The sequence below is a fragment of the Erwinia sp. 198 genome (assembly GCF_003937915.1).
Classification (GTDB): Bacteria; Pseudomonadota; Gammaproteobacteria; order Enterobacterales; family Enterobacteriaceae; genus Erwinia; species Erwinia aeris.
On sequence record NZ_RHUM01000004.1, the window covers coordinates 99,840 to 156,232 of the forward strand.

General features: G+C 56.9%; 52 protein-coding genes, 1 other RNA gene and 1 other annotated feature (1 of these 54 only partly in view). Of the genes, 29 read left to right on the forward strand and 24 right to left on the reverse strand.

Annotated elements, in window-relative coordinates; translation table 11 throughout:
• Position 1 precedes the first annotated feature (1 nt).
• A complete protein-coding gene (gene clpX, locus EGK14_RS07285; protein WP_125288430.1) occupies positions 2-1,276 on the forward strand; it encodes an ATP-dependent protease ATP-binding subunit ClpX in 1,275 nt (424 codons plus the stop codon).
• 133 nt (positions 1,277-1,409) lie between these two features.
• Here clpX (EGK14_RS07285) and EGK14_RS07290 read toward each other — a convergent pair whose 3' ends face one another.
• The gene (locus EGK14_RS07290) at positions 1,410-2,465 is read right to left on the reverse strand and encodes an acyltransferase (RefSeq protein ID WP_125288431.1); all 1,056 of its coding nucleotides are present in this window, start codon (positions 2,463-2,465) and stop codon (positions 1,410-1,412) included.
• A 166-nt stretch (positions 2,466-2,631) separates the two neighbouring features.
• On the reverse strand, positions 2,632-3,216 hold the full coding sequence (locus EGK14_RS07295; protein ID WP_125288432.1) for an ATP-dependent Clp protease proteolytic subunit: 585 nt from the start codon (positions 3,214-3,216) through the stop codon (positions 2,632-2,634).
• Positions 3,217-3,524: 308 nt separating this feature from the next.
• Here EGK14_RS07295 and clpX (EGK14_RS07300) point away from each other — a divergent pair, with 308 nt between their 5' ends.
• The 6 genes from clpX (EGK14_RS07300) (at position 3,525) to EGK14_RS07325 (ending at position 10,880) form a co-directional block, all read left to right on the forward strand.
• A complete protein-coding gene (gene clpX, locus EGK14_RS07300; RefSeq protein WP_125288433.1) occupies positions 3,525-4,802 on the forward strand; it encodes an ATP-dependent protease ATP-binding subunit ClpX in 1,278 nt (425 codons plus the stop codon).
• A gap of 187 nt (positions 4,803-4,989) precedes the next feature.
• Entirely contained in the window at positions 4,990-7,344 is a 2,355-nt protein-coding gene (gene lon / locus EGK14_RS07305; protein WP_125288434.1) for an endopeptidase La, read from the forward strand.
• A gap of 211 nt (positions 7,345-7,555) precedes the next feature.
• Entirely contained in the window at positions 7,556-7,828 is a 273-nt protein-coding gene (hupB, locus tag EGK14_RS07310) for a nucleoid-associated protein HU-beta (RefSeq protein ID WP_125288435.1), read from the forward strand.
• Between the two features lie 200 nt (positions 7,829-8,028).
• Positions 8,029-9,900, forward strand: coding sequence for a peptidylprolyl isomerase (gene ppiD / locus EGK14_RS07315; RefSeq protein WP_125288436.1), 1,872 nt, complete (start codon positions 8,029-8,031; stop codon positions 9,898-9,900).
• 139 nt (positions 9,901-10,039) lie between these two features.
• Complete coding sequence (locus tag EGK14_RS07320) at positions 10,040-10,375, forward strand: helix-hairpin-helix domain-containing protein (RefSeq protein WP_125288437.1); 336 nt, start codon at positions 10,040-10,042, stop codon at positions 10,373-10,375.
• 103 nt (positions 10,376-10,478) lie between these two features.
• Positions 10,479-10,880, forward strand: coding sequence for a thioesterase family protein (locus EGK14_RS07325; protein ID WP_125288629.1), 402 nt, complete (start codon positions 10,479-10,481; stop codon positions 10,878-10,880).
• Here the strand turns inward: EGK14_RS07325 and queC are convergent.
• Positions 10,872-11,567, reverse strand: coding sequence for a 7-cyano-7-deazaguanine synthase QueC (gene queC, locus EGK14_RS07330; protein ID WP_125288438.1), 696 nt, complete (start codon positions 11,565-11,567; stop codon positions 10,872-10,874). The genes EGK14_RS07325 and queC overlap by 9 nt on opposite strands.
• 136 nt (positions 11,568-11,703) lie before the next feature.
• On the opposite strand from queC, the gene EGK14_RS21260 reads away from it, so the two are divergent.
• The 5 genes from EGK14_RS21260 (at position 11,704) to amtB (ending at position 17,579) form a co-directional block, all read left to right on the forward strand.
• The gene (locus EGK14_RS21260; RefSeq protein WP_158616033.1) at positions 11,704-11,856 is read left to right on the forward strand and encodes a hypothetical protein; all 153 of its coding nucleotides are present in this window, start codon (positions 11,704-11,706) and stop codon (positions 11,854-11,856) included.
• A 285-nt stretch (positions 11,857-12,141) separates the two neighbouring features.
• Entirely contained in the window at positions 12,142-13,917 is a 1,776-nt protein-coding gene (locus tag EGK14_RS07335) for a SmdA family multidrug ABC transporter permease/ATP-binding protein (protein ID WP_125288439.1), read from the forward strand.
• Positions 13,904-15,658: a SmdB family multidrug efflux ABC transporter permease/ATP-binding protein gene (locus EGK14_RS07340; protein WP_125288440.1), complete on the forward strand. Its 1,755-nt coding sequence runs from the start codon at positions 13,904-13,906 to the stop codon at positions 15,656-15,658. Before EGK14_RS07335 ends, EGK14_RS07340 begins: the two co-directional genes overlap by 14 nt.
• Before the next feature lie 260 nt (positions 15,659-15,918).
• Complete coding sequence (gene glnK / locus EGK14_RS07345) at positions 15,919-16,257, forward strand: P-II family nitrogen regulator (RefSeq protein ID WP_125288441.1); 339 nt, start codon at positions 15,919-15,921, stop codon at positions 16,255-16,257.
• Between the two features lie 20 nt (positions 16,258-16,277).
• The gene (amtB, locus tag EGK14_RS07350; RefSeq protein ID WP_370256072.1) at positions 16,278-17,579 is read left to right on the forward strand and encodes an ammonium transporter AmtB; all 1,302 of its coding nucleotides are present in this window, start codon (positions 16,278-16,280) and stop codon (positions 17,577-17,579) included.
• A gap of 59 nt (positions 17,580-17,638) precedes the next feature.
• Here amtB and tesB read toward each other — a convergent pair whose 3' ends face one another.
• Complete coding sequence (gene tesB / locus EGK14_RS07355) at positions 17,639-18,499, reverse strand: acyl-CoA thioesterase II (RefSeq protein WP_125288443.1); 861 nt, start codon at positions 18,497-18,499, stop codon at positions 17,639-17,641.
• A gap of 199 nt (positions 18,500-18,698) precedes the next feature.
• On the opposite strand from tesB, the gene EGK14_RS07360 reads away from it, so the two are divergent.
• The gene (locus tag EGK14_RS07360) at positions 18,699-19,259 is read left to right on the forward strand and encodes a YbaY family lipoprotein (protein ID WP_125288444.1); all 561 of its coding nucleotides are present in this window, start codon (positions 18,699-18,701) and stop codon (positions 19,257-19,259) included.
• A 26-nt stretch (positions 19,260-19,285) separates the two neighbouring features.
• On the opposite strand, the gene EGK14_RS07365 is transcribed toward EGK14_RS07360, so the two are convergent.
• On the reverse strand, positions 19,286-19,597 hold the full coding sequence (locus EGK14_RS07365; RefSeq protein ID WP_125288445.1) for an MGMT family protein: 312 nt from the start codon (positions 19,595-19,597) through the stop codon (positions 19,286-19,288).
• Between the two features lie 188 nt (positions 19,598-19,785).
• Between EGK14_RS07365 and ffs the strand changes: the two genes are divergently transcribed.
• Positions 19,786-19,882: signal recognition particle sRNA small type (ffs, locus tag EGK14_RS07370), an RNA gene on the forward strand.
• A gap of 42 nt (positions 19,883-19,924) precedes the next feature.
• Here ffs and EGK14_RS07375 read toward each other — a convergent pair.
• From EGK14_RS07375 to EGK14_RS07385, 3 genes are all read right to left on the reverse strand, one after another.
• Positions 19,925-20,143, reverse strand: a complete 219-nt coding sequence (locus EGK14_RS07375) for an HHA domain-containing protein (RefSeq protein WP_125288446.1) — start codon at positions 20,141-20,143, stop codon at positions 19,925-19,927.
• A gap of 28 nt (positions 20,144-20,171) precedes the next feature.
• Positions 20,172-20,552, reverse strand: coding sequence for an Hha toxicity modulator TomB (gene tomB, locus EGK14_RS07380; protein ID WP_125288630.1), 381 nt, complete (start codon positions 20,550-20,552; stop codon positions 20,172-20,174).
• Positions 20,553-20,695: 143 nt separating this feature from the next.
• On the reverse strand, positions 20,696-21,049 hold the full coding sequence (locus EGK14_RS07385; RefSeq protein ID WP_125288447.1) for a hypothetical protein: 354 nt from the start codon (positions 21,047-21,049) through the stop codon (positions 20,696-20,698).
• Between the two features lie 411 nt (positions 21,050-21,460).
• On the opposite strand from EGK14_RS07385, the gene EGK14_RS07390 reads away from it, so the two are divergent.
• Genes EGK14_RS07390 through EGK14_RS07400 form a run of 3 tightly spaced genes read left to right on the forward strand, consistent with a single transcriptional unit; the run spans position 21,461 to position 23,861 of the window.
• Positions 21,461-22,123 carry a metal ABC transporter ATP-binding protein gene (locus EGK14_RS07390; RefSeq protein WP_125288631.1) on the forward strand — a complete coding sequence of 221 codons (663 nt, stop codon included), beginning with the start codon at positions 21,461-21,463 and terminating at the stop codon, positions 22,121-22,123.
• Positions 22,120-22,986: a metal ABC transporter permease gene (locus EGK14_RS07395; RefSeq protein WP_125288448.1), complete on the forward strand. Its 867-nt coding sequence runs from the start codon at positions 22,120-22,122 to the stop codon at positions 22,984-22,986. The genes EGK14_RS07390 and EGK14_RS07395 overlap by 4 nt, the downstream gene beginning before the upstream one ends.
• Entirely contained in the window at positions 22,983-23,861 is an 879-nt protein-coding gene (locus tag EGK14_RS07400; protein ID WP_125288449.1) for a metal ABC transporter substrate-binding protein, read from the forward strand. Before EGK14_RS07395 ends, EGK14_RS07400 begins: the two co-directional genes overlap by 4 nt.
• Positions 23,862-24,088: 227 nt before the next feature.
• Here the strand turns inward: EGK14_RS07400 and ykgO are convergent, their stop codons facing one another.
• The 4 genes from ykgO to EGK14_RS07420 form a co-directional block, all read right to left on the reverse strand.
• Complete coding sequence (ykgO, locus tag EGK14_RS07405; protein ID WP_125288450.1) at positions 24,089-24,229, reverse strand: type B 50S ribosomal protein L36; 141 nt, start codon at positions 24,227-24,229, stop codon at positions 24,089-24,091.
• Positions 24,230-24,238: 9 nt separating this feature from the next.
• Positions 24,239-24,490: a type B 50S ribosomal protein L31 gene (locus EGK14_RS07410; RefSeq protein WP_125288451.1), complete on the reverse strand. Its 252-nt coding sequence runs from the start codon at positions 24,488-24,490 to the stop codon at positions 24,239-24,241.
• A gap of 304 nt (positions 24,491-24,794) precedes the next feature.
• Positions 24,795-27,941, reverse strand: a complete 3,147-nt coding sequence (gene acrB / locus EGK14_RS07415; protein WP_125288452.1) for a multidrug efflux RND transporter permease subunit AcrB — start codon at positions 27,939-27,941, stop codon at positions 24,795-24,797.
• A 17-nt stretch (positions 27,942-27,958) separates the two neighbouring features.
• The gene (locus EGK14_RS07420; protein WP_125288453.1) at positions 27,959-29,143 is read right to left on the reverse strand and encodes an efflux RND transporter periplasmic adaptor subunit; all 1,185 of its coding nucleotides are present in this window, start codon (positions 29,141-29,143) and stop codon (positions 27,959-27,961) included.
• A 142-nt stretch (positions 29,144-29,285) separates the two neighbouring features.
• On the opposite strand from EGK14_RS07420, the gene acrR reads away from it, so the two are divergent.
• Positions 29,286-29,927, forward strand: a complete 642-nt coding sequence (acrR, locus tag EGK14_RS07425) for a multidrug efflux transporter transcriptional repressor AcrR (RefSeq protein WP_125288454.1) — start codon at positions 29,286-29,288, stop codon at positions 29,925-29,927.
• Here acrR and rsmS read toward each other — a convergent pair.
• The 3 genes from rsmS to priC are packed head-to-tail and all read right to left on the reverse strand — an operon-like array spanning position 29,924 to position 30,933.
• Positions 29,924-30,088 carry a pleiotropic regulatory protein RsmS gene (gene rsmS, locus EGK14_RS07430; RefSeq protein ID WP_125288455.1) on the reverse strand — a complete coding sequence of 55 codons (165 nt, stop codon included), beginning with the start codon at positions 30,086-30,088 and terminating at the stop codon, positions 29,924-29,926. The genes acrR and rsmS overlap by 4 nt on opposite strands.
• 14 nt (positions 30,089-30,102) lie before the next feature.
• Positions 30,103-30,348, reverse strand: coding sequence for a GlsB/YeaQ/YmgE family stress response membrane protein (locus EGK14_RS07435; RefSeq protein WP_125288456.1), 246 nt, complete (start codon positions 30,346-30,348; stop codon positions 30,103-30,105).
• A gap of 51 nt (positions 30,349-30,399) precedes the next feature.
• On the reverse strand, positions 30,400-30,933 hold the full coding sequence (gene priC / locus EGK14_RS07440; RefSeq protein ID WP_125288457.1) for a primosomal replication protein PriC: 534 nt from the start codon (positions 30,931-30,933) through the stop codon (positions 30,400-30,402).
• A 269-nt stretch (positions 30,934-31,202) separates the two neighbouring features.
• On the opposite strand from priC, the gene apt reads away from it, so the two are divergent.
• A complete protein-coding gene (gene apt, locus EGK14_RS07445) occupies positions 31,203-31,754 on the forward strand; it encodes an adenine phosphoribosyltransferase (RefSeq protein WP_125288458.1) in 552 nt (183 codons plus the stop codon).
• Positions 31,755-31,799: 45 nt separating this feature from the next.
• On the opposite strand, the gene EGK14_RS07450 is transcribed toward apt, so the two are convergent.
• Positions 31,800-35,324 carry an autotransporter outer membrane beta-barrel domain-containing protein gene (locus EGK14_RS07450; RefSeq protein WP_125288459.1) on the reverse strand — a complete coding sequence of 1,175 codons (3,525 nt, stop codon included), beginning with the start codon at positions 35,322-35,324 and terminating at the stop codon, positions 31,800-31,802.
• Between the two features lie 516 nt (positions 35,325-35,840).
• Between EGK14_RS07450 and dnaX the strand changes: the two genes are divergently transcribed.
• The 7 genes from dnaX (at position 35,841) to EGK14_RS07485 (ending at position 44,221) form a co-directional block, all read left to right on the forward strand.
• Positions 35,841-37,787 (forward strand): DNA polymerase III subunit gamma/tau, encoded by a 1,947-nt coding sequence (dnaX, locus tag EGK14_RS07455; RefSeq protein WP_125288460.1) that lies wholly within the window; start codon positions 35,841-35,843, stop codon positions 37,785-37,787.
• Positions 37,132-37,193, forward strand: a sequence feature (DnaX frameshifting element). Its footprint overlaps the gene before it by 62 nt.
• A 53-nt stretch (positions 37,788-37,840) precedes the next feature.
• Positions 37,841-38,170, forward strand: a complete 330-nt coding sequence (locus EGK14_RS07460) for a YbaB/EbfC family nucleoid-associated protein (RefSeq protein WP_125288461.1) — start codon at positions 37,841-37,843, stop codon at positions 38,168-38,170.
• Positions 38,170-38,775, forward strand: a complete 606-nt coding sequence (gene recR, locus EGK14_RS07465) for a recombination mediator RecR (protein ID WP_125288462.1) — start codon at positions 38,170-38,172, stop codon at positions 38,773-38,775. The genes EGK14_RS07460 and recR overlap by 1 nt, the downstream gene beginning before the upstream one ends.
• A gap of 96 nt (positions 38,776-38,871) precedes the next feature.
• Positions 38,872-40,746 (forward strand): molecular chaperone HtpG, encoded by a 1,875-nt coding sequence (gene htpG / locus EGK14_RS07470; RefSeq protein WP_125288463.1) that lies wholly within the window; start codon positions 38,872-38,874, stop codon positions 40,744-40,746.
• 375 nt (positions 40,747-41,121) lie between these two features.
• Complete coding sequence (gene adk / locus EGK14_RS07475) at positions 41,122-41,766, forward strand: adenylate kinase (protein WP_125288464.1); 645 nt, start codon at positions 41,122-41,124, stop codon at positions 41,764-41,766.
• A 116-nt stretch (positions 41,767-41,882) separates the two neighbouring features.
• Positions 41,883-42,842, forward strand: coding sequence for a ferrochelatase (gene hemH / locus EGK14_RS07480; RefSeq protein WP_125288465.1), 960 nt, complete (start codon positions 41,883-41,885; stop codon positions 42,840-42,842).
• A gap of 74 nt (positions 42,843-42,916) precedes the next feature.
• Entirely contained in the window at positions 42,917-44,221 is a 1,305-nt protein-coding gene (locus tag EGK14_RS07485; protein ID WP_125288466.1) for an inosine/guanosine kinase, read from the forward strand.
• 34 nt (positions 44,222-44,255) lie between these two features.
• Here the strand turns inward: EGK14_RS07485 and ybaL are convergent, their stop codons facing one another.
• Positions 44,256-45,938, reverse strand: coding sequence for a YbaL family putative K(+) efflux transporter (gene ybaL, locus EGK14_RS07490; RefSeq protein WP_125288467.1), 1,683 nt, complete (start codon positions 45,936-45,938; stop codon positions 44,256-44,258).
• Between the two features lie 434 nt (positions 45,939-46,372).
• Between ybaL and ushA the strand changes: the two genes are divergently transcribed.
• Positions 46,373-48,118, forward strand: coding sequence for a bifunctional UDP-sugar hydrolase/5'-nucleotidase UshA (ushA, locus tag EGK14_RS07495; protein ID WP_370256140.1), 1,746 nt, complete (start codon positions 46,373-46,375; stop codon positions 48,116-48,118).
• Here the strand turns inward: ushA and EGK14_RS07500 are convergent.
• A complete protein-coding gene (locus EGK14_RS07500) occupies positions 48,107-48,541 on the reverse strand; it encodes a multidrug/biocide efflux PACE transporter (RefSeq protein ID WP_125288469.1) in 435 nt (144 codons plus the stop codon). The genes ushA and EGK14_RS07500 overlap by 12 nt on opposite strands.
• Positions 48,542-48,626: 85 nt before the next feature.
• On the opposite strand from EGK14_RS07500, the gene EGK14_RS07505 reads away from it, so the two are divergent.
• Positions 48,627-49,493, forward strand: a complete 867-nt coding sequence (locus tag EGK14_RS07505) for a LysR family transcriptional regulator (RefSeq protein ID WP_125288470.1) — start codon at positions 48,627-48,629, stop codon at positions 49,491-49,493.
• On the opposite strand, the gene ybaK is transcribed toward EGK14_RS07505, so the two are convergent.
• From ybaK to copA, 3 genes are all read right to left on the reverse strand, one after another.
• Complete coding sequence (gene ybaK, locus EGK14_RS07510) at positions 49,490-49,975, reverse strand: Cys-tRNA(Pro)/Cys-tRNA(Cys) deacylase YbaK (protein ID WP_125288471.1); 486 nt, start codon at positions 49,973-49,975, stop codon at positions 49,490-49,492. The genes EGK14_RS07505 and ybaK overlap by 4 nt on opposite strands.
• A 162-nt stretch (positions 49,976-50,137) precedes the next feature.
• On the reverse strand, positions 50,138-50,938 hold the full coding sequence (locus EGK14_RS07515) for a TraB/GumN family protein (protein ID WP_125288472.1): 801 nt from the start codon (positions 50,936-50,938) through the stop codon (positions 50,138-50,140).
• 87 nt (positions 50,939-51,025) lie between these two features.
• Positions 51,026-53,527: a copper-exporting P-type ATPase CopA gene (gene copA / locus EGK14_RS07520; RefSeq protein ID WP_125288473.1), complete on the reverse strand. Its 2,502-nt coding sequence runs from the start codon at positions 53,525-53,527 to the stop codon at positions 51,026-51,028.
• Positions 53,528-53,680: 153 nt separating this feature from the next.
• Here copA and cueR point away from each other — a divergent pair, with 153 nt between their 5' ends.
• Positions 53,681-54,091, forward strand: coding sequence for a Cu(I)-responsive transcriptional regulator (gene cueR / locus EGK14_RS07525; protein ID WP_125288474.1), 411 nt, complete (start codon positions 53,681-53,683; stop codon positions 54,089-54,091).
• Positions 54,092-54,324: 233 nt separating this feature from the next.
• Here cueR and EGK14_RS07530 read toward each other — a convergent pair whose 3' ends face one another.
• The 3 genes in view from EGK14_RS07530 to EGK14_RS07540 are tightly spaced (at most 52 nt apart) and all read right to left on the reverse strand, a layout consistent with a single transcriptional unit that may run on beyond the window.
• Positions 54,325-54,786 carry an NfeD family protein gene (locus tag EGK14_RS07530; protein WP_125288632.1) on the reverse strand — a complete coding sequence of 154 codons (462 nt, stop codon included), beginning with the start codon at positions 54,784-54,786 and terminating at the stop codon, positions 54,325-54,327.
• A complete protein-coding gene (locus tag EGK14_RS07535; protein WP_125288475.1) occupies positions 54,786-55,700 on the reverse strand; it encodes an SPFH domain-containing protein in 915 nt (304 codons plus the stop codon). Before EGK14_RS07535 ends, EGK14_RS07530 begins: the two co-directional genes overlap by 1 nt.
• Before the next feature lie 52 nt (positions 55,701-55,752).
• Positions 55,753-56,393: the 3' portion of a co-chaperone YbbN gene (locus EGK14_RS07540; protein ID WP_125288476.1), read on the reverse strand. It continues 217 nt past the right edge of the window; the window shows 641 of its 858 coding nt (coding positions 218-858); the start codon falls outside the window, past its right edge — the gene reads right to left on this strand; the stop codon is at positions 55,753-55,755.

Consider the following 56,393-nt stretch of genomic DNA (forward strand, 5'->3'; position numbering starts at 1 on the left):
AATGACAGATAAGCGCAAAGACGGTTCAGGGAAGCTGCTGTACTGCTCTTTTTGCGGCAAGAGCCAGCATGAAGTCCGCAAGCTGATTGCCGGCCCGTCAGTGTATGTCTGCGACGAATGCGTCGATTTATGTAACGACATCATTCGCGAAGAGATCAAAGAAGTCGCGCCCCACCGCGAGCGCAGTTCGCTGCCGACGCCGCACGAAATCCGCGAACATCTGGACGACTACGTTATCGGCCAGGAGCGGGCGAAGAAGGTGCTGTCGGTGGCGGTCTACAACCACTACAAGCGCCTGCGCAACGGCGATACCAGCAACGGCATCGAGCTGGGCAAAAGCAACATCCTGCTGATTGGCCCGACCGGCAGCGGCAAGACGCTGCTGGCGGAAACGCTGGCGCGCCTGCTGGACGTGCCGTTTACCATGGCCGACGCCACCACGCTGACCGAAGCGGGCTACGTGGGCGAGGACGTGGAAAACATCATCCAGAAGCTGCTGCAGAAGTGCGACTACGACGTGCAGAAAGCGCAGCGCGGCATTGTTTATATCGATGAAATCGACAAGATTTCCCGCAAGTCGGACAACCCGTCGATCACGCGCGACGTGTCGGGCGAGGGCGTGCAGCAGGCGCTGCTGAAGCTGATTGAGGGCACGGTCGCCGCGGTGCCGCCGCAGGGCGGGCGCAAGCATCCGCAGCAGGAGTTCCTGCAGGTGGACACCTCAAAAATCCTGTTTATCTGCGGCGGCGCGTTTGCCGGTCTGGACAAGGTTATCTCGCAGCGCGTGGACACCGGATCGGGCATCGGCTTCGGGGCGACGGTAAAAGGCAAGGCGGAGAAGGCGACGGAAGGCGAGCTGCTGGCGCAGGTGGAGCCGGAGGACCTGATTAAGTTCGGTCTGATCCCGGAGTTTATCGGCCGTCTGCCGGTGGTGGCAACGCTGACCGAGCTGAGCGAGGAAGCGCTGATCCAGATCCTGTGCGAGCCGAAGAACGCGCTGACCAAGCAGTATCAGGCGCTGTTCAGCCTGGAAGGAGTGGAGCTGGAGTTCCGCGAAGAGGCGCTGAAGGCGATAGCGGGCAAGGCGATGTCGCGCAAAACCGGCGCGCGCGGGCTGCGTTCAATCGTGGAGGGGGCGCTGCTGGACACGATGTACGACCTGCCGTCGATGGACGACGTGGAAAAAGTGGTGATCGACGAGTCGGTTATCGCGGGCGAATCGGAGCCGATGCTGATTTACGGCAAGGGCGAGGCGCAGCAGGCGTCCGGCGAATAGTTTTCTGTACGACCTGCCCCCCTGAAAAAGAGAGCCTTCCGGCTCTCTTTTTTTATCGGCCCTATTTCAGCTATTGACCGCCTGAAAGCCCTGACGAGTATCTCTGGCGTAGAGCTTGCTGTCTGTCGCACCCTCAGCCTGCTCTGACGCTACGGCCCCGCAGCATCTTCCACGCGCCGCCTCTTTCAATCAAATGGTAGAGATGTTTTGAAATAAATAGCGACAGCCCGATAAACAGCAGCAGAACCGCCACCTTAATCAGGGCAGAATCCAGGCCGACTCGGGCAAGATTATTAAAGACAATCCACTTCGCGGTATAAAAGTTGGCATGAAAGAGATAAAGCGAATAGGAGTACATGCCGATAGCGTGAAGTTTATCGAAGGCAAAGCCTTTAAAATCCGCCATGTTGGCCATCAGCAGTACAAAGGTCCAGGAAGGCAGGCACGACCCCAGCAGATCGCGGATTTGCAGATTGGTTATGCCCTGTCTGGCCATCAGCCACAGCAGCAGCATAGCGACAGGGATCAGCAAAAATACGGCGGAATTTTTTTTCACGTGGTGAAAACCCAGCTGCCGTCCGCACATACCGGCAATAAACGATAGCAGCGCAAGGTTGCCCGCCACGGATTTGAACGTAACGCCGTGCCAGCCGAGATAGCCATCATTACCCCAGGTCATGTTGGTCGCAACAAGAATGGCGAGCATCGTTACGGTGGTAAAGGAGAAAACAAAGGCCTTTTTGTTCAGCAACGTTTTGCCTACGCAAAGCAGCAGGTAAAAATAGAACTCGTAGACCAGCGTCCAGGCCGCCGGATTCGCCATTGATTCCGACCAGTTATAGGGCAACGCCTCTCTGTCCCACTCCGTCCAGGGGATGAGAAAGAGATTATGCAGAAGATAAGTTAATGAGCCGGTCTTGTGGAGCGTATATAAGATAAGGGGGAGGGAGAGGATAAGGTAGGCGGGATAGATCCTTTTTATTCTGTTTTTAATAAAGGCGCCCGCTGACTGATCCTCTCTGAAGGTGTGCATCATAATATAGCCGCTCAGGAAGAAGAACATCGATACGCCAACCTGTCCTGCACTGAAGAAGTGAGCAACGGCGCGGGGTGAGAGATGCTCCAGCACCACGCACAGCGCGGCCAGCCCCCTGACAATCTGCAGATTGTAGATTTCTTTACGGATCATTTTCTTTTCCTTAACGATAAACGGCAAGGAATATACACGGAGTTATCGCTGGTACATATTCTTGGGCGGGAGATTCGGATAATGCTTAGTTTTACTTATGATTAGGCGGCAAGGTGGAATAAAAAAAGCCTCCGGTGAAGGAGGCTTCAGCAGGGCGGAAAAAAGATTAACCTTTCAGCTCGTCCCAATGAGTGATCAGATGGCTGGCGATGCCGTATTCAATCGCCTGCTGTGGACCCATCCAGTAGTTGCTGTCCGTGTCCTGTTCCACTTTTTCCAGCGGTTGGCCGGTCGCTTTGCTGATCAGCCGGTTGATACGGTCGCGCGCGCGCAGCAGCTCGTTGGCTTCGATTTCAATATCGGAAACCTTGCCGCGTACGCCGCCCAGCGGCTGGTGGATCATAAAGCGGGTATTAGGCAGCGTGTAGCGATCTTCTTTCTCCGCCGCCAGGAAAATAGTGATGCCCGCGCTGGCTACCCAGCCGGTGCCGATAACCTGTACCTTCGGCTTCACGAATTTGATCATATCGTGAATGGTATCGCCAGCTTCGACGTGGCCGCCCTGGCTGTTGATAAACAGCTTGATCGGCTCATCGCCCATTTCCTGCAGGATAAGCAGCTGTGCGGTGACTTTCTCCGCCAGCGTCTGATCGATTTCGCCAGAAATGATCACAGATCGGGCTTGCAGTAACTTGTTAAGCGCCAGAGAGGATTTCTCTTCCGGGCTCTCTTTCTTTGGCTCCTGAGACATTATTTAGACTCCATAGGAAACGATCTGTATAAGTGACAAGAGTTTAGCATAATCCATTCAACAGCTAAATCAACTGTGGCGGCGCTGAATGATTGCCTGCCAAAACAGCGGCTTATTAGCCGTTCCCGTTAATTTTCATTACCTGTCGCCCGCTGCCTTACCGGATGCTGATGAAAAATTATGGTGGCTGACAGGCGCAGCGCGTCCCGGTTTTGCTGCCAAAACGCCCCTGAAATGCGCTATATTAGGATCTGGTCCATTAATGAACACAGCCTGTAAGGGCCGCTGATAAGCCATGAGGTTAACTGATGACAGATAAGCGCAAAGACGGTTCAGGGAAGCTGCTGTACTGCTCTTTTTGCGGCAAGAGCCAGCATGAAGTCCGCAAGCTGATTGCCGGCCCGTCAGTCTATATCTGCGACGAATGCGTCGATTTATGTAACGACATCATTCGCGAAGAGATCAAAGAAGTTGCGCCCCATCATCGCGAGCGCAGTTCGCTGCCGACGCCGCACGAAATCCGCGAACATCTGGACGACTACGTTATCGGCCAGGAGCGGGCGAAGAAGGTGCTGTCGGTGGCGGTCTACAACCACTATAAGCGCCTGCGTAACGGCGATACCAGCAACGGCATCGAGCTGGGCAAAAGCAACATCCTGCTGATTGGCCCGACCGGCAGCGGCAAGACGCTGCTGGCGGAAACGCTGGCGCGCCTGCTGGACGTGCCGTTTACCATGGCCGACGCCACCACGCTGACCGAAGCGGGCTACGTGGGCGAGGACGTGGAAAACATCATCCAGAAGCTGCTGCAGAAGTGCGACTACGACGTGCAGAAAGCGCAGCGCGGCATTGTTTATATCGATGAAATCGACAAGATTTCCCGCAAGTCGGACAACCCGTCGATCACGCGCGACGTGTCGGGCGAGGGCGTGCAGCAGGCGCTGCTGAAGCTGATTGAGGGCACGGTCGCCGCGGTGCCGCCGCAGGGCGGGCGCAAGCATCCGCAGCAGGAGTTCCTGCAGGTGGACACCTCAAAAATCCTGTTTATCTGCGGCGGCGCGTTTGCCGGTCTGGACAAGGTTATCTCGCAGCGCGTGGACACCGGATCGGGCATCGGCTTCGGGGCGACGGTAAAAGGCAAGGCGGAGAAGGCGACGGAAGGCGAGCTGCTGGCGCAGGTGGAGCCGGAGGCCCTGATTAAGTTCGGTCTGATCCCGGAGTTTATCGGCCGTCTGCCGGTGGTGGCAACGCTGACCGAGCTGAGCGAGGAAGCGCTGATCCAGATCCTGTGCGAGCCGAAGAACGCGCTGACCAAGCAGTATCAGGCGCTGTTCAGCCTGGAAGGGGTGGAGCTGGAGTTCCGCGAAGAGGCGCTGAAGGCGATAGCGGGCAAGGCGATGTCGCGCAAAACCGGCGCGCGCGGGCTGCGCTCAATCGTGGAGGGGGCGCTGCTGGACACGATGTACGACCTGCCGTCGATGGACGACGTGGAAAAAGTGGTGATCGACGAGTCGGTTATCGCGGGCGAATCGGAGCCGATGCTGATTTACGGCAAGGGCGAGGCGCAGCAGGCATCTGGCGAATAAATAACCACACCTTTCCAAGCGGTTAGCGTAAATGGGGGAAATTTTTCCCCCATTTACTTTTCTCTCGCACATAACGTTGAATGTCTTACATTCATCCCCATATACTCAACTACCTGTGGGTAAAACTGCATGCCTGACGATTGCGGTTCCCCTCACCCTGGCGGAAATTAAACTAAGAGAGAGCTCTATGAATCCTGAGCGTTCTGAACGCATTGAAATCCCTGTGTTGCCGTTGCGTGACGTAGTGGTTTATCCGCACATGGTAATTCCGTTGTTTGTAGGCCGTGAAAAATCGATTCGCTGCCTTGAAGCCGCCATGGATCATGACAAAAAGATCATGCTGGTCGCACAGAAAGAGGCTTCAACGGATGAACCTGGCATTAACGATCTCTTCTCTGTAGGGACCGTAGCGTCAATTTTACAGATGCTGAAGCTGCCTGACGGCACGGTGAAAGTGCTGGTCGAAGGGCTGCAGCGCGCGCATATCACGACGCTCGCCGATAACGGCGATCATTTTACGGCTCAGGCGGAGTATCTGGTTTCGCCTGAAATTGACGAACGCGAGCAGGAAGTGCTGGTCCGCACGGCGATTAACCAGTTTGAAGGCTATATCAAACTGAACAAGAAAATCCCGCCGGAAGTGCTGACCTCGCTGAACAGCATTGAAGACGCCGCGCGTCTTGCGGATACCGTCGCGGCCCATATGCCGCTGAAGCTGGCCGACAAACAGTCCGTGCTGGAGATGTCCGACGTCAATGAACGTCTGGAATATCTGATGGCGATGATGGAGTCGGAAATCGATCTGCTGCAGGTGGAAAAACGCATTCGTAACCGCGTTAAAAAGCAGATGGAAAAGAGCCAGCGCGAGTACTATCTGAATGAGCAGATGAAGGCGATTCAGAAAGAACTGGGCGAAATGGACGACGCGCCGGACGAAAACGAAGCGCTGAAGCGTAAAATCGACGCGGCGAAAATGCCAAAAGAGGCGCGCGATAAAACCGAAGCCGAGCTGCAGAAGCTGAAGATGATGTCGCCAATGTCGGCGGAAGCAACGGTGGTGCGCGGCTATATCGACTGGATGGTACAGGTGCCGTGGAACGCGCGCAGCAAGGTGAAGAAAGATCTGGTGAAGGCGCAGGAAACGCTGGATACCGATCACTTTGGCCTGGAGCGCGTGAAAGATCGTATCCTGGAATATTTAGCGGTACAAAGCCGCGTCAGCAAAATCAAAGGGCCGATCCTGTGCCTGGTCGGACCGCCGGGGGTGGGTAAAACCTCGCTGGGCCAGTCGATCGCCAAGGCGACCGGCCGTAAATACGTGCGTATGGCGCTGGGCGGCGTGCGCGACGAAGCGGAAATTCGCGGACACCGTCGTACCTATATTGGTTCTATGCCGGGCAAGCTGATCCAGAAAATGGCGAAGGTTGGCGTGAAGAACCCGCTGTTCCTGCTGGATGAGATCGACAAAATGTCCTCGGACATGCGTGGCGACCCGGCATCGGCCCTGCTGGAGGTACTGGATCCCGAGCAGAATATCGCTTTTAACGATCACTATCTGGAAGTCGACTACGACCTGTCTGACGTGATGTTTGTAGCGACGTCCAACTCCATGAACATTCCGGCACCGCTGCTGGACCGTATGGAAGTGATCCGTCTGTCGGGCTACACCGAGGATGAAAAGCTTAATATCGCTAAACAGCACCTGCTGCCGAAGCAGATTGAGCGTAACGCCCTGAAAGCGAGCGAGCTGACCGTAGACGACAGCGCTATCGTAGGTATCATTCGCTACTACACCCGTGAAGCGGGCGTGCGTAGCCTTGAGCGTGAGCTGTCGAAGCTGTGCCGTAAGGCAGTGAAAACGCTGCTGATGGATAAGAGCGTTACCCATATCGAAATCAATGCCGATAACCTGAAGGATTTCCTGGGCGTGCAGCGTTTCGACTATGGCCGTGCCGACAGCGAAAACCGCGTGGGACAGGTAACGGGTCTGGCATGGACGGAAGTGGGCGGCGATCTGCTGACCATCGAAACCGCCTGCGTGCCGGGCAAAGGCAAGCTGACCTATACCGGCTCGCTGGGCGAGGTGATGCAGGAGTCCATCCAGGCGGCCCTGACCGTGGTACGCGCGCGCGCAGAAAAGCTGGGCATTAACGGCGACTTCTACGAAAAACGTGATATTCACGTGCACGTGCCTGAAGGCGCTACGCCGAAAGATGGCCCAAGTGCGGGTATCGCCATGTGTACGGCGCTGGTTTCCTGTCTGACCGGTAACCCGGTGCGCGCCGATGTGGCGATGACCGGCGAGATCACGCTTCGTGGCCAGGTTCTGCCTATCGGCGGCCTGAAAGAGAAGCTGCTGGCAGCGCATCGCGGCGGCATCAAAACCGTGCTGATCCCGGATGAAAACAAGCGCGATCTGGAAGAAATTCCGGACAACGTGATTGCCGATCTGGATATCCACCCGGTTAAGCGTATCGAAGAAGTGCTGACGCTGGCCCTGCAAAACGCCCCATACGGCATGCAGGTCGCCACCGCGAAATAGTGATATAAGACAAAAAGACCCTAAATCCAGAGCTGGCAGACGAATTCGCACTTGCCAGCTTTTTTTTGTGCCGTTAATTTAGGGGGCTGTTAAGCCGGTGAAGGTCTGAACAGGCCCTGCTTTTACGACTCGACAAACAACGATAATTGATGCGTGCTCGTAACGGGGGGAAGCCCGTTTGCGAAGTAAATAATAAAGAGGGGATGATTGAGTGAATAAGTCACAGTTGATCGACAACATTGCTGCAAACGCTGATATCTCTAAAGCAGCGGCAGGACGCGTACTGGATGCTTTTATGGAAGCGGTAACCGACTCTCTTAAAGCGGGCGACGAAGTGGCGCTGGTAGGGTTTGGCACATTTTCCGTGCGTGAACGCGCAGAGCGTACCGGACGCAACCCGCAAACCGGTAAAGAAATTACTATCCCTGCGGGCAAAGTCCCGGGATTCCGCGCCGGTAAGGCGCTGAAAGACGCGGTTAATTAACGTCAGGCAAGCAATTTCTTCGGTGGAATGAGGACTGTCCTGACGTTCTCATGTACCATACGAGGCACATCACACTATGATGTGCCTTTTTTGTTTCAACGGTCGCAAGAGCCTGATACGCAGCGGCGTGGAGCGCCCCGGGAACGTGGGAAGCAAGCGCAAGGGTTTACATTCATAATACAGCGGAGTGTTGTCACACCATGATGGACAATTTACGCGCGGCGTCGAACCATGTCGTGCTCAAAATTATACTGGGTCTGATCATCCTCTCTTTTGTTCTGACCGGGGTGGGCAACTACCTGATCGGCGGCAATGGAGATTATGCAGCTAAGGTCAACGGCCAGGAAATCAGTCGCGCACAGTTGGAAAGAGCGTTCAGCAACGAACGTTCGCATCAGCAGGAAATGCTGGGCGAGCAGTTTTCACAGCTGGCCAGCAATCCCGCTTATCTTCAGCAGATCCGCCAGCAGGCGCTTTCTCAGCTGGTAGATGAAGCGCTGCTGGATCAGTATGCGAAAGATCTGCAGCTGGCGGTTAGCGACGATCAGATCAAGCAGGCTATTTTCAACCAGCCGGCCTTCCAGACTAACGGCAAATTCGATAACGCCCGTTATCTGGCGATTATTAACCAGATGAATCTCACTGCCGATCAGTACGCTCAGGCGCTGCGCAAGCAGCTGACTACGCAGCAGCTGATTGCCGCGGTGACCCGTACAGACTTTATGCTGCCGGGCGAAACGGAATCGCTGGCCGCGCTGGTTTCTCAGGAACGCCTGGTGCGTGAAGCGACTATTAACGTTGCGGCGCTGGCGGCGAAGCAGAACGTCAGCGACGAAGAAGTCAAAAACTACTACGAGCAGAATAAAAACAGCTTTATGGCGCCGGAGCAGTTCCGTGTCAGCTATATCAAGCTGGATGCGGCCTCGTTGCAGAAAGAGCCGAGCGAAAGCGATATTCAAAGCTGGTACGACAGCCATCAGCAGGACTATACCCAGCCGCAGCGCAGCCGTTTCAGCGTGATCCAAACTAAAACCGAAGCCGATGCGCAGGCGGTTCTGGACGCGCTGAAAAAAGGCGGCGATTTTGCCGCGCTGGCGAAAGAGAAATCTATCGATCCTATCTCTGCCCGCAAAGGTGGCGATATGGGCTGGCTGGAGCCGGACACCACGCCGGACGAGCTGAAAAGCGCCAACCTGACGCAGAAAGGTCAGCTGTCGGGCGTGATCAAATCCTCCGTCGGCTTTATCGTTGCTCGTCTTGAAGACGTTCAGCCGCAGCAGATTAAGCCGCTGGCGGCCGTACACGACGACATCGCTGCTAAGGTGAAACACGAAACGGCCGTCGACGCTTATTACAAGCTGCAGCAGAAAGTGAGCGACGCGGCCAGCAATGATAACGAGTCGCTGGCGAGCGCTGAAGAAGCGGCAGGCGTGAAAGCAGTGGAAACTGACTGGTTCAGTCACGACAATCCACCCGCCGAGCTGAATTTCAGAGCGGTAGAGCAGGCGATCTTTAACGGTGGTCTGCTGGGGGATAACGGCGCGCCAGGCAGCAACTCCGATATCATCACGGTTGATGGCGATCGCGCTTTTGTGCTGCGGATCGCCGCCCACAGGCCGGAAGCGGTTAAACCACTGGCTGCGGTCAGTGCCGAAATCGTAGCCACGCTGAAAAACCAGAAGGCGCAGGCGGAAGCGAAGGCGCAGGCGGAAAAACTGCTGGCCGATCTGCAGGCGGGCAAAGGGATGGATGCCATGAAGGCAGCTAATCTTAGCTTTAGCGAGCAGAAAACGCTGACGCGCAGTGGTCAGGATGCGATCGCGCAGTCCGCCTTTGCGCTGGCGCTGCCGACCAAAGATAAGCCTGTTTACGGTATCAGCGAGGACGGGCAGGGCAACGTTGTGCTGCTGGCGCTGGATCAGGTACGCAGCGGCACGCTGCCGGAAGCGCAGAAGAAAGCGATGGTGCAGGGCATCACGCAGAACAATGCGCAGATCGCTTTTGAAGCGCTGCTGAGTAACCTGCGCAAGGAAGGCAAGATCAAGTACGGCGCAGCCGCGCAGGCGCAATAAGCCTCGCAAAAATCCTGCAGGTTATTGCAAATCCAAAGGCCGCTTATGCGGCCTTTTCCATTTCTGTAATCTGCCGTTTGTGGCGCCGTTTGGTTGGGCGTAGCCTGACGTTGCTGTCAAACACATGGAGGAGAACAGCATGAAAACGACCTTACAGGCTTTATGTTTTACCCTGCTGCTGGGCGGCACTACGCCGCTGTACGCCGGGCCTGCCATCGATAACGTCAGCGCCCGGCAGGCCAGCGCGCAGTCGAGCGAGGAAAAGAAACCGCCGCAAAGCGAATCGGTCAGCATTAATCACGCCACGGCCGAAGAGCTGAGCGCCGTAATGAACGGCGTAGGGCTAAAAAAGGCGCAGGCTATTATCAGCTATCGCGAGCAATACGGCCCTTTTACGCAGATAGAGCAGCTGAAAGAAGTGCCGGGTATTGGTAATGCGTTGGTAGAGAGGAACCTGACCAGACTGAAACTGTGATCGCTTTCTCGACTTGCCGTTGCGGCCCCACGCATCGTAGCGTACAGGCTGCTACGCTGAAAGAGGTCATACCAGTCGGTATGGCCTTTTTGAGGAGAAAATGATGCAGATTACGATTAAGGTTCGCGGTTATCATTTGGATGTTTATCAACACGTCAACAACGCGCGCTATTTAGAATTTCTGGAAGAAGCGCGCTGGGCCTGGCTGGAAAAGCTGGCCGCCTTTCGATGGATGAATGATAACCGGCTGGCTTTTATCGTGGTTAATATTAACATTAACTATCGCCGCCCGGCGGTGCTGGGCGACGAGCTGGCGATAGCCAGCCATCTGGTGCAGCTGGGCGGAAAAAGCGGCGTTATCGGCCAGACCATCACGTTGCTGCCGGAGGGGGAAGCAATAGCCGATGCGACGCTGACCTTTGTCTGCATCGATCTGCGCACGCAAAAAGCGCAGCCGATCGTCGGCGAGCTGAAGCAGCGGCTGGAAGAGATGCTGTCAGCGTAGCCCGGTTTTGCGCTGCATTTCCTGCATCACCGTAGCGCTGTTGATCTGGTAATCGCGCAGGCCGTTGGCACGCAGGTGGCAGGCAGCGCATTCGCCGCAGCCGTCGCCCTTGATGCCGTTATAGCAGGTAAGCGTGTCGTTGCGCACCAGCGCCAGCTGCTGCCAGTAGTCCGCCAGCGCCCAGGTTTCGGCTTTGTTCAGCCACATCAGCGGCGTTTCGAAGCGAACCGGACGCGCCATACCCAGCTCCACGGCATGGTTCAGCGCCTTAACAAATTCGTCGCGGCAGTCCGGGTAACCGGAAAAGTCGGTTTCGCAAACGCCGGTAATTACCGCTTCGGCCTCAACCTGATAAGCATAAATCGAGGCCAGCGTCAGGAACAGGATATTACGTCCCGGTACAAAGGTGCTTGGCAGGCCGCTGGCATCGGGATCCCAGGCCGGAACCGGGATGCTGTCGCGGGTCAGGCTGCTAACGGCCAGCTCGTTAAGCAGCGTGACGTCCAGCACTTTGTGCGCTCTTGCGCCCAGCGACTGCGCCAGCTCGCGAGCGACATCGATCTCTGCACGATGCCGCTGACCATAGTCAAAGGTCAGGCAGTGCACTTCGTCATACTGCCGCAAAGCCTGAATCAGACAGGTGGTTGAATCCTGTCCGCCGCTGAATACCACTACTGCACGTTTCATACTTTTTACCTCATTAATCTGTTGGGACGTATGGTACTGCCTGACGTGGGATAAAAACAGGGGCAGGAGCCGCGCATGTTGGCCAGCCAGCTGGAGCCCGGAATAGCGTTGTGTTGCCCGCGCGCAAGCTGACAACATGGCTATAGTCACTAAACCTGACGGCAACGCCCTGGCGATTCAGGACGTTGCGGGCAGGCGTTCCTGTGGTTCGCAAAACGCTGTTGCTTCGGATAACAGCGGGCTGAACGTAACGCATTTACGGGAAAATCATTTACGCTATTCCCTGTAAACTACATGGGCAACGGAGATTTATTCTTCTGCAGGCGCATACAAAACATAAAACAGGGTCCAGGCTGTTTTTACGGCACCTGATAGCGGAACAAGGCCACCGTAAATTATGGCGGATGCCGCGTCTCTCATTACCCCGATATGCCGGAAACGCTTGAAATAGCCGGAACAGGAAAGCTATATTCGCGGCCGGGTCGCGCTGATGGAGGCGGTCCAGAGAAATAAATACACATTGGCGCTGCCGCTGAACAACGGCGCTCGCCCAAACCTGACCAGGACGTTTATTGTGCGACTTTTCAGCCAGTTGAGCTGGTACTTTATGCGTGAATGGCGCCGCTATCTTGGCGCCGTTTTTCTGCTGATTATCATTGCGCTGCTGCAGCTGCTGCCGCCGAAGCTTGTCGGTACTATCGTGGACGGCGTCTCCCATCAGCAGATGAGCGCTTCGCGCCTGCTGATGTGGGTGGGCGTGATGCTGCTCACGGCTATTGTGGTCTATCTGCTGCGCTACGTCTGGCGCGTGCTGCTTTTCGGCGCCTCCTATCAGCTGGCCGTCGAGCTTCGGCAGGACTTCTATCGTCAGCTCAGCCGTCAGCATCCCGAGTTTTACCTGCGTCACCGTACCGGCGATCTGATCGCCCGCGCCACCAACGATGTCGATCGGGTGGTGTTTGCCGCCGGAGAAGGCGTGCTGACGCTGGTTGACTCGCTGGTGATGGGGCTGGCGGTGCTGGTGGTAATGAGCACGCAGATTAGCTGGCAGCTGACCCTGCTGGCGCTGCTGCCGATGCCGGTCATGGCAATAGCGATTAAACGCTACGGCGACCAGCTGCATCATCGTTTTAAGCATGCTCAGGCCGCCTTTTCGTCGCTTAACGACAGAACGCAGGAGAGCCTGACCAGCATCCGTATGATCAAAGCCTTTGGGCTGGAAGACCATCAGTCTGGACAGTTCGCCGATATCGCCCGCGACACGGGTCAAAAAAACCTGCGCGTGGCGCGGATTGACGCTCGCTTCGATCCCACTATTTATATTGCCATCGGGCTGTCGAACCTGCTGGCGATCGGCGGCGGCAGCTGGCTGGTCTGGCACGGTCAAATGACGCTGGGCCAGCTGACCAGCTTTGTCATGTACCTTGGCCTGATGATCTGGCCAATGCTGGCGCTGGCCTGGATGTTCAATATCGTCGAGCGCGGCAGCGCGGCCTGGAGCCGTATCCGCACGCTGCTGGCAGAGGCGCCGGCGGTAGAGGATGGCAGTAAAACGCTGCCGGAAGATCGCGGCCAGCTGCAAATCGCTATCAGGGAATTTTGCTATCCTGGCGCGCAGCAGCCCTCGCTGCACCATATTAACGTTAACCTTAAGCCCGGCCAGATGCTGGGGCTTTGTGGGCCGACAGGCGCCGGGAAAAGCACGCTGTTAAGCCTGATCCAGCGGCACTTCGATATTGCGCAGGGCGACATCCGCTATCACGGTATTCCGCTGCCGCAGCTGCGCCTGGACAGCTGGCGTAGCCGCATGGCGGTCGTCAGCCAGACGCCGTTTCTTTTTTCCGATACCATTGCCAACAATATCGCATTGGGTCGGCCTACGGCGCAGCAAAGCGATATTGAGCGCGCCGCACGGCTCGCCTGCGTACATGAAGATATTCTTCGACTGCCCCAGGGCTACGATACCGAAGTCGGCGAGCGTGGGGTGATGCTTTCCGGCGGACAGAAGCAGCGTATATCTATTGCCAGAGCGTTGTTGCTGAACGCGGAAATCCTGATCCTGGACGATGCGCTGTCGGCGGTCGATGGCCGTACTGAACACCAGATACTGCATAATTTAAGAAAATGGGGCGCAGGAAGAACCGTGATTATTAGCGCGCACCGTTTGTCCGCCCTGACGGAAGCCAGTGAAATCCTGGTGATGCAGCAGGGCACAGTGGCCCAGCGCGGGCAACATGAGGCGCTGATTGCCCAGAACGGTTGGTATCAGGATATGTATCGTTATCAGCAGCTGGAAGCCGCGCTGGACGAGGACGAAATCGCGAAAGGGGTGCCGCATGGCGAATCTTAATCAGCTCTGGCCCACGCTGAAACGCCTGCTGCGCTACGGCTCGCCGTGGCGGAAATCGCTTGGCCTGGCGATAGTATTGCTGTGGGTAGCGGCGGTGGCGGAAGTGCTCGGCCCGGTGCTGGTCAGCTATTTTATCGATAACATGGTGGCGAAGCATTCGATGCCGCTGGGGCTGGTCACGGGGCTGGCCGTCAGCTTTATCCTGCTGCAAATCCTGGCCGCCGCGCTGCACTACTGGCAGTCGCTGCTGTTTAACGAGGCGGCGGTAGGCGTAGTGCAGCGGCTGCGTACGGACGTAATGGATGCCGCGCTGCGCCAGCCGCTGAGCGCTTTTGATACCCAACCCGTCGGCCAGATTATTTCACGCGTGACCAATGACACCGAAGTCGTGCGCGATCTCTACGTCACCGTGGTAGCCACCGTGCTGCGCAGCGCGGCGCTGATCGGTGCCATGCTGGTGGCAATGTTCAGCCTCGACTGGCGCATGGCGCTGGTGGCGATAATGATTTTTCCGGCCGTGCTGACCGTAATGTTGATTTATCAGCGCTACAGTACGCCTGTCGTACGGCGAGTGCGTAGCTATCTGGCCGATATTAACAACGGTTTTAATGAAGTGATCAGCGGCATGAGCGTGATCCAGCAGTTTCGTCAGCAGGCGCGCTTTGGTGAGCGGATGAGCGAAGCTAGCCGATCCCACTATCTGGCGAGAATGGAAACGCTACGGCTGGATGGCTTTCTGCTCCGGCCGCTGCTCAGCCTGTTTTCCGCCATGATCCTGTGCGGGCTGATGCTGCTGTTTGGCTTCTCCTCCAGCGGCAGTTTCGAGGTTGGCGTGCTTTACGCGTTTATTAACTACCTGGGCAGACTGAACGAGCCGTTGATTGAGCTGACCACCCAGCAGTCGATGCTGCAACAGGCGGTAGTGGCCGGCGAGCGCATTTTTGAACTGATGGACGCGCCTCGCCAGCACTATGGTCAAGATAGTCGGCCGCTGGCCTCCGGCCGTATTGATATCGAAAATCTGAGCTTCGCCTATCGCGACGATCGCAACGTGCTCAACGATATCAACCTTAGCGTGCCTTCACGCAGCTTTGTGGCGCTGGTCGGCCACACCGGCAGCGGGAAAAGCACGCTCGCTAATTTGTTGATGGGCTATTACCCGGTGCGGCAGGGCGAAATTCGCCTGGACGGCAGGCCGCTGACCGGGCTGAGCCACGGCGTGCTGCGCGAAGGCGTGGCCATGGTGCAGCAGGATCCGGTGGTGCTGGCCGACACCTTTTTCGCTAACGTAGCGCTGGGGCGTGCCGTAAGCGAGGAAGCGGTCTGGCACGCGCTGGAAACCGTTCAGCTTGCCGAACTGGCGCGCTCGCTCTCCGACGGTATTTATACGCGGCTGGGCGAGCAGGGCAACAATCTTTCCGTGGGTCAGAAGCAGCTGCTGGCGATGGCGCGCGTGCTGGTCGCCTCGCCGCAAATTCTGATCCTGGATGAAGCGACCGCGAATATTGATTCCGGTACGGAACAGGCGATCCAGAAGGCGCTAAAGGCCGTTCGTCAGCAAACCACGCTGGTGGTTATTGCTCACCGACTCTCCACCATCATTGAAGCGGAAACCATTCTGGTGCTGCACAGAGGCCATGTGGTGGAGCAGGGTAACCATCAGCAGCTGTTGGCGAAACAGGGCCGTTACTGGCAGATGTATCAGCTACAGCTGGCGGGCGAAGAACTCGAAGAGACATAACGGCAAAGCGTACCGCTTCGCTGCACTAAAAGCAGGCGGTCGATCTGATAAAACGGCGTCGATGCACAATTTCGACGCGTAACGCACCTTAATGGTGCGTTTTCTTTTTCCCTCTATGCTTAACGTTATCACCAGGCCGTTATGCGTACGCCCTGTCTGCCGCCGCGCCTTTTAATACGCGCGTTTCTGATTTATGGCACAGCCTTTGCTTTGGTTAACGCAGGGCGGAATCACCGTTTTCTTTAGCTGGAGGGGATCGTATGAAGCTGGTTACCGTGGTAATCAAACCGTTTAAATTAGAAGACGTGCGCGAGGCGCTTTCTGCCATTGGCATTCAGGGCCTGACCGTCACCGAAGTCAAGGGATTTGGTCGCCAGAAAGGCCATGCCGAGCTTTATCGCGGCGCTGAATACAGCGTGAACTTCCTGCCAAAAGTTAAAATCGATGTGGCGATAGCGGACGACCAGCTGGACGAGGTTGTCGACGTTATCAGCAAGGCCGCCTATACCGGCAAAATTGGCGACGGTAAGATTTTTGTCGCTGAACTGCAGCGGGTTATCCGTATTCGCACTGGCGAAGCGGATGAAGCCGCACTCTGATCTCGGGGCTAAGAATTGTGATGGGATGGGATAAAATGAGAAAAATGACTACCTTCGGCCTCGCCAGCCTCAGCCTGCTGCCCTCGCTTGCGATGGCGGCGCCGCCAGCCGTGGCGGACAAGGCCGATAACGCCTTTATGATGATTTGCACCGCGCTGGTGCTGTTTATGACGCTACCCGGCATCGCGCTTTTCTACGGTGGCCTGATCCGGGCCAAAAACGTACTGTCCATGCTGACTCAGGTTTCCGTGACCTTTGCGATGGTGTGCGTTATCTGGATGCTCTACGGCTATTCGCTGGCCTTCAGCACGGGAAACGCTTTCTTTGGCGACTTCAGCATGGCGATGTTGAAAAACATTCAGCTGACGGCGCTGGTTGGTACCTTCTACCAATATATCCACGTTTCATTCCAGGCTTCCTTTGCCTGCATTACCGTTGGCCTGATCGTTGGCGCGCTGGCCGAGCGTATCCGTTTCTCTGCGGTGCTGATCTTTGTGGCTATCTGGGTCACTTTCTCCTATCTGCCCATCGCGCACATGGTCTGGTCCGGCGGGCTGCTGGCGCAGGACGGCGCGCTGGACTTTGCCGGCGGTACCGTAGTGCATATCAACGCTGCGGTTGCCGGTCTGGTCGGCGCTTACCTGGTCGGCAAACGCGCGGGTTTTGGCAAAGAAGCCTTTAAACCGCATAACCTGCCGATGGTCTTCACCGGCACGGCGATCCTGTATGTCGGCTGGTTCGGCTTTAACGCCGGTTCGGCGAGCGCGGCTAACGAAATCGCGGCGCTGGCATTCCTGAACACCGTTATGGCGACCGCAGGCGCGATGCTGAGCTGGACGTTTGGCGAGTGGGCGCTGCGCGGCAAGCCTTCGCTGCTGGGCGTCTGCTCCGGGGCGATCGCGGGTCTGGTAGCGATTACGCCAGCCTGTGGCTATGTTGGCGTCGGCGGCGCGTTGGTTATCGGTATTATCGGCGGTCTGGCGGGCCTGTGGGGCGTCACCGTGCTGAAAAGATGGCTGCGCGTTGACGATCCCTGTGACGTATTCGGCGTGCACGGCGTGTGCGGTATTGTGGGCTGCATCCTGACCGGTGTTTTTGCTTCTTCTTCACTGGGCGGCGTAGGCTATGCCTCTGGCGTAACGATGGGGCATCAGATCTGGGTGCAGCTCTATAGCGTAGGCATTACGGTGGTCTGGACCGGCGTGGTCGCCTTCATCGCCTTTAAGGTAGCGGATATGACAGTTGGCCTGCGCGTCACCGAAGATCACGAACGTGAAGGTCTGGATGTGAACAGCCACGGCGAAAACGCTTATAACCAGTAAGCCGGCTCGCCGCTGCTCTCGCTAACAAACCCCGCGCTCTGCGGGGTTTGTTATTTCAGCTACTGACGCAGGCGCATCACGCCTTCCTGCACCGTTGAAGCGACCAGTATCCCATCCCGGGTAAAGAATTCGCCGCGCACAAAGCCTCTGGCGCCGGATGCCGACGTGCTCTCCACGCTATAGAGCAGCCACTGATTCAGGTCGAAAGGGCGGTGAAACCACATTGAGTGATCGATAGTGGCGACCTGCATTCCCGGTTCCAGAAATCCTTTGCCATGCGGCTGTAGCGCGACCGGCAGGAAGTTAAAGTCCGAAGCGTAGCCCAGCAGGTATTGGTGTATACGCCTGTCGTCCGGCATGGGGCCGTTAGCCCGCAGCCAGACATGGCGCACCGGTTCATCCACCTGGCCTTTCAGCGGGTTATGAAATTTAACCGGGCGGATTTCAAAGGGTTTTTCTGACAGGAACTTTTCGCGCGCCTTTTCAGGAATAAAATGCGACAGCTGTTTGGCGATTTCGCCTTCCGTGGTGAGGGATTCAGGGCCAGCAACGTCCGGCATCGGTTTCTGATGTTCAAAACCCGTTTCCGGCGCCTGGAAAGAGGCCGTCATATAAAAAATAGGCTGGCCGTTCTGGATGGCGCTTACCCGACGGGCGCTAAAGCTGTGACCATCGCGCAGGGTTTCCACATCGTAAATAATGGCTTTCTGACTGTCGCCAGGCCGCAAAAAGTAGCTGTGGAACGAATGGATAATGCGCTCCGCCGGGACCGTCTGCTTGGCGGCATAAAGCGCCTGGCCAACCACCTGACCGCCAAAAACCTGACGCAGGCCAAGATCCTCGCTCTGGCCGCGAAACAGACCCTCTTCCAGCTTTTCCAGGTTCATTAAATTTAATAGTTCTTGCAGTGCCTGACTCATGGCGGCTTCCTCAATAGTCGGTTCCCTTTCAGTTTGCGAAACCGAACCCGCTGTCGTCAACGTTGAGGAAAAATATTCTTCCGCACGCGTTCCTCATATGGCTTACAGGCGAAAATCAATAACCTGTGCCAGAATTAAGGCTTACGGGGCAGGCTGACTGTCCCTTACGTCCCGCATTGATCGCAAGGAGAATAAATCAATGAAACTTTGGCCTGTATTGACCGGCGCCGCTTTGGCGGTCGCACTTTCCGGATGTGCTGATAAAGGTAGAGATGTCCCCACGCCGACGCTGGCTTCCAAAGTCGCGGGGGAAGCAGATACGCTGCGCCAGCCGCACGTTAGCGGAACCATTACGCTACCGGCCAACGTACGCCTGCCGCCTGATGCTTCATTGACCGTGATGCTTTCTGATGCTTCCCTGTCAGACGCGCCGGCAAAAGTGATTTCACAGCGCGTGGTGCTGACCGATGGCAAACAGGCGCCGTTCAAATTTATCCTGCCTTTCAATCCGGCGGACATTCAGCCCAACGCCAGGATCCTGCTGAGCGCAGCGGTAATTGTCGATCGCAACGTCGTATTAATAGCCGATTCTATTAAGCCGGTTATCAACGGCGGCGGTACAAAAGACCAGACGCTTAACCTGAAGGCCGTGCCGGCGAAAGCCTTACCGACGGCACAACGCGCGCCTGTAGCGGTACCTTCGACTTCACCTACGCTGGTGACGCCGGCCTCAACCGTGCCTGCGCCAACTTCACTGTAATGGTTACCGCCCCTTTATGGGGCGGTTCATCCCTGCCAGCGGTAGCGCTCAAGCGCGATTTTTCCGTTATGATCCACTTCCACGCCTTCTGCCAATAAAGCCTGTCGTTGGCGCTCGAGATCGCTGCCCGTTAATGAAATCTCACCCAGCCGGTTAATGACCCTGTGCCAGGGAAGCCTGCTGCCAGCCGGTAGCCGTTTTAATACGCCGCCAACCTGACGCGCGGCGCGCGGCGAGCCCGCCAGCCGGGCAATATCGCCATAGGTAGTGACCTTACCGTAGGGAATAGCGGCAACAATTTGCCAGATACGGCGTGGAAAGGTGTCTTGTTCAGTCATGGTCTGCTCCCCGTTACTGGAAATAAAGTAATCGAAAGCGGTCTTAAGCTGAAGGGGGGGCGGATAATAGCGGGGGAAAGGGCAATGTTGTGCAAGAAAACAACGGTCGTCGGGCGCGGGCTTGCAATTGCCCAGGGGTTCATTGATAATGCCCTCGCTCCATTACATGGGGCAATCAATGGGGGCCCGGTTGGTTCTCCCGCAATGCTAACTTGTGAACTCGGTCAGATCCGGAAGGAAGCAGCCGCAGCAGGTGACGCGTGTGCCGGGATGTAGCTGGCAGGGCCCCCACCCAATTCCTCCGGGGAACCCTCACCGCTTTATCTCTTATCGTACAAACTTCCAGACAGAAACCGGCACTTTATCGTAAAGCTTATTCATCGTCAGTTCGGCAAGCCGATGATCCGCCGCTGAATAAAATACGGCCAGCTCATTATCAGATAATTCGTATTTGTTTTTTTCGATAACGCGTTCGAGCGTGTCAATTGAACGGCATCGTCTTAAACGCATCAGATAATCAGTTTTCGTAAGTAGTTTATCTGTCATTATTAAACCATTGGAAAAATAAAGGTTACTAAAATGAATGGCTTGTCTGTGCGGTGACGACAGCACATTCCTCTGTAAAAACGTTGAACAGCCGTTTCGCTGATTTCTGCCAGCGCTGAAGATCCTGGCCATTAATACCGTAGTTGCTGAAAAGCATAAAGGTATCGTCAAGATATTCATCAATCTGACTAATCAACTCGCTGTCTTCAATATGCTTAATTTTGTAATTCATGGTAAAACCAGCAATATGCTCAATCAGGTCATTAAGCTGCAGATTAATTGCTGAAGTTGGATCGTTAACCCAGCCGTGATGGCTGTCGCCTAACGTGGCCAGACTTTCATCATACAGGTTTTCACACAAAAATTTCAGCTGGGCAATATCATGCCTTTTCGGTGAGTATTCGTCCATCTTTTTCCCCTCCATAGCCAGTGAAAAATCGTATACCGCAGGCTTTCTGCGAGCGGGATGCCAGGAAGCGATATTGAATCTTGTGCGAGCGGTTTAATAAATATAACTCTCTTAAATTGTATTTTGATTACTATTACTAAAAATTACAATTCATCCGCGGCTGCGGCGCGTTCCGTATCAATGAAATCAAATATCAGCGCATCAGGCCGGCTTTCAAAATTTACTGACTGGATTGTCGTTTCATCTGCATCGATATCAAGACAGGCGTTGAAAACGTTCCAGCAGAAACTGTAAGTCATTTTGTAACCCGACGGCTCCGTTTGTTCAACTGAAATAATTTTCACACTTCCCGGAACATACTGCGCATTTTGTGAATACCATAACAGTGAGCCAGTTAACTCGGTTTCTATTTTGGGAATAATCCGCTGAATAAGGCTAATCCATTCAGACTCATTTTCTTCATCAGGCACTGAAGAGACAGGAATACGTTTGCGCATTTTTTCTCCACAGAGTTAATAAACGCTTATACAGATAATTGTTGTTAGCTTTAAAATAATCAAGTCGGCTAAATAGAGAAAAAACTATCTTGATGATTTGACTATTAATTATTTTAGTAGAGGATCCCGCTTTCTGCGATAGAAAAAACCGATTAAGATGAATAAATTTTATATAACCACATCTCTTTTTATTCCTTTTTGTGGAAATAAAAAGATACATTTTAGTTCAGCACGTTTCGCAGCGTCGTAATATGCTATTGTTATGTTATAACGTAACAATGGTGCGGTCATGTTTAGTTTTACTGCTTCTTCTCGTCCTACCTTACTGATGCAATCAGCACAAACACGTTTACTTTTTGCTCTGATCGCCGTGCTGGCTTTGCTGGCGCTGAACGGGTGGGCGATATCCTCATGATTACGCTGACGGATCTCCGGGTCGGCTATAGCGGGAACGCCGTTACCCCGTGTCTTAACGGCACGTTCCAGCCAGGGTCAATGACCGCGCTGGTGGGAGCAAATGGCTGTGGAAAATCAACGCTGCTAAAAACCTTCGCGGGCTTGCTGCCACCCGTAAGCGGCCAACTCAGGCGCCTGACGCAGGATACTGCATGGTTACCGCAGCAATCCGAGGTTGAGAGAAATTTCCCTGTCAGCGTAGCCGATCTGGTGGCGATGGGCTGCTGGCGACGCTGCGGCTGGTTTGGGGCTATCGGTCGCTTTGAAAGGCAGCGGGTCATGGCGGCGCTGGAACAGGTCAATATGGCTGAATTCGCCGCCGCGCAGCCCGGTACGCTTTCTGGCGGGCAGCTACAGCGTGTACTTTTCGCCAGGCTACTGGTACAGGATGCTTCGCTACTGCTGCTTGATGAACCTTTTACCGGCATCGATACGGAAACGACCAGTCTGCTGCTGGCGCTGCTGCAGGCGCGGCATCGGGCTGGCTGTACGCTGATCGTGGTGCTGCACGATATGACGATGGTTACGCAATCCTTCCCGCAGATCCTGCGGCTGGAGCCCACTCAGGCAAAATGGATCACGCCAACGCCGGAACCGATCGTGTTGGAGTCAGCATGACGCTTTTACATCCTTTTATCGAATTCGCCTTTATGCGCCGCGCGCTGGTTGCCTGCATTGCGCTTTCGCTCAGCGCCACGCCGCTGGGCGTCTTTTTGCTGCTGCGCCGCATGAGCCTGGTCGGCGACGCGCTTTCCCATGCGGTGCTGCCCGGCGCGGCTATCGGCTATTTGATTTCCGGCCTTTCGCTGGTGGCGATGGGAACTGGCGGCATTATCGCCGGGCTGTCGGTAGCGCTGCTGTCAGGCGCGGTCAGCCGCTATACGCCGCTGCGTGAGGACGCCAGCTTTGCCGGTTTTTATCTCGGTTCGCTGGCGCTGGGCGTGACGCTGGTTTCACTGCGCGGCTCCAGCGTCGATTTGCTGCATGTGCTGTTCGGCTCTTTGTTGGCCGTTGATAACCCCTCGCTTCTGCTGGTCAGCGCGATAGCATCGGTTACGCTGCTGGCTCTGGCGCTGATTTATCGTCCGCTGGCGATCGATGCCTTCGATCCTGCTTTTTTACGCGCGCAGAGCCGCTGGGTCGCACCGCTGGTGCACGCGCTTTTTCTGATACTGGTTGTGACCAACCTGGTCGCAGGCTTTCAGGTTCTCGGCACGCTGATGTGCGTGGGGCTGATGATGCTGCCCGCAGCGGCATCTCGTTTCTGGCGTAAAGAACTGCCCGGCATGATTGGCACCGCCATGATACTGGCGCTGATCGCCAGCTTCAGCGGCCTGTCTGCCTCATTCTGCCTGGCGCTGCCTGCCGGGCCCGCCGTAGTGCTCTGTGCCGCGCTGCTGTTCTTTATCTCGATTTTAGTGGGGCCATGCGGCGGGATACTGCGCGCGCGTTTTTTTACTGTTGATAAGGAGAAAAGATGAAAAAGTTACCCCTTGTGCTGGCGCTGGCCGCCCTGTGTGCCACGCCGCTGGCGATGGCAAAAACGCTGGAGACGGTAGCCAGTTTTACCGTGTTGGCCGATATTGTTAAGCAGGTCGGTGGCGAGCATGTAGAGGTAAAAAGCCTGGTCGGGCCGAATGGCGATCCGCACAGCTTTGAGCCCACGCCGCGGGACAGCCAGGCGCTGGCTAAAGCGGATGTGGTATTCGTCAGCGGCCTGGGGCTGGAAGGCTGGATGGATCGCCTGATTTCAGCTTCGCAATACAAAGGCCATGTTGTTGTCGCTTCAGCAGACATTACGACGCGCACTATGGAGGAAGAGGGAAAAACGGTTACCGATCCGCACGCCTGGAACAGCATGAAAAACGGCGAAATCTATGCCAGCAACGTGATGAATGCATTGATTGCTGCCGATCCGCAGGATGCAAACTACTTCCGCCAGCGCGGCGCGGCCTATATTGGCCAACTGCAAAAGCTGGACGAGTGGGCCGCCGTTCAATTTGCGGCCGTCCCGGCGGCGAAGCGTAAAGTGCTGACCAGCCACGATGCCTTCGGCTATTTTGGTCAGCGCTATGGCGTAACCTTTATGTCGCCAGTCGGCTTCTCTACGGAATCTGAGGCCAGCGCTGCCGACGTAGCGGGGCTGATTACCCAGCTGAAAAATGAGCATATCCACAGCTACTTTATTGAAAACCAGACCGATCCTCGGCTGGTACAGCAGATCGCTTCGGCAACCGGCGCACTTCCCGGCGGCGAGCTTTACCCGGAGGCGCTGACGAAAAAAGGCGGCGCGGCCGATTCTCTGGAAGCGGCTTTTCGTCATAACGTAACGGCGATGCTGGGCAGCATGAAATAAAAAGGCGGGCCGATAGCCGGCCCGCCTGAATAAACCTTCACCACCAGATAAAAGTAGCCTTTTTGGTGACTACATTTCTCAGGCGCTTTGTATTGCAAAAGCAGACTTTATGCCGGCTGCCTTTTCCCGGCATTTAATCGGTGGAAGAGTACGTGGTGGACAGGGGAGCGGGAGAACGCGCACGTTATTCTTATGGTAAAAGCGGCTTTAATGCCGCTTGCATACCATTAGCGCTTTTTCTTTTTGCCCTGAACCGCTTTAAAGCGCGGGTTGCTTTTACAAATCACAAAAACCCGGCCGTGACGGCGCACGATTTTGCAGTCTTTATGACGTTTTCTGGCCGAGGCCAGTGAATTAAGCACCTGCATTTTCGCTCCTTACTTACTGAAAAAACGACCAAAACGCTGGTTAAAGCGGTGCGCGCTGCCTTCTTTGGCAAACTCTTTTTGTTTACCGGTGTAGTAGGCATGGGAGGCCGAAGAGACGTCCAGCGCTACATAAGGCAGTGTTTTACCGTCCAGCTCGATAGTGCGGTCGGTTTTAATGGTAGAGCCGACGACAAAAAAGGTGTCGGCGCTGGTGTCGTGAAAAGCGACGGTGCGGTAAGCCGGATGGATAGCTGGTTTCATGAAACCCCCTGATATCGTATGTTATAACATAACAATAATTATGCGCGCTGCGATTTCAAAATGCAAGCGTAGAAGAGGGCGGAAGCTGGCCGCGATAACAGGACAAGGAAACAGCGAGGAGCAGGAGAACTCGGGAACAGGAAAAAAGTGAGCAGGGCAAAGGGATACAGGGAGCGGGAACCGACAGGACTACACACGGACAGCGCGTGCGCCAGCAGCAGGACAGTCGGAAAACAGGCTTTACCGGCTGGGTGAAGAAAAAAGAGGCCGCAAAAGCGGCCTCTTAAAGATCAAGCGGGATGCCTTAGTGAGGGCGATCCGTATGATGTGGTTCCAGATCCTCTTTATGCTTGCTGAAGCGGCGGCGAACCACCACAAAGAACACAGGCACGAAGAAGATAGCCAGAATAGTCGCCGTCACCATACCGCCCATTACGCCAGTACCTACTGCGTTCTGCGCGCCGGAGCCGGCGCCGGTACTGATGGTCAGCGGCAGTACGCCCAGGATAAAGGCCAGCGAGGTCATCAGGATAGGACGAAGACGCATACGTACCGCTTCCAGCGTCGCTTCTATCAGACCTTTGCCTTCTTTCTCCATCAAATCTTTGGCGAACTCGACGATCAGAATGGCGTTCTTCGCGGACAGCCCGATGGTGGTCAACAGGCCTACCACAAAGTACACGTCATTGCTCAGGCCGCGCAGAGTGGTGAACAGCAGGGCACCGATAACACCCAGCGGCACAACAAGCATGACCGAGAAAGGAATCGACCAGCTCTCATACAGCGCTGCCAGACACAGGAACACGACGATCAGCGAGATAGCATAGAGCGCTGGCGCCTGGTTGCCAGAGAGACGTTCCTGGTAGGACATGCCCGTCCACTCGTAGCCAATGCCCTTCGGCAGCTTCGAGGCCAGCTCTTCCATCAGGTTCATGGCGTCGCCCGAACTTTTGCCTGGTGCAGCCTGACCCAGGATCTCCATAGAAGGCAGTCCGTTATAGCGTTCCAGACGCGGTGAACCGTACTGCCATTTCGCGCTGGCGAAGGAGGAGAACGGCACCATTTCGCCATTTGAGGCGCGCACGTACCATTTATCGATATCGCCAGGCAGCATACGAGCATTGGCTTGCCCCATTACGTAAACTTTCTTCACACGACCGCGATCGATGAAGTCATTGACGTAAGAGCCGCCCCAGGCCGCACCCAGCGTGGTGTTGATATCAGAAATAGATACGCCCAGCGCTTCCGCTTTCTCCTGGTCGATAGTCAGCTTGTACTGCGGCGTATCTTCCAGACCGTTTGGACGCATACCCACCAGCGTATCCGGATGCTGGGCAGCCATGCCAAGCAGCTGGTTACGGGCATTGGTCAGGGCCTCATGGCCCAGGTTGCCCTGGTCAATCAGCTCAAAGTCAAAGCCGGTGGCGTTACCAAGTTCGATAATCGCCGGCAGGTTAAACGGGATCACCATCGCATCTTTGATGGCGCCGAAAGCCTGCATGGCACGACCGGCAATGCCTTCTACTTTGTTTTCCGACCCGCTGCGCTCGTCCCACGGCTTCAGGCTGACGAAGGCGATACCGGTGTTCTGGCCGCGTCCCGCAAAGCCGAAGCCGTTAACGGTAAACACCGAACGCACGTTATCCTTCTCTTTGGTCAGGAAGTAGTCCGTTACCTGATCCAGTACCTTTTGCGTACGGCCCTGGGTCGCACCGGCAGGCAGCGAAGCCTGCGCCAGCAGCAGCCCCTGATCCTCTTCCGGCAGGAAGGCGCTTGGCAGCTTCACGAACATATAAGCCATGCCAACCACGATCACCAGATAGATCAACAGATAGCGGCCGGTGCTGCGAATGATGTGGCCCACGCTGTCGGTATAGTGGTTGGTACTTTTGTCGAACATGCGGTTAAACCAGCCGAAAAAGCCGGTGGTTTTACCGTGGTCACCTTTCTTAATCGGCTTGAGTAACGTTGCGCAAAGCGCAGGCGTCAGGATCAGTGCGACGATAACCGACAGCACCATCGCGGAAACGATCGTGATGGAGAACTGGCGATAGATAACGCCGGTAGAGCCGCCGAAGAACGCCATCGGGATAAATACGGCCGAAAGCACCAGCGCAATACCGACCAGCGCGCCCTGGATCTGCCCCATGGACTTGCGGGTTGCCTCTTTAGGCGGCAGGCCTTCTTCCGCCATTACGCGTTCGACGTTCTCCACCACCACGATGGCGTCATCCACCAGCAGGCCGATGGCGAGCACCATCCCGAACATCGTTAGCGTGTTTATCGAATAGCCGAAGGCGCTGATAATGGCAAAGGTACCCAACAGTACGACCGGCACGGCGATCGTCGGGATCAGCGTGGCGCGGAAGTTCTGCAGGAACAGATACATTACGATAAAGACCAGCACGATCGCTTCAATCAGCGTTTTCACCACCTCCATGATGGAGATTTTAACGAACGGCGTAGTGTCGTACGGATAAACCACTTTCAGACCGGCCGGGAAGAACGGTTCCAGCTTGCCCAGCTCGGCTTTGACCGCTGCCGCCGTGTCCAGTGCGTTAGCGCCGGTAGCCAGTTTAATACCGATACCGGAAGCCGGTTTGCCGTTATAGCGCGCGATAACCTCGTAGTTTTCGCCACCCAGCTCGATTTTCGCCACGTCTTTTAACAGTACGCGAGAACCGTCCGTGTTGACTTTCAACAGGATTTTGCCGAACTCGTCAGTAGAGGTCAGGCGGGTTTGCGCAATGATAGAGGCGTTAAGCTGCTGGCCCGGCACCGGCGGCGAACCGCCAAGCTGACCGGCGGCCACCTGGGCGTTCTGCGCGGTGATAGCGCTGATGACGTCAACCGGCGTCAGCTGATAGTTATTCAGCTTGTGCGGGTCCATCCAGATACGCATCGCATACTGAGCACCAAATATCTGGGTATCGCCTACGCCGGTAGTACGGCTGATAGGATCCTTGATATTTGACGCCACGTAGTCCGCAATATCATTCTGCGTCATGGTGCCGTCTTCGTTGACGAAACCTGCCACCATCAGGAAGCTGCTGGAGGATTTTTGTACCTGGATACCCTGCTGCTGAACTTCCTGCGGCAGTAGCGGCGTGGCCAGCTGCAGTTTGTTCTGCACCTGAACCTGCGCGATATCCGGATCGGTACCTGACTCGAAGGTCAGGGTCAGCTGCAGCGTGCCCGATGAATCGCTGTTTGACGACATATACATCAGGCCGTCAATCCCGTTCATGTTCTGCTCGATAACCTGCGTTACCGAATCCTGCAGCGTTTTAGCATCGGCACCCGGATAGGTGGCGCGAATCTGTACGGCCGGTGGCGCAACATTAGGATATTGCTCAATCGGCAGTTTTAGAATCGACAGCACGCCCACCAGCATAATAATGATGGCGATGACCCATGCGAAGATGGGGCGATCGATAAAGAACTTAGCCATGTATCAGCGGCTCCTGTTTAAGACTTCGGTTGGTCAGACTGCGTTTTGGTCACGTCGTCTGCACTTACTTCCTGCGGAGTCACAGTGGCGCCCGCTTTGGCTCGCTGTACACCGGTGGTGATAACACGGTCGCCCTCTTTCAGACCTGCCGTAACCAGCCACTTGTCGCCAACTGCCTGTTCCGTGGTCAAATTACGGGATTCCACTTTATTGTCCGCGCCCACGACCATCGCCGTAGCCTGGCCGGTTGGCGTGCGGGTAACGGCCTGCTGCGGCACTAACAGCGCGGAAGGGTTGGTACCTTCTTCCAGGCGAGCGCGCACAAACATACCGGGCAGCAGCGAATGATCCGGATTAGGGAACACGGCGCGCAGCGTAATGGAACCGGTCGTTTCGTCCACCGTCACATCGGAGAATTCCAATGTTCCGCTTTGCGCGAATTCGCTACCATCCGGTAGCAACAGCTTCACTTTTGCTTTACCGTCGGCCTGCTGCAGCTTGCCAGAGTTCAGCTCCTGACGCAGACGCATGAAATCTTCGCTCGATTGCGTGACGTCGACGTAAATAGGATCAAGCTGCTGAACTGTGGCGAGAGCAGTGGTCTGGCCGTTCTGAACCAGCGCGCCTTCGGTGACGGCAGATTTACCAATGCGGCCGCTGATAGGCGAAATCACTTTGGTGTAGGCCAGATTGATACGCGCAGTCTCTACGCTGGCTTTTGCCACCTGTACGGCTGCGGCGGTCTGGCTCTGCGTCGATACGGCGTTATCGTAGTCCTGCTGACTGATATATTTGGTACCCATCAGCGGCTTATAGCGTTTAACGGTCAGCGCAGCGATTTGAGCGTTAGCCTGAGCCTGAGCTAAATCCCCTTTTGCACTGTCGTAGGCCGCCTGATAAGGAGCCGGGTCAATTTGATAAAGTGACTGACCGGCCTTGACGTCGCTGCCTTCCACAAAATTACGCTTGAGAATGATGCCCGAAACCTGAGGGCGAACTTCTGCAACACGGAACGAGGAAGTACGACCCGGAAGATCGGTCGTAATGGTCAGCGGTGCGCTTTTCAGGGTGAGCACGCCCACTTCCGGCGCTTTTTGCTGACCGCCCTGTTGTGCGTCTTTGTTATCACATCCCGTTAGCACCAGGCTGCCTGAAAGCATCAGAACGGCCGCCAGAGGCGTTAACCCCCTGTTTTTGTTCATAAATAAACCTCGAGTGTCCGATATCGATTGTTCAATGGATCACAAAATCCATAAACCCATTGCTGCGTTTAAATTATGGTCGTGCTATGGTACATACATTCGCAAATGTATGTAAGTGCACCCTGGTTGTTAACATCCCCCTATGGCACGAAAAACCAAACAGCAGGCGTTAGAAACACGAAATCATATCCTTGACGCAGCTATCGCCAGGTTTTCCGAGCATGGTGTAGCGAAAACTTCTCTGGCCGATATCGCCGCCGCCGCTGGCGTGACGCGTGGCGCAATTTACTGGCACTTCAAAAACAAAACCGATTTACTCAATGAAATATGGGCGCAGTCCGAGACCGGACTGGAGAATATAGAGCTTGAGTATCAATTAAAATACCCATCCGATCCACTCTCAGTTTTGCGCGCCATGCTAACTTATGTCCTTGAAGCCACGGTAAGGGATACGCGCAGGCGTGCGCTGATGGAGATTATTTTTCATAAGTGCGAATTTGTCGGGGAAATGACCACGTTGCAAAGGATGCAGCAAACGTTATATCTGGAATGTTACGACAAAATTGAAGATGTATTGCGGCAGTGCATGACGCAGCAGCAGCTGCCGGGCGAGCTGGATACGCGCCGAACGGCCGTTGTAATGCGGGGCTATATAACCGGTATCATGGAGAACTGGCTGTTTATGCCGGAAAGCTTCGATCTGGCTTCGGATGCGCCGCAGCTGGTAGAAGTGCTGCTTGATACTGTCATGCACAGTCCGGCGCTCCGCAAGACCGTCTGCTAGGGAAGGGCGCCAGAATTTTCGCCGCGCGCCTTTTTCTCAAAATCTCGCTGAACGATAGCTAAAGCAGCCAGTACCGTTTGCGGCGCAATCTGGTTCTCTTCAAGCAGCATAATCAAATCAACAGCCAGCTTTACTTCTTCTGGCGCGCTTTCCAGCGACATAGTTTTCTCCCGATTTAAATACGAAGTTTTTTCGCAACCAGCACCATCAGCAGCGCGCCAGCCAGCGCAATCAGCTGCGCCCTGGGTTCCGCTACGGCCAGGCTGCCATAATTAAAAAAGACCCCGATATAGCCGCCGACCAGCGAGCCGATGATGGCCAGCGCCAGCGTAGCTATCAGGCCGCCGGGGCGGCCAGGAAATACATAGCGGGTAATGAATCCTACCGCTAGCCCGATGATTATCCAGGAGAGAAGTCCCATTTGCGATCTCCAGTCAGCTTTTTCAAAAAGTATAGCTTGGCCGCTGCGTACTCATTGTCGGTCGCGGTTTTCAATTGCGCGCTCGATTTTTTTTAATGCCAGCAGACAACGCTGTAACCGCCCCTCCAGCGCCGCAATTTCCTGCTGCAGCTTCCGCTGCTGCGCCAGCGTTTCCTGATGAGCAAGCTGGCTTTCCCGATCGGCGACCATCGCGCGCAGGCGGCGCTCGTAATCCTGATGTTTCGCCAGCTTCTCGTAAAGATTCTCCGGCTCTGGCTCCAGTCTGGTTTCGCTGTTGCGCAGCTTTAGTGTCGCCAGCTCGCGCTGTAGCGCGCTTATCTGTAACACCACGCGTTCGGCCATCCAGGCAACGCGCTCCGTGCGGTGGCCGTTCACGCTTTGCCTGAGTAAGGCCATACTTTGCCGCGCTTCCTGTAGATAGTCGGCAAGCCGCGTACCGTGGCAGTGAAACAGCTGACTGTCAAAACGCGCTTTTGCGGTGCGTTGGTTAGCGTGAGGCGCAATGGTCTGCGCCAGTTCTTCCAGCTTTGTTTCCAACTGCTCAAGCAAATGGGCGCTTTTCATTTCTCTCTCTCCCCTGGTGAGCCGCGCCTATAATACGCTTAATTTGATCGATCTGTGCGCTGGTCTGCTTTTTCCTGGCCGACTCAGGTTGATTAAGGGCAACAAATACGTGGATTTTGCTTCTGACGGTTGCAATTGTCGGACGATTTGCATAGATTTGGTCGTTTTCGTGCGTGGCTTCCCCCGGACACTCCCGTCTTGCTCTGCGACTTCCTCGCCCGAGCAACGAAGCTGCGCGAGTCAGATTTGTATTTACCAGGCATAACACTATGACCGCGACTGCGCAGCAGCTTGAATTTCTTAAAAACAGTATCAAAAGCATTGAGGATTATCCTAAGCCAGGCATTCTGTTCCGTGACGTCACCAGCCTGCTGGAAGATCCAAAAGCCTATGCACTCAGCATTGAACTGTTGGTTGAACGCTATCGTGATGCAGGTATTACTAAAGTTGTGGGTACCGAAGCGCGCGGCTTCCTGTTTGGCGCGCCGGTGGCTCTGGCGCTTGGCGTAGGCTTTGTGCCCGTACGCAAGCCGGGCAAGCTGCCGCGTAAAACCTTTGCTGAAACCTACGAGCTGGAGTACGGCACGGACTGTCTGGAACTGCATTGCGATGCCATCGGACCGGACGATAAAGTGCTGGTGGTAGACGATCTGCTGGCTACGGGCGGGACGATTGAAGCTACCGTCAAGCTGATCCGTCGCGCAGGCGGCGAAGTAAAAGATGCAGCGTTTATCATCAATCTGTTTGATTTGAGCGGCGAAGCGCGCCTGAAGGCTATGGGGCTGGCGTGCTTCAGCCTGGTGAACTTCCCCGGTCACTAAGCCGCTGCAGAAAAAAAAGGCTGGCGCTTGCCAGCCTTTTTTTATTTAAAATTTTATGTTGAAGGAGGCCGTAACCGCCTGAGCAGTTTCATGCGACGATTTTTGCAGGTCGTAATGTAACCCATAGGTCAGATCGCCTTTTTGCAGCACCGCGCCCGTGCTGAAGCCGAAAGCCGAACCGTCGGCAAGCCGGGATTCGCTCCAGCCCGTGCCGCTCACGTCGGCCATGCTGACGCGGGTACCGTGAGTGGTATCGCCGGTCGTGGCAATAAATGAAAGATCCACTCTGGGCTTCAACGTATAGCCCGATTCGTACTGAAATTCGCGAGCCAGGCTGACTCCCAGCGGCACCGACCAGAGCGAGGCCGAAGCGGCAGCGTTATTGAACAAGGATTTGCCGCTGCTTTTCGCCGTAAAGCTATGGTTTTTCAGGCGGGTGTAGCGCAGGCCGATATGCGGCATCACATCCAGATATTCCAGGTTGAACAGATACTCCGCCGTCAGGCCGGCGCTTATGATACTTGATTTCGCTTCGCCTGAGAGGGTTGGATAGCCCGCAGCCGGAAGCGACATCTTCATATCATGGCTCACCCGCGAGTAGTCTACGTCAGCTACCAGATCCCAGTTATTGTTTAACCAGCTGCCGTACAGGGAGCCACCCCAGAAATCCAGGTCGTTTTTCACTGGATAGAGATTGCCGCTCGTCCTGCTTTTTCCCCGACCGGTATGCAGCGCGACGCCGGTTTTCAGGATCGCGCCCTGTTGCGTAATCAGCGTATCCTCAGCGCCGATAAAAGCGCCACCCATACCTGTTTTACTTTTACTATTAAAGCCGCCTGCGCTATAGCCTTCCAGACGGGCGTTATCATAAAACAGCGATGTCCACAGGTTAAAGCCTTCTTCTGGCGGCGTACCGTCAAAAAGATGTTCGCTTTGAGAAAGATGGCGGGCGAGGGCTCGGGTCGCGGCGGTCATTACCTGATAGCTGGTGCCCGCAACGTTAGCCACGGAGGCGAAGTTAATGGCGGATCCCACCAGGCGCGCAGCGGTAGCGGCATCGCTAACGTAGCGCACGTCCATCGCTTGTGAAAGGAACTGCTGGGCAGCGTTGTCGGAAGCCGTGTTTACCCCAACTTCAGCAGTCATCGCCTTAAGCAGTTTTACCGAGCCGGGAGAGAGTTTTGGCAAGGCAGTGCTGTAATCGGCATTGCTGAGCGTGAGCAGCGTTCCTTCTGCATTGGTCGATGAGGTAACCATTATCAGACGGCTGGTGGTATTAATGTTCGCCTGCTGCCAGCCGGGCGTCGTCAGGGGATTTGCTCCTGTTGCTACCCTAAAGCTTTCACCGGCGGCTACGCCATCATCCGTCAGCACCAGCAGGCTGGCTTTATTGTCAATCTGCGCATTGCCCAGCGCCAGCGCGACTTTGCCGGAATCTATGTAGGATCGGGCATGGATCACCGTTAGCGAAGAGGATCCTAATCCCTGCGTTGTCTCATCGCCGCCGATCCGCCAGGCGAGCTCGTTGCTGGCAAAATCGATCGTGCCGTCGCCGCTCAGGATCAGCTTGCCGTTCCAGCTTGTTTGCTGCGCCTGCTGAAGCTGCGTCACGCTTTCCTGCCAGTGATGCGCGTTCAGCTCCGTAGAGCCAAGAACGATCGAGCCGTCGCCGCTGACGGTCAGCGTTCCCTGCGTCGCCTCCAGCGTTTTACTGGTAAAGGTGCCGCCGCTGACGATCAGGCTACCGCTGTTCAGTTCCGTATTATTGACCCGGAAAGTCCCACCGCTTTGCAAATAGTGCCCGTCCGCCGTTGACGCGACGCCGGTCAGCGCATTCCAGACCGTGGCGGTGCCGATAGCCAGCGTGCCGGCGGTAAAGGTGCCGCCGCGCAGTTCCAGCTGGCCCGTGCCGCCAGCGCCAGCGGTCTGCGCCCAGGCGCTGCTGTTTAACACGCCGTCGTGGCTACCGCTGGCCCCGCCGAGCTGGACGGTCGTACCGATTTGACCGCTGCCGCTGGTGAAGATGGCGATACCGTTGCCGCCGTTACCCGCTTTGCCGCCGTTGCCCGAGCGACCTTTGGCGCCATTATTGCTGCCGCCATCGCCCGCATCGCCTCCCTGGCCACCGAGCTGTAGCGTGCCGCCGTTATTGAGCGTACCGCTGTTAAACCACAGCGTACCGGCCGCGCCGTCGGAAGCATTACCGCCATTACCGGCGACGGCGCTGCCCTGTAACGCACCGCCGTTGCCGCCGTTGCCGCCGTCGCCACCAAGATAGATGCCGGAGGTCACGGTCATCGTGCTGCCCTCCACCGTCAGCGTACCGGCGCCGGCCTGTCCGGCGTTGCCGCCTTCACCACCCTGGCCGCCAGCCGCGCCTTTTCCGGCCGCCGCAACGCTATCCGCCGCGCCTGCCTGGCCGTTGCTGCCGCTGTTGCCGCCGTTAGCGCCTTTGCCACCGTTAGCGCCAACCTTCAGCGTCTGCGCGTTTACGGTGCTGTTATTCAGCAACAGCCTGCCTTCGCCACCGTTGCCGCCGTTAGCGCCGCGCCCGCCGTTTCCGCCTTTACCGCCGCCGCCGCCGTTGCCGCTGTCGCCCGTTTCGCCTGTGACGTTGGTTTCGACATAGGGATCGGCAGTGTGTCCCGCATCGCCGCCGTTGCCGCCGTTTGCGCCAGCGCCGCCGTCCGATCCGTTACCGGCTGCGCCGCCGACGGCCAGCGTACTTCTGACCGTCACCGTAGCGCCGTTGAGGGTTAATACGCCGTTGCCGCCATTACCGCCATCGGCTCCGTTACCGCCGCTGCCGCCTTTGCCTCCCGCGCCGCCGTTGCCGCCGTTGCCCGGCATCCCTCCGGCCGCCTGCAAACCGGGGACGCCCGCCTCGCCGCCGCTTTTTCCGCTGCCGCCGTTGCCGCCGGGCTGACCGTTTCCTCCTGCGCTGGCGGCGGCGCCGTCACCGCCGACGGCCAGAGCCGTGCTGGTAAAAGCGCTTTGATTAATAGTCAGCGTGCCGTTTCCGCCTGCCGCCGCGACGCCGCCGCTGCCGCCGCTCGCGCCATTACCGCCGCTGCCGCCGTCGCCACCGTTACCGCCGTCGCCGCCCATGCCTGTATTACCGCCGCTGCCACCGTTTCCGCCTTTTCCTGCCGCGCCGCCGCCGGTGCCGGCTGAGGCATCACCCACCAGACCACCACGGCCGCCGTCGCCGCCAATTTGCAGTATGCCCAGCTGCCCTTTCACATTATGCAATGAGCCAGTCGCGTCGGCGCCTCTGGTGCCGATCGCGCCGTCGACGCCCGGCGTACCGTTGGCGCCGTTGCTGCCCGGCACGCCGTCGCTACCGCTGCTGCCGTTGCCGTTTCCCGCCGCGTTAGCCCCGTTGCCGCCGTTGCCGCCGGTGCCTGCTTCACCCGGCAGGCTGGCGGTGCTGCCGCTGCCGCCATCTCCACCCCGGGCACCGACGGTAATATTATCTTCCGCCTGGGCTGAATGAATAAAAACGGCGCCGGGCGAGATAAAGATCGCCAGCGCATTAAAAGCGCCGAGCCATCTTTTTTTAGTCTGCATACCCGTTTTTTCAGGGTGAAATTTCCTTTTCTTATTTTCCATTTTACCAGTCCATTAGTTTTATTTGACAAGGGTTGTATGAATTTTTCTTATAAAATTTTTTGTTTTCAAGAGGTTATATGTTATTTAATTTAATTAAGTCTTAAATAAATCCAACTCCTTCAACTATTGTTTAATAAATCCTTTTTTTAGGCTGCTATTATTAAATACGTTAATTTTTGGAGGGTAAATCTGTTTTGTCATTTTAGGAAAAGTGACTGAGTTTCGGGTGGTGAGGTTTTCTGGCTGCAACAGGTAATTTCCTGCCTGACTTCACGCTATTCTTTTTTTATCACTATCTGAACGGCGTTTTTGCTGGCGCTGACCGCAAGCGGATTTAGCCGCCGGTTTTACGCAAAGTGATAGGAATGACCCAGGCCGTGCTGGTACACTGTAGCGGCAATCAGCAACGAGGCTAAAACACGGGTTAACGGTGTTTAGATGAATTATTCTCCATAAATCAATGATGAATCACGAATGAGCTACCAGGTACTGGCCCGCAAGTGGCGTCCCCAGGCGTTCAGTGATGTCGTCGGTCAGGAGCACGTGCTGACCGCGCTGGCGAACGGCCTGTCGCTTGGCCGCATCCATCACGCTTATCTTTTTTCCGGCACCAGGGGCGTGGGAAAAACCACTATCGCCCGTCTTCTGGCAAAAGGTCTTAACTGTGAAACCGGCATTACCGCTACGCCCTGTGGAAAATGCGACAACTGTCGTGAAATCGAACAGGGCCGCTTTGTCGACTTAATTGAGATCGACGCCGCCTCGCGCACCAAGGTCGAGGATACCCGCGATCTGCTGGATAACGTGCAGTACGCGCCCGCGCGCGGCCGCTTTAAAGTTTATCTGATCGATGAAGTGCATATGCTTTCGCGGCATAGCTTTAACGCGCTGTTGAAAACGCTGGAAGAGCCGCCCGAGCACGTGAAGTTTTTGCTCGCCACTACCGATCCGCAAAAGCTGCCGGTCACTATTTTATCGCGCTGCCTGCAATTCCATCTGAAGGCGCTGGACGTTGGCCAGATCCGCGGCCAGCTTGAGCACGTGCTGGAAGCGGAGCAGATCGCTTCCGAAGCGCGCGCGTTACAGCTGTTGGCAAGAGCCGCCGATGGCAGTATGCGTGACGCGTTAAGCCTGACCGACCAGGCTATCGCCATGGGGCAGGGGCAAATCACCACGGCCACGGTCAGCACTATGCTTGGCACGCTGGACGACGAGCAGCCGCTGGCGCTGATCGAAGCGCTGGTGAATGCCGAAGGCGAGCAGGTCATGTCCTTGCTGGACCAGGCCGCTTCACGCGGCGTCGAGTGGGAAGCGCTGCTGGTAGAAATGCTGACGCTGCTGCACCGCGTGGCAATGATACAGCTGCTGCCTTCCGCGCTGGGCGAAGAATTTGCCACCGCCGAACAGCGCCTGCGCGAGCTGGCGCGCGTTCTGCCGCCTGCCGACGTACAGCTTTATTATCAAACGCTACTGGTCGGCCGCAAAGAGCTGCCGCTGGCGCCCGATCGCCGCATGGGCGTAGAGATGGCGCTGCTGCGCGCGCTGGCTTTTCATCCCAAACAGGTGATTGCGGAGCCGGTTGCGCGTCCGGCGATGGTGCCGCAGGCTCAGCCTTCGGCCCCGGGCCAGCAGGAAACGATCCCGTCGCCGTCCGCAGCGCAGAGCCAGCCGCCGGCAGGGCCTGCGCCGACGCACACCGTGCAGGCCAGCGCGCCGCTGCCTGATACCACCAGCCAGCTGTTGCAGGCGCGAACGCGGTTGCGCCAGCAGGGAGCGACCAAACTAAAAAAGAGTGAGCCGGCAGCGCCCAATGCGCGGCCGGCAGGCTCGGCGCTGGAGCGGCTGGCTGCCGCGACCGAGCGTGGTCAGAAGCGGCAAAGCGCCGTTATCGCGACTGAACCGGTAAAGCCGGAGGCCTATCGCTGGAAAGCGCAAACCGTCGAGGCGAAGCCGGAACCGGTAGCCACGCCCAAAGCCTTGCGCACGGCGTTAGAACATGAGAAAACCCCGGAGCTGATGGCGAAGCTGACCACGGAATCGCAGCAGCGCGACGCCTGGGCGGCGGAAATCGCCGGGCTGACGCTGCCGAAGCTGGTGCAGCAGCTGGCGTTGAACGCCTGGAAAGAGCAGACGGCAAACGGTATCTGTCTGCACCTGCGTTCCAGCCAGCGTCACCTGAACTCGCCATCGGCGCAGAAAGCCCTGAGCGAGGCGCTGAGCGCGGCGGTAGGCAAGCCGGTTGAACTGACGCTGATTGAAGACGATAATCCGACGGTGCTGACGCCGCTGGAGTGGCGACAAAAAATCTACGAAGAGAAGCTGGCGCAGGCGCGTCAGTCAATTATCGCGGATAATCATATTCAGACGCTGTGTCGCTTTTTTGACGCGGACGTGGATGAAGAGAGTATTCGCCCCCTTTGAAACGCTGTACCCGTGCTGCGGCATGAGTGCGGCCCTGCTTAAGAGAGAAAATTATGTTTGGAAAAGGCGGACTGGGTAACCTGATGAAGCAGGCCCAGCAAATGCAGGACAAAATGGCGCAGGTGCAGGAAGAGATCGCGGCCATGGAAGTAACGGGCGAATCGGGCGCGGGACTGGTAAAGGTCACCATCAACGGCGCGCACAACTGCCGTCGCGTAGAGGTTGATCCAAGCCTGCTGGAAGACGACAAAGATATGCTGGAGGATCTGGTCGCTGCCGCATTTAACGATGCCGCTCGTCGCGTAGCGGAAGCGCAGAAAGAGAAAATGTCTGCGGTATCCAGCGGGATGCAGCTGCCGCCTGGCTTCAAGATGCCGTTCTGATGCAGACCAGCCCGCTCCTTGAAAGCCTGATGGAGTCGCTGCGCTGTCTGCCCGGCGTGGGGCCGAAATCGGCCCAGCGTATGGCGTTCCAGCTGCTGCAGCGCGATCGCAGCGGCGGAATGCGTCTGGCGCAGGCGTTGACGCGCGCCATGTCGGAAATTGGACACTGCGCAGATTGCCGCACCTTTACCGAGCAGGAAATCTGCACCATCTGCGCTAATACTCGTCGTCAGCAGACGGGACTTATCTGCGTGGTAGAAAGCCCGGCCGACATTCATGCCATTGAGCAGACCGGGCAGTTCGCCGGCCGCTACTTTGTGCTGATGGGGCACCTTTCGCCGCTGGATGGCATTGGCCCGAACGATATCGGTCTTGACCGGCTGGAACAGCGGCTGGAAAAAGAGGCGATTCAGGAGGTGATCCTGGCCACTAACCCTACGGTTGAAGGTGAGGCGACCGCCAACTACATTGCCGAGCTGTGCGGTCAGTATGGCGTTGACGCCAGCCGCATCGCCCACGGCGTGCCGGTTGGCGGCGAGCTGGAGATGGTGGACGGCACCACGCTGTCCCATTCTCTGGCCGGGCGCCACAAGATTAAATTTTAGTCATTTAACGGCACGATGCGTCGTGCCGTCTTGAAAACCCGCCAGTCGTCCCCATTCTACTTCTCAATGTAAACCGCCAAGTTAACTGAGGTAGCAATGACCATGAAAGGACAAGAGACGCGTGGCTTCCAGTCAGAGGTAAAACAGCTTCTGCACCTGATGATCCATTCCCTCTATTCAAACAAAGAAATTTTCCTGCGTGAACTGATCTCTAACGCCTCCGATGCGGCCGACAAGCTGCGCTTCCGCGCGCTTTCTTCGCCGGAACTTTACGCGGGCGACGGCGATCTGCGCGTGCGTGTTTCTGTTGATAAGGAAAATCGTACCCTGACGCTGAGCGATAACGGCATCGGGATGACGCGAGACGAAGTCATTGAAAATCTGGGCACCATCGCCAAATCCGGCACCAAATCCTTCCTGGAGTCTTTGGGATCCGATCAGGCGAAGGACAGCCAGCTGATCGGCCAGTTTGGCGTCGGCTTCTATTCCGCTTTTATCGTGGCGGACAAGGTTTCCGTGCGCACCCGCGCTGCCGGAGCGGCTGCGGATGAAGGCGTGTTCTGGGAATCCGCAGGCGAAGGCGAGTACACCATTGCCGATATCACCGTCGATGCTCGCGGTACGGAAATTACGCTGCACCTGCGCGAAGGCGAAGACGAGTTCCTGGACGCGTGGCGCGTGCGCAGCATCATCAGCAAGTATTCCGATCACATCGCGCTGCCGGTAGAGATTGAAGAGCATAACGAAGAAGAGAAAACCTCCCGTTGGGAAAAAATCAACAAGGCGCAGGCGTTGTGGACGCGCAATAAGTCTGAGATCAGCGACGACGAGTATAAAGAGTTCTACAAACACGTTTCGCACGATTTTGCCGATCCGCTGACCTGGAGTCACAACCGCGTAGAAGGCAAGCAGGAGTACACCAGCCTGCTGTATATCCCTTCACAGGCGCCGTGGGACATGTGGAACCGCGATCACAAACACGGGCTGAAGCTCTACGTGCAGCGCGTGTTTATCATGGACGACGCCGAGCAGTTTATGCCGAACTATCTGCGCTTCGTCCGCGGCCTGATAGACTCCAGCGATCTGCCGCTGAACGTCTCGCGTGAAATCCTGCAGGACAGCCGCATTACCCAGAACCTGCGCAACGCCCTGAGCAAGCGCGCGCTGCAAATGCTGGAGAAAGTGGCGAAGGATGACGAAGAGCAGTATCAGAAATTCTGGCAGCAGTTTGGTCTGGTGCTGAAAGAAGGCCCGGCTGAAGACAGCGCCAACAAAGAAACCATCGCCAAACTGCTGCGTTTCGCCTCTACCAGCAGCGAAGGCTCCGCGCAGACCGTGTCGCTGGAAGACTACGTCAGCCGCATGGTGGAAGGGCAGGAGAAGATTTACTACATCACCGCCGACAGCTATGCCGCTGCAAAAAGTAGCCCGCATCTGGAGCTGTTCCGTAAGAAAGGCATCGAGGTGCTGCTGCTCTCCGATCGTATCGACGAATGGATGATGAGCTATCTGACCGAGTTCGATGGTAAAACCTTCCAGAGCGTCAGCAAGGCGGACGAAGCGCTGAGCAAGCTGGCCGACGAAGAGAGCGAAGAGCAGAAAGAGGCGGAAAAAGCGCTGGAGCCGTTTGTCGACCGCGTGAAAACACTGCTGGGCGAGCGCGTGAAGGATGTGCGTCTGACGCACCGCCTGACCGACACGCCTGCTATCGTCACCACCGACGCCAACGACATGAGCACCCAGATGGCGAAGCTGTTTGCCGCTGCGGGCCAGCCGGTGCCGGAAGTGAAGTATTTGTTTGAGCTGAACCCGGAGCACGCGCTGGTTAAACGCGCTGCGGATACGCAGGACGAAGCCCGCTTCGGCGAGTGGATTGAGCTGCTGCTCGATCAGGCGATGTTTGCCGAGCGCGGCACGCTGGAAGATCCTAACCAGTTTATCCGCCGCATGAACCAGCTGCTGCTGGGTTAATCGATCAAAGGCAGGGGGCAATGCCCCTGCCTTTCCATTTTAGTTTCCTCTTGCCTGTTTCTTAACCCGGCTGCTTATCATCCCCATTCTTTCCCGCAAGCGCGCTCCACAATAAGACGGTTCTTCCAACGTTCGGCAACGGTAGCGATCCTGCTGACGAAGAGGTGAAATTGTCTGAAAACGAGGCTTTCGACACGACGTCGCTCGTAAAGCGCTAAAGCGGCGTCAATAATGCCGAAACCCCCTGGTGTTACCGGTAACTTTAACGGACGATAACCCGGCTTAACGGCCGCGTTCCTTGTGGATACAGGGGCATGATGGTATGTTCATGCCCTACATAACTTGATTAAAGCGATTCGCAAGGGGATTTACGCAATGCGTATTATTCTGCTCGGTGCTCCGGGTGCAGGTAAGGGGACACAGGCTCAGTTTATTATGGAGAAATACGGCATTCCGCAGATCTCCACGGGCGACATGCTGCGCGCAGCGGTTAAAGCCGGTAGCGAGCTGGGCCAACTGGCCAAAGAACTGATGGATGCAGGCAAACTGGTCACTGATGAACTGGTTATCGCCCTGGTTAAAGAGCGCATCGCGCAGGAAGATTGCCGTAACGGTTTCCTGCTTGATGGCTTCCCGCGCACTATCCCTCAGGCTGACGCCATGAAGGAAGCGGGCATCAAAATCGACAACGTGCTGGAGTTCGCCGTACCGGACGAGCTGATCGTTGAACGTATCGTGGGTCGTCGCGTTCATGCGCCATCCGGCCGCGTTTACCATGTAACCTTCAACCCGCCTAAGGTGGAAGGTAAAGACGACGTGACCGGTGAAGAGCTGACCACGCGTAAAGACGATCAGGAAGAAACCGTGCGTAAGCGCCTGGTGGAATACCATCAGATGACCGCGCCGCTGATTGCCTACTACAGCAAAGAAGCGGAAGCGGGCCACACCGCTTACCACAAAATTGACGGCACCCGTAAAGTGTCTGAAGTCAGCGCCGAACTGGAAAAAATCTTCGGTTAATGCCTTCCGGGGCCAGCAAAAGCTGGCCCTACTACAGCAATTGGTTACCCCTTCCTGATTTTCCGCTAGAATGATTCTCGTTTTCATCACCTGACATGCCCAGAGAAGGAATAACAATGAGGCAAGATAAACCCGGCGTGCTGCTGGTGAACCTAGGTACACCTGACGCGCCAACCACGCCTGCTGTTAAACGCTACCTGAAACAGTTCCTCAGCGATAAGCGCGTGGTCGATACGCCGCGCTGGCTGTGGTGGCCCATCCTGAACGGCGTGATCCTGCCGATCCGTTCGCCGCGCGTTGCAAAACTTTACGCATCGGTGTGGATGGAAGACGGCTCGCCGCTGATGGTCTACAGCAAACGGCAGCGCGAAGCGCTGGCGGCCCGGCTATCTATGCCTGTGGAGCTGGGCATGAGCTACGGCAATCCGAGTCTGAAAAGCGCGCTTGACAGCCTGATGGCGCAGGGCGTAACCCGCCTGATCGTGCTGCCGCTGTACCCGCAGTTTTCCTGCTCTACCGTGGCGGCGGTGTGGGACGGCATTACCGAGGTCTTTGCCGGCTATCGCAGCCTGCCTTCAGTGCAGTTTATCCGCGATTACGCCACGCATCCGGCCTATATTGCCGCGCTGAAAGCCTCGGTCGAACGGTCGTTTGCTAAACATGGCAAACCGGATCTGCTGGTGATGTCTTTCCACGGCATTCCACAGCGTTTTGCCGATCAGGGCGACGATTATCCGCTGCGCTGTCGGGAAACCAGCGAGGCGCTGATTGCCGCGCTGGGCCTGGCCGAACACGAAGCGATGCTGACTTTCCAGTCGCGCTTCGGCCGCGAGCCGTGGCTGACGCCTTATACCGACGAAACGATGCAGTCGCTACCGGCAAAGGGCGTGAAGCATGTGCAGGTCATGAGCCCGGGCTTCTCCGCCGACTGCCTGGAAACGCTGGAAGAGATCAGCGAGCAGAACTGCGAATTCTTTATGCACGCGGGCGGCACCAAGTTTGAATATATCCCGGCGCTGAACGACGATGAGCTGCATATTGATATGATGGTTGAGCTGGTCAACAGCCAGCACTAAAACAGAGGGGTGTGGGCACTTAGCCGCATCCCTGTTATCATTGCCTGCCTGTATCCCTTCCTGAAGTCAGCAACATGAAATTTCCCGGCCAGCGTAAATCCAAACACTACTTTCCCGTCAGCGCGCGCGACCCGCTGCTCCAGCCCGTACAGCCGGAAAGCGAAACCGCGACCAGCTGGATAGCGGGTATCGATCAGATCCTGGTGGATATTGAAGCGAAGGTGGATGACGCTTTTGTGGCGCGCTACGGCCTGAGTGCGGGCCACTCGCTGGTGATCGAAGACGAGGTTGCCGAAGCGCTGTATGCAGAGCTGACGCAGAACAACCTCATCACCCATCAGTTTGCGGGCGGCACCATCGGCAACACGCTGCACAATTACTCGGTGCTGGCCGACGACCGCTCGGTGCTGCTGGGCGTGATGTGCAGCAACGTGCAGATCGGCAGCTACGCCTATCGCTACCTGTGCAATACCTCCAGCCGTACCGATCTGAACTATTTGCAGGGCGTCGACGGCGCTATCGGCCGCTGCTTTACGCTGATTGGCGAACACGGCGAGCGTACCTTCGCCATCAGTCCGGGCATGATGAACCAGCTGAGCAAGGAAAGCATTCCTGAAGAGGTGGTAGCGGGCGCGTCCGCGCTGCTGCTGACCTCTTATCTGCTGCGCTGCAAGCCGGGCGAACCGATGGCGGAAGCAACAATGCAGGCCATCGCCTGGGCGAAAAAGCATAACGTGCCGGTGGTGCTGACGCTGGGTACGAAATACGTGATCGGTGACAATCCGCAGTTCTGGCGCGATTTCCTGCGCGATCACGTTTCCGTGGTGGCGATGAACGAGGAAGAGGGCGAGGCGTTGACCGGCTTCAGCGATCCGCTACAGGCGGCGAATATGGCACTGGACTGGGTGGATCTGGTGCTGTGCACCGCCGGGCCGAACGGCCTGTATATGGCGGGCTACACCGAGGAAGAGGGCAAACGCAAAACGCAGCATCCGCTGCTGCCCGGCGCTATCCCGGAGTTCAACCAGTATGAGTTTAGCCGCGCGATGCGCCACCAGGACTGCGAGCAGCCGCTGCGCATTTTCTCGCATATCGCGCCTTATATGGGCGGCCCGGAGAAGATCATGAACACCAACGGCGCGGGCGACGGCGCGCTGGCGGCGGTGCTGCACGATATCACCGCTAACGACTATCACCGCCTGAACGTGCCGAACTCCAGCAAACATGGTCGTCGCTACCTGACCTATTCCTCGCTGGCGCAGGTTTGTAAATACGCCAACCGCGTCAGCTATCAGGTGCTGAATCAGCACTCGCCGCGCCTGACCCGAGGGCTGCCGGAGCGCGAAGACAGCCTGGAAGAGTCCTACTGGGAAAGATAAGATGAGAGCCGCCTCTTTCACGGAGGCAGCTCTTTCAGATCGGGCTGGGTTGCGCCGCGCTTTCCTTTTCTGCCAGCATAATATTCAGCATACTGTTGGCAATCTCCCGCTCGCCCATCACCACCTGATTCGCGCCGCGTTCGGTAATGTAGTTTACCTCTTCGTCATGATGCGCGCGGGCCAGGATCTCAATCGCCGGACGCTTCTCGCGCGCGGCGGTGACGATTTCGCCCGCTTCAAAACCGTTAGGGATGGTCAGCAGCAGCCAGCGCGCGCAGTCCAGACGCGCCAGATCCATCGTCTCCGTGCGAGCAGCATTGCCCAACACGGCGCTGATCCCTTCCGCCCTTAAGGCATCCACCCGCGTTCGGCTGTTCTCAACCACCACAATCGGCACGCCGTTTTCAATCAGTTTCCTGCCCAGCAGGCTGCCTACGCGGCCAAAACCGACGATGATGGCGTGGTTACAGAGGTTAACCGGGATCGGGTTTTCCTCTTCCATTATTGCGGCCTGTTGCTGCTCTTCCTCGGCCTCTTTTTTACCCAGATAACGCTGCAGCAGCGCGAAAAGCAGCGGATTAAGCATGATGGAAAGGATAGCGCCCGCCAGCACCAGGTTGCGGCCTTCTTCGGGCAGCAGCTTTAGCGAGATCCCCAGTCCGGCGAGGATAAAGGCGAATTCGCCGATCTGTGCCAGGCTCACCGAAATGGTCAGCGCGGTGCGGCGGGAATGGCCGAACAGCAGCACCAGCAGCAGCGCGGCCAGCGATTTGCCCAGCACAATAATAGCCAGCACGCCCGCAACCGCTAGCGGCTGTTCCAGCAGGATCATCGGGTCGAACAGCATGCCGACGGAGACGAAAAACAGCACCGCAAAGGCGTCGCGCAGCGGTAAAGTATCATGCGCGGCGCGATGGCTCAGCTCGGACTCGTTCAATACCATGCCCGCAAAGAAAGCGCCCAGCGCAAAGGAAACGTCAAAAAATTCTACCGCGCCGAAAGCGATGCCCAGTGCCAGCGCCAGCACCGCCAGGGTAAACAGCTCTCTGGAGCCGGTCGCGGCGCTGCGGGCGAGGATCCAGGGCACCGCGCGTCGACCGACCACCATCATCAGCACCATAAAGGCCACCACCTTGCCGATGGTAACCAGCAGATCGACCAGCAGCATACTCACGCTGGCGTTGCCTTGCTCAAACATGCCCGCGATAGCCGGAAGCAGCACCAGTGCCAGCACCATTACCAGATCTTCCACAATCAGCCAGCCGATAGCAATCTGCCCGCGCTGACTGTCGAGAAGCTGCCTGTCTTCCAGCGCGCGCAGCAGCACCACGGTACTGGCGGTGGAAAGGCAAAGGCCGAATACCAGCCCGGTCATCCACGGCCAGCCCAGCAGCGAAGACAGCCCCATCCCTAACAGCGTGGCGACGGCAATCTGTGCCACGGCCCCGGGGATGGCGATCGCTTTAACTGCCATCAGATCCTTTAGCGAAAAATGCAGGCCAACGCCAAACATCAGCAGCACAACGCCCAGCTCCGCCAGCTCGGGCGCCAGATTGGTATCGGCGACGAAACCGGGGGTGAACGGGCCAGCCAGCACGCCAGCCAGCAAATAGCCAACCAGAGGCGAAACCCGTAGCCGGTTGGCCAGCATACCCAGGAGAAAAGCGAGAACAAGCCCGCCGACAATGGTGGTGATAAGCGGGGTAGTGTGGTGCATGCTTCTCTCCTTGTATGTGCAAATGTATCCGAATGTAAGCTTAAAGTGTATGGTATATCCGGCTATTCTGCCTGCCTTATTCAGGTAAAAATGTGAAAAAAAGCGCTGGCAGCAAAAACACACAGGATCGTGTGGTTTTAATGTATTAAGTGGCTGGAAGGCTGAATAATACCTGCTCTGATAATAAAGATTATGCAGTTATCTTTCAAAACACAGGCCGCTTTTTTGCGACACAGCTGCTAACAATCGCGCTAAACAGGATGCGTATGCAGCAAGGCCGCAGTTTTAGCACTCATCTTGCCGTCGCGCTTGTTTTAAGGACCTGCGACGCGATGCTGAAAAACGGCACCGCTTGCCATTCGCCGCGCCTGTAGTAGATTGCTGGTTACGCCAGCCTTATAAGTGTTTCAACAAGGAGATCCGTTGTGCTTTCACTGAAAAAAAACTCGCTGACGCTATTAGCGCTGGCTTTACTCAGCGCGCCGCTTGCCGCGCAGGCCTGGGTTAAAGACAGGGTTTATAAGTTCACCGTGCTGCATACCAACGATCATCACGGCCGCTTCTGGCAAAACGAGCATGACGAGTACGGGCTGGCGGCGCAAAAAACCATGATGGATCAGATCCGCTACGACGTGCAGGCGCACGGCGGCGCGGTGTTGATCCTCTCCGGCGGCGATATCAATACCGGCGTGCCGGAATCGGATTTACAGGACGCCGAACCCGACTTTCGCGGCATGAACCTGATTGGCTACGATGCGATGGCGATCGGCAACCACGAGTTTGATAACCCGCTTTCCGTGCTGCGTCAGCAGCAGAAATGGGCAAAATTCCCGCTGCTTTCTGCCAACATTTATCAGAAAAGCACCGGACAGCGTCTGTTCCAGCCCTATGCATTATTTAACCGGATGGGACTGAAAATCGCGGTGATCGGACTGACCACTGACGACACGGCAAAAATTGGCAACCCGGAGAATTTTACCGACATCGTTTTTCATAAACCGGCGACGGAAGCGAAGGCGGTGGTGGAAGCGCTGCGCCAGCAGGAAAAGCCTGACGTGATTATCGCAGCGACGCATATGGGCCATTACGATAACGGTAATCACGGCTCCAACGCGCCGGGCGACGTCGAGATGGCGCGGGAGCTGCCGGCAGGCTATCTGGATATGATCGTGGGCGGTCATTCTCAGGATCCGGTCTGTATGGCTAAGGAAAACGTCAGGCAGGCGAATTACGTGCCGGGCACGCCGTGCCAGCCGGATCGGCAAAACGGCACCTGGATTGTTCAGGCGCACGAATGGGGAAAATATATCGGCCGGGCCGATTTTACCTTTCTGAACGGCAAGCTGACGCTGGAACATTACGAACTGGTGCCGATCAACCTGCGGCACAAGGTGACCAACGCCGACGGTAGCGTCAGCTGGGTAAATTACACTCAGGAAATTGCCAAAAATCCGGCGATGATGAAGCTGCTGACGCCTTTCCAGAAAAAGGGAGAAGCGCAGCTTAACGTAAAAATCGGCAGCGTGGATGGGCATCTGGAGGGGGATCGCAGCAAGGTGCGCTTTGTGCAGACCAATCTTGCCCGTGTGCTCCTGAGCGCGCAGGCGGAGCGAACCGGCGCTGATTTCGCGGTAATGAGCGGCGGCGGCGTGCGGGACTCCATCGAACCCGGCGACATCACCTACAAGGATGTGCTGAAGGTGCAGCCTTTTGGCAACACGGTAGTCTATGTCGATATGAAGGGCAGCGAAGTTGAAAAATATCTGGCGGTAGTGGCGAATAAACAGGTCGATTCCGGCGCCTACGCGCAGTTGGCCAACGTTAGCCTGACGGCCGATGGCAGCAGCGTTCATGAGGTAAAAATCAAAGGCGAACCGCTACAGGCGGACAAAACCTACCGCATGGCGACGCTCAGCTTTAACGCGACCGGTGGCGACGGCTATCCTGTTATCACCTCAATGCCGGGCTACGTAAACACCGGCTTTGTCGATGCCGAGGTGCTGAAACAGTATATTGAGAAGCACTCGCCGCTGAAGGCCAGCGCTTTTGAACCGCACGGCGAAATTCTTTATCAGCAGAAGGCCGCCGTGACGGAACGAAAAGCCGACGAGCCGCCGAAAAAGTGGCGGCTGCCGCGTGTTGAACTGGCTATGCGCCAGATCTGGTCGTCACTGTTCTGAAGAAACAGGATGCGCTTTGCGCTGCCATTTGGCGCGAAGCGTGTCGTATAACCAGTTATAAACCACCGTATAGGGCAGGAAGAAAAGGAAAAAGCCGATTTCCAGCAGCAGCGCCTGCCACAGCGAAACGTCCAGCATCCAGGCGGCGATTGGCAACCCAATCAGAATAAATCCGCCTTCAAAAGCCAGCGCGTGCACAATACGCAGCAGCCAGCTCTGACGGCCGTTCGGGAAAAGACGGTCGAAACCGGCGTTGTAAACCATATTCCAGAGCATGGCGACGGTCGACAGCATAATAGCCAGCGCGCCCATCTGGAACAGCGGTTTGTCCATTGCCCACGCGGCCAGCGGCGAAACTATCGTCACGGCCAATGCTTCAAAACCCAGGGCGTGGAAAAAACGTTCTTTCAGTGTACGGCTCATTGGTTCTCCTTAAAATCAGAGCGGTATTTTGCCTGCCCGGTTTGCTAAGATAAAATGATTACCTATCGGAAAAAGCGATACTTAAATGCGATATTCACCGGAATCGTTACGGGCGTTTGTACAGACGGTGGAAAGCGGCTCCTTTTCTGCCGCTGCCAGAGCGCTGCGTAAAAGCCAGTCCACCGTCAGCGCCGCCGTAGCCAACCTGGAGACAGATTTGGGATTTACCTTGTTCAGCCGCGACGGCCGCTCGCCGGTACTGACAGAGAACGGGCAGCGGGCGCTGGTACAGGTGCGGGAGATACTGGCGGCCAGCGAGCGGCTGGATGAGTTAGCTATCCGCCTGACTGGCGATGTGGAACCTTGCCTGAGCATGGCGATCTCCGATTTCTGGCAGGCGGATTACCATGAATCGCTGCTGAGGCGCTTTGCCGATCGCTACCCGCAGATTGAATTTGAATGCATGATTGCCGAAGATGCCGACGTTATCGATCTGATCCAGGCCGGAAGGGCGCATATTGGGGTGATCCGCGTGCAGCCGCATTACCCGGCTGATATCGCCACGGCAAGGCTCCAGGTGAAAGCACAGATGGCTATTTATCTGCATCAGGATCATCCGCTGACGCGCCAGGCTGTCGTCAGCAGCGAAGCGTTAAAAAGCGAACGGCAGCTCTGTCTGAACACGTGGGTAGAGAAGGGGCGCCCCCGGCCGGGCAACGGCGTCTGGTCTGCGCCTTCTTATCTGCTGCTGCTGGAGATGGCCGAACAGGGGTTTGGCTGGACGATACTGCCGCGCTGGCTGGTGGAGCAATTCGGCCATCAGGTGCTGCGCGAGCTGCCGATCGACGGCTGGCCGCAGAATCTTTCGGTGGATGTCGCCTGGTCGCGGCTGTCGCCGCCCGGACCGGCCGGGCGCTGGATGATCGATCGGCTGCTGGCGCAGACTAACTAGCTGCGGTCGCGCTTCGCGATAGCGGCAAAGCTGGCGTTGAGCTGTCGCGCCAGATCCTGCGGAGCCAGCTCTATCTCAAGCCCGCGTCGTCCGCCGGAAACAAACACGGTGGGAAACTGCTGTGCCAGCGTATCCACCACGACGGGCAGACGTTTTTTTTGCCCCAGCGGGCTGATACCGCCGAGCTGGTAGCCCGTGATACGCTGGGCGATCTGCGGATCGGCCATTTCGACTTTCTTTACGCCTAACGCTTTGGCGACGCTTTTTAAATCCAGCTGTCCTGCAACGGGCGTGACGGCTACCGCCAGCGTGTTTGCCTCGCCGTTCAGCGAAACCAGCAGCGTTTTAAACACCCGATCGGGATCCTGGTTGAGCATCCGTACGGCTTCATCGCCAAAGTGGGTTTCGCTGCTGTCGTGTTCATAGCTGTGCAGCTGAAATTTTATTTTTTGCTTTTCAAGCAGTTTTACGGCTGGCGTCACGGCGCTTCTCCTCAGGTGGCGCATGGAACAACTGGCGAAAAAAAGTACTGGCGAAAATGTGGGATCCAGGCGACAATCTTTGCCCCTTCGGTCCTTGTCGAAGGCGAACTAAAATCATAAAACAGATCATATTCATGGCCGATAGCAATATTGGCCTTTTTTTTAGCCTTTTTTCAGCAGGTCCGGCAAATTGCCTTCGCCATACAGGTGCAGTGCGCCCACGGCCACCACATACTCCCCTGGCGGCAACGCCGTCAGATCCTGCCGCCAGCGCTGGTTGCGCTGCAGCATCAGCACCTCGTTTAACGCGCTGTTAAAAGTCCCGGGCAGGGCCGGTCGGCTGTCCGCAGGGGGCGATTCCAGCCACCAGCCAATCATCGTTTGCAGCAGGCGCGCGTTAGTGTGCCAGTGCTGCAGCGTATCCTGCAGCAGCGACAGGCCGTTATTGGGCAGCGCTTTCAACAGATCCAGCTGCGCCTGCGGCCCTTCCAGCTCGATGATTTCTTTCCCCTGCGCTTTGGCGGCGCTCAGCAGCTGGAAATCGATACCGTAATCGGCCCGTAGTCCAAGACGCTGAGCCTGCTGCGCCTGCAGCATTAAGGCTATCTGCCAGGCGGGCAGTCGATCGATAACTTCTGCGTCAATAGCGACCTCGCGGCAGACACGCTGAAGCTCCTCCCGCTCCCGCTCGCTAAGGCGCTCCGCCAGCGGTGCGCAGATTTCACTGGCGCTAAAAGGCGAAGCACCCGAGGTAATATCCGCCTCCACAATCAGCGCATCGGCCCGCGCCAGTTTTTTTTGCAGCGCCGCCGGAAGCGGCATCATGTTTTGCGTGCCCATATGAATACTGCCCACCAGATGCAGATGGCGGGCGCCGAGCGCCATATCCTGCGCCGGATAGGCATAGCTAATGGGCGAAAGTTTGCGCCACAGCGCGACAGCCTTTTGCAGTAATTTTCCCATAGGCTCCGCTCCGTTAGTTTCCCTTATGCTAACGGTTTAGCCCACCGAAGGACAGACGGAGACCGGGCTTTCAGACAAGACCGTGCGTCACTTTGGCGGCTGATAGCGAAGCAGGCGGTTGGCGTTGCTGACCACGGTTACCGAAGAGAGCGCCATCGCGGCGCCGGCCACGACCGGGCTGAGCAGGGTGCCGGTTAACGGATAGAGCACGCCAGCCGCAATCGGGATGCCGCAGGCGTTATAGATAAACGCCCCCAGCAGGTTCTGCTTCATATTGCGCAGCGTCGCTTTTGCCACGGCCAGCGCGGCCACCACGGCATGCAGATCGTGACGCATCAGCGTGATCCCCGCCGTCTCAATCGCCACGTCGCTGCCGCTGCCAATAGCGATACCTACATCCGCCTGCGCCAGCGCCGGTGCGTCGTTAATGCCGTCGCCAATCATCGCCACGCTGGCTCCCTGCTGCTGTAGCTTTTTAATCGCTTCGGCTTTCCCGTCCGGCAAGACCCCGGCAATAACGTCATCGATTCCGGCTTCGCTGGCAATAGCCTGCGCGGTGATTTCATTGTCGCCCGTCAGCATCACTAACCGATAGCCCTGCTCACGCAGCCGCTGCAGCGTGGCGACGCTTTCCTCACGCAGAGCATCGCGCAGGAAAAAGATTGCCTTAAGCTGGCTGCCCACCGCCAGCAGCACCGGCGTCATTCCTTTCCCGGCCTGAGAGGCGATCGCCTTGTCCATTTCCTCCCCAACCACGTTGTGTTGCGCCATCAGCGTACGATTGCCCAGCCGCCAGGTTTCGCCCTGGATCTGGCCGCTGACGCCCAGGCCGCCCAGCGTGCGAAAGCTGGTAACCTCGGGCAAAGCAGCCTGACCGGCGCGCTCGATAATGGCGCGGGCCAACGGATGCTGCGAGCCTTGCTCCAGCGCGGCCGCCAGCGAGAGCGCCTGCTGCTCGTCGGCACCGTTAAACAAGCGGATGGCCACCACCTGCGGTTTGCCTTCCGTTAGCGTACCGGTTTTATCAAAAACCAGCGTATCCAACGTGCTGGCGCGCTGCAGCGCGTCCGCGTCCCGCACCAGCACGCCAAACTCGGCGGCCCGGCCCATCCCGGCGGTAAGCGACATCGGCGTTGCTAACCCAAGCGCGCAGGGACAGGCGATGATCAGCACCGTCGTGGCAATAACCAGCGTATAAACCAGCTGCGGCGCAGGGCCGATGAAATACCAGACGGCCGCGCTCAGCAGCGCGACAGCAACCACGGCGGGTACGAAAATCGCAGAAATTTTATCGACCAGACGACTGAGCTCGGGCTTGCTGCTTTGCGCCTGGCGAACCAGATTCACGATGCGCGACAGCGTGGTATTTTTTCCGACCGCGCTGGCGGTGAAAAGCACGCTGCCGTCCTGCATCACCGTGCCCGCGTGAACCTTGTCGCCCGCGCTTTTCTCCTGCGGCAGCGCTTCGCCGGTCAGCATCGCTTCATCCAGCCAGGCCTGGCCCTGGGTGATGACGCCATCAACGGGCACGCGATCGCCCGTGGTCAGGCGCAGCGTCATGCCAGGCGTCACTTCGCTGAGCGGCATCGCTTTCTCTTCACCGGCGATAACCACGCGGGCGGAAAGCGGGGTGAGATCTAATAATCGCTCCAGCGCCTGCGAAGAGCGCTGGCGCGCGCGCTGTTCAAGCATGTGGCCAAGATTAATCAGGCCAATAATCATTACGCTGGCTTCATAGTAAAGGTGGCGCGCTTCTGGCGGAAAAACGGCGGGCCAAAGGGTGACCGCGCTGGAATAGAGCCAGGCCGCCGCCGTGCCGAGCGCGACCAGCGTATCCATCGTCGCGCTGCCGTTCAGCAGGCTGCGCCAGGCGCTACGATAGAAATGGCCGCCCGCAACGACCATAATGACCAGCGTCACGGCGCCCAGCGTCAGCCAGGTGGCTCGGTTATCGGCAGTCAGCATCATGTTGTCGCCGAGCATTCCCCAGCCCATCAGGGGCAGGCCAAACGCCAGTGCCAGCAGCGCCTGCCAGCGAAAACGACGCATCGATTTAAGCGCCGTTTGCTGCTGTTTTTCGCGGCGCTCGCTTTCATCTTCGATAATTTCGGCATCGTAACCCGCGTTGCGCACTGCCTGAATCAGCGCCTCTGGCGAGACATCGCCCATCACCAGCGCGCTGCGTTCCGCAAGATTTACCCGCGCCTGATGCGCGCCGGGCACCTGCTGCAGCGCATGCTCAACGCGACTGACGCAGCTGGCGCAGCTCATACCGCCAATTAACAGATGAAAGCTGTCATCGGTTGCCGGAAGCTGAGAGGGGGCCGCTGTCAGCGCTTCCGGCTGGGGATCTGATACTGTCAGCGGTTCAGGCTTTGGGTGCGCGTCGTCCGTCAGCGCGGCCTGATAGCCTGCCTCTTCCACCGCCGCGATAAGCGCCTGTGGTGCGGCGTCGCCGGTTACGCGGGCTTCATCCAGAGATACCTCGGCCTGCTCCACATCATCCCGTTTCTCCAGCGTTTCTTTGACTCTTTTTATGCAATGACCGCAGGAAAGGCCGTCCAGTTTTAATACCGTTGTTTGTGACATAAAAACTCCTTTGCTTAGTCGGAATAGTGTCAGGATTAAGGATAAACCTTCCATTAAGGGGAGGGTCAAGCTTGTCTCTGCCCGGCACGAACAATTTTAGTCCCGCCGTGAAGAGTGTTAAAATTAAGCGACAGCAGACAGGCGGATCCCTATATGAACATTAGCGATGTAGCTAAAAAAACCGGGCTGACCAGCAAAGCCATCCGATTTTATGAGGAAAAAGGGTTGTTGACCGCGCCTTCGCGCGGCGAGAACGGCTATCGCCACTACACGAACAAACATCTGGAGGAGCTGACGCTGCTGCGCCAGTCGCGCCAGGTCGGCTTTAGCCTGGAAGAGTGCCGTGAAATGCTGTTGCTCTTCCACAATCCGCAGCGCCATAGCGCCGAGGTAAAAGCCAGAACGCTGAATAAAGTGGCGGAAATCGAAGCGCACATCAGCGAACTGAACCTGATGCGCGAGCGGCTGCTGGCGCTGGCGGCCAGCTGTCCGGGCGATGAGGGCGCCGATTGCCCTATTATGAATAACCTGGCGGGATGCTGCCACGAGGGCAATGGGTTTTAAGCCGGCGCGAAAAATAACGGAGAGGCGAAGCGGTGGAAGCTTCGCCTACGTAGGGCCGATTGCTAAGGCGCTTTTCATCAGGGCAAATCGCCGGGCATCCTGGCGGCCTGTAAAAAACTGTACGGGCTAGGCCGCTCACTTATCGCCTTTGCCAGCAAATTACTAAAGCTCCTTTCGCCTGTGTAGAGCAAATCGCCAGGGCGGCCTGCAAAAAGCGCGGCGGGCTACGCCATTTAATCATTGTCCGCCTCTCGCCTGACGATCCGCAGCGTAATCCCTTCTACCGCCACCACCGTAACCGGCGTACCGGCAGGGAGATTTTCCGTAGCCTGGACGCGCCAGCTGCTGTCACCAACGCGAATATGGCCTACACCGTCGTGCAGCGCTTCCTCCAGCCTTAGTGCAGAGCCAATCAGCTGGCTGCCGCGCTGGTTAAGCGAGGAGGGCGGCCGTTGGCGATCCCGGCCGCGCAGCCAGCTGTACCACCACAGCGCGGAAAGAATAGTGAGGATGGCAAAGCATAAACCCTGCCACTCCCAGGGCAGCGGCACCAGCCAGACCAGCAGGCTGACCAGCACGGCGGCGACGCCGCTCCAGAGCAGATAGCCGCTGGCGCCCAGCATTTCTGCCGCAAGCAGGATGCCGCCCAGCGTCAGCCACAGCCAGGCAGGATTGGCGAACAGTTCGCTCGCCATCATCCTTGCCTGTCTTTTTTGGTTTCCTTCAGCAGCTCGGCGATGCCGGCGACCGAACCGATCAGGCTTGACGATTCCAGCGGCATCATAATCATTTTGCTGCTTTGCGAGGTGCCAATCTTCTGCAGCGCATCGGTGTATTTCTGCGCCACGAAGTAGTTGATGGCCTGAATATCCCCGGCGGCGATGGCTTCTGAAACCATTTTGGTGGCGCGCGCTTCTGCTTCCGCGCTGCGTTCCCTTGCCTCGGCCTGCAGGAAAGCCGACTGTCGCTCGCCCTCCGCTTTCAGGATCTGTGACTGCTTCTCGCCTTCCGCGCGCAGGATCGCGGCCTGGCGGACGCCTTCCGCTTCCAGAATATCGGCGCGCTTGGTACGTTCCGCCTTCATCTGCGCGTTCATAGAGGCAATCAGCTCGGCCGGCGGCCGCACATCGCGAATTTCAATGCGGGTAATTTTGACGCCCCACGGGTTGGTCGCTTCATCCACGATACGCAGCAGCCGGGTGTTGATGTTATCGCGCTGCGACAGCATCTCGTCCAGCTCCATTGAGCCCAGTACGGTACGCATATTGGTCATGGTTAAATTAACGATAGCCAGCTCAAGGTTGCTGACCTCGTAGGCCGCGCGCGGCGAGTCGATTACCTGAATAAAGCAGACGGCGTCGATAGTCACGCTGGCGTTATCTTTCGAGATGATTTCCTGCGAGGGGATATCCAGCACCTGTTCCATCATGTTGATCTTGCGACCAACGCGATCCATAAAGGGCACCAGAAGGTTAAGGCCGGGCTGCAGCGTTTTGGTGTAGCGGCCAAAACGTTCGACCGTCCATTGGTAGCCCTGCGGCACAATTTTGATGCCGGACCAGACAATCACCAGCGCGACAAGAATAATAACGGGAATAACAGTCAACATATAACCTCCGGGTTGTTTAAAAACGGGCTGATCCATTCAGCCCGGAGCTTTGTTAGTAAAGCAGGGAATAAAGTTGGCGACGGTATTTTGCGGCCAGCGCATCGCCCGTGCCCAGCGCCGCCAGGATCTCTTGCAGGATCTTGCGCGCCTGGCCGTTTGCCGCACCAAGATCTTTCTGCAGATGGCTGAACAGCAGCGCCAGCGCCTCTTCGTTGCGGCCGACCTGATGCAGCTGAACGGCCAGTTTGGTCGCCAGTTCAGCGTTGCCGGGATCGGCATCAATTTGCTGCTGCAGCTGCTGAATTTCCGGCGTATCGGCCGCCTGCTTCAGCAGGTCGATTTGGGCGATCAGCCCCTGATAGCGGGTATCTTTATCCTGTAACGGCACCACGTCCAGCACTGCCTGCGCTTCATCGCTGCGGTTCAGGCTGATTAACACCTCGGCCAGCAGAAAGCCCATTTCACTGTTTTGATTACTTAACTGCCAGGCTTCTTTCAGCAGCGGCAGCGCTTCCAGCGGCTTACCTTCCTCCATCAGCTGCATCGCCTGCTGCGCCTTCAGCTCTTCTTCTTTCGGCAGCACCTTGTGCAGCAGCGCACGCACGGCCTCTTCCGGCTGCGGGCCCTGGAAACCGTCTACCGGCTGACCGTTCTGGAACAGGTAAACGGTAGGGATGGCGCGCAGGCCAAACT

Excerpts from the sequence above, each read along its gene's own strand:
- clpX (WP_125288430.1), top strand. The coding sequence starts at position 2 with ATGACAGATAAGCGCAAAGACGGTTCAGGGAAGCTGCTGTACTGCTCT.
- EGK14_RS07290 (WP_125288431.1), bottom strand. The coding sequence starts at position 2,465 with ATGATCCGTAAAGAAATCTACAATCTGCAGATTGTCAGGGGGCTGGCC.
- EGK14_RS07295 (WP_125288432.1), bottom strand. The coding sequence starts at position 3,216 with ATGTCTCAGGAGCCAAAGAAAGAGAGCCCGGAAGAGAAATCCTCTCTG.
- clpX (WP_125288433.1), top strand. The coding sequence starts at position 3,525 with ATGACAGATAAGCGCAAAGACGGTTCAGGGAAGCTGCTGTACTGCTCT.
- lon (WP_125288434.1), top strand. The coding sequence starts at position 4,990 with ATGAATCCTGAGCGTTCTGAACGCATTGAAATCCCTGTGTTGCCGTTG.
- ppiD (WP_125288436.1), top strand. The coding sequence starts at position 8,029 with ATGATGGACAATTTACGCGCGGCGTCGAACCATGTCGTGCTCAAAATT.
- EGK14_RS07320 (WP_125288437.1), top strand. The coding sequence starts at position 10,040 with ATGAAAACGACCTTACAGGCTTTATGTTTTACCCTGCTGCTGGGCGGC.
- EGK14_RS07325 (WP_125288629.1), top strand. The coding sequence starts at position 10,479 with ATGCAGATTACGATTAAGGTTCGCGGTTATCATTTGGATGTTTATCAA.
- queC (WP_125288438.1), bottom strand. The coding sequence starts at position 11,567 with ATGAAACGTGCAGTAGTGGTATTCAGCGGCGGACAGGATTCAACCACC.
- EGK14_RS21260 (WP_158616033.1), top strand. The coding sequence starts at position 11,704 with ATGGCTATAGTCACTAAACCTGACGGCAACGCCCTGGCGATTCAGGAC.
- EGK14_RS07340 (WP_125288440.1), top strand. The coding sequence starts at position 13,904 with ATGGCGAATCTTAATCAGCTCTGGCCCACGCTGAAACGCCTGCTGCGC.
- glnK (WP_125288441.1), top strand. The coding sequence starts at position 15,919 with ATGAAGCTGGTTACCGTGGTAATCAAACCGTTTAAATTAGAAGACGTG.
- amtB (WP_370256072.1), top strand. The coding sequence starts at position 16,278 with ATGGGATGGGATAAAATGAGAAAAATGACTACCTTCGGCCTCGCCAGC.
- tesB (WP_125288443.1), bottom strand. The coding sequence starts at position 18,499 with ATGAGTCAGGCACTGCAAGAACTATTAAATTTAATGAACCTGGAAAAG.
- EGK14_RS07360 (WP_125288444.1), top strand. The coding sequence starts at position 18,699 with ATGAAACTTTGGCCTGTATTGACCGGCGCCGCTTTGGCGGTCGCACTT.
- EGK14_RS07365 (WP_125288445.1), bottom strand. The coding sequence starts at position 19,597 with ATGACTGAACAAGACACCTTTCCACGCCGTATCTGGCAAATTGTTGCC.
- EGK14_RS07375 (WP_125288446.1), bottom strand. The coding sequence starts at position 20,143 with ATGACAGATAAACTACTTACGAAAACTGATTATCTGATGCGTTTAAGA.
- tomB (WP_125288630.1), bottom strand. The coding sequence starts at position 20,552 with ATGGACGAATACTCACCGAAAAGGCATGATATTGCCCAGCTGAAATTT.
- EGK14_RS07385 (WP_125288447.1), bottom strand. The coding sequence starts at position 21,049 with ATGCGCAAACGTATTCCTGTCTCTTCAGTGCCTGATGAAGAAAATGAG.
- EGK14_RS07390 (WP_125288631.1), top strand. The coding sequence starts at position 21,461 with ATGATTACGCTGACGGATCTCCGGGTCGGCTATAGCGGGAACGCCGTT.
- EGK14_RS07395 (WP_125288448.1), top strand. The coding sequence starts at position 22,120 with ATGACGCTTTTACATCCTTTTATCGAATTCGCCTTTATGCGCCGCGCG.
- EGK14_RS07400 (WP_125288449.1), top strand. The coding sequence starts at position 22,983 with ATGAAAAAGTTACCCCTTGTGCTGGCGCTGGCCGCCCTGTGTGCCACG.
- ykgO (WP_125288450.1), bottom strand. The coding sequence starts at position 24,229 with ATGCAGGTGCTTAATTCACTGGCCTCGGCCAGAAAACGTCATAAAGAC.
- EGK14_RS07410 (WP_125288451.1), bottom strand. The coding sequence starts at position 24,490 with ATGAAACCAGCTATCCATCCGGCTTACCGCACCGTCGCTTTTCACGAC.
- acrB (WP_125288452.1), bottom strand. The coding sequence starts at position 27,941 with ATGGCTAAGTTCTTTATCGATCGCCCCATCTTCGCATGGGTCATCGCC.
- EGK14_RS07420 (WP_125288453.1), bottom strand. The coding sequence starts at position 29,143 with ATGAACAAAAACAGGGGGTTAACGCCTCTGGCGGCCGTTCTGATGCTT.
- acrR (WP_125288454.1), top strand. The coding sequence starts at position 29,286 with ATGGCACGAAAAACCAAACAGCAGGCGTTAGAAACACGAAATCATATC.
- rsmS (WP_125288455.1), bottom strand. The coding sequence starts at position 30,088 with ATGTCGCTGGAAAGCGCGCCAGAAGAAGTAAAGCTGGCTGTTGATTTG.
- EGK14_RS07435 (WP_125288456.1), bottom strand. The coding sequence starts at position 30,348 with ATGGGACTTCTCTCCTGGATAATCATCGGGCTAGCGGTAGGATTCATT.
- priC (WP_125288457.1), bottom strand. The coding sequence starts at position 30,933 with ATGAAAAGCGCCCATTTGCTTGAGCAGTTGGAAACAAAGCTGGAAGAA.
- apt (WP_125288458.1), top strand. The coding sequence starts at position 31,203 with ATGACCGCGACTGCGCAGCAGCTTGAATTTCTTAAAAACAGTATCAAA.
- EGK14_RS07450 (WP_125288459.1), bottom strand. The coding sequence starts at position 35,324 with ATGCAGACTAAAAAAAGATGGCTCGGCGCTTTTAATGCGCTGGCGATC.
- dnaX (WP_125288460.1), top strand. The coding sequence starts at position 35,841 with ATGAGCTACCAGGTACTGGCCCGCAAGTGGCGTCCCCAGGCGTTCAGT.
- EGK14_RS07460 (WP_125288461.1), top strand. The coding sequence starts at position 37,841 with ATGTTTGGAAAAGGCGGACTGGGTAACCTGATGAAGCAGGCCCAGCAA.
- recR (WP_125288462.1), top strand. The coding sequence starts at position 38,170 with ATGCAGACCAGCCCGCTCCTTGAAAGCCTGATGGAGTCGCTGCGCTGT.
- htpG (WP_125288463.1), top strand. The coding sequence starts at position 38,872 with ATGACCATGAAAGGACAAGAGACGCGTGGCTTCCAGTCAGAGGTAAAA.
- adk (WP_125288464.1), top strand. The coding sequence starts at position 41,122 with ATGCGTATTATTCTGCTCGGTGCTCCGGGTGCAGGTAAGGGGACACAG.
- hemH (WP_125288465.1), top strand. The coding sequence starts at position 41,883 with ATGAGGCAAGATAAACCCGGCGTGCTGCTGGTGAACCTAGGTACACCT.
- EGK14_RS07485 (WP_125288466.1), top strand. The coding sequence starts at position 42,917 with ATGAAATTTCCCGGCCAGCGTAAATCCAAACACTACTTTCCCGTCAGC.
- ybaL (WP_125288467.1), bottom strand. The coding sequence starts at position 45,938 with ATGCACCACACTACCCCGCTTATCACCACCATTGTCGGCGGGCTTGTT.
- EGK14_RS07500 (WP_125288469.1), bottom strand. The coding sequence starts at position 48,541 with ATGAGCCGTACACTGAAAGAACGTTTTTTCCACGCCCTGGGTTTTGAA.
- EGK14_RS07505 (WP_125288470.1), top strand. The coding sequence starts at position 48,627 with ATGCGATATTCACCGGAATCGTTACGGGCGTTTGTACAGACGGTGGAA.
- EGK14_RS07515 (WP_125288472.1), bottom strand. The coding sequence starts at position 50,938 with ATGGGAAAATTACTGCAAAAGGCTGTCGCGCTGTGGCGCAAACTTTCG.
- copA (WP_125288473.1), bottom strand. The coding sequence starts at position 53,527 with ATGTCACAAACAACGGTATTAAAACTGGACGGCCTTTCCTGCGGTCAT.
- cueR (WP_125288474.1), top strand. The coding sequence starts at position 53,681 with ATGAACATTAGCGATGTAGCTAAAAAAACCGGGCTGACCAGCAAAGCC.
- EGK14_RS07530 (WP_125288632.1), bottom strand. The coding sequence starts at position 54,786 with ATGGCGAGCGAACTGTTCGCCAATCCTGCCTGGCTGTGGCTGACGCTG.
- EGK14_RS07535 (WP_125288475.1), bottom strand. The coding sequence starts at position 55,700 with ATGTTGACTGTTATTCCCGTTATTATTCTTGTCGCGCTGGTGATTGTC.